The organism is Bradyrhizobium sp. 155 (assembly GCF_023101105.1).
Taxonomy (GTDB): domain Bacteria; phylum Pseudomonadota; class Alphaproteobacteria; order Rhizobiales; family Xanthobacteraceae; genus Bradyrhizobium; species Bradyrhizobium canariense_D.
On sequence record NZ_CP064704.1, the window covers coordinates 5,215,296 to 5,272,966 of the forward strand.

Annotated in this window: 47 protein-coding genes (2 of these 47 cut by a window edge); 24 read left to right on the forward strand and 23 right to left on the reverse strand. The window is 64.0% G+C overall.

The features are described from left to right. On the forward strand, positions 1-384 hold the end of the coding sequence (locus IVA93_RS25430) for a DUF2336 domain-containing protein (RefSeq protein WP_026233261.1). 720 nt of this gene lie to the left of the window's left edge; only the last 384 of its 1,104 coding nucleotides appear in the window; its start codon lies beyond the left edge, outside the window; the stop codon is at positions 382-384. Positions 385-394: 10 nt separating this feature from the next. On the opposite strand, the gene IVA93_RS25435 is transcribed toward IVA93_RS25430, so the two are convergent. Further along, positions 395-1,033 carry an NrsF family protein gene (locus IVA93_RS25435; RefSeq protein ID WP_247371002.1) on the reverse strand — a complete coding sequence of 213 codons (639 nt, stop codon included), beginning with the start codon at positions 1,031-1,033 and terminating at the stop codon, positions 395-397. 2 nt (positions 1,034-1,035) lie between these two features. Continuing rightward, complete coding sequence (locus IVA93_RS25440) at positions 1,036-1,581, reverse strand: sigma-70 family RNA polymerase sigma factor (RefSeq protein WP_247371006.1); 546 nt, start codon at positions 1,579-1,581, stop codon at positions 1,036-1,038. A gap of 293 nt (positions 1,582-1,874) precedes the next feature. On the opposite strand from IVA93_RS25440, the gene IVA93_RS25445 reads away from it, so the two are divergent. The 6 genes from IVA93_RS25445 to IVA93_RS25470 all read left to right on the forward strand — a co-directional run bounded on the left by IVA93_RS25445 (position 1,875) and on the right by IVA93_RS25470 (position 7,512). Further along, the gene (locus tag IVA93_RS25445) at positions 1,875-2,531 is read left to right on the forward strand and encodes a hypothetical protein (RefSeq protein WP_247371009.1); all 657 of its coding nucleotides are present in this window, start codon (positions 1,875-1,877) and stop codon (positions 2,529-2,531) included. 162 nt (positions 2,532-2,693) lie between these two features. Next, positions 2,694-3,473 (forward strand): enoyl-CoA hydratase, encoded by a 780-nt coding sequence (locus IVA93_RS25450; RefSeq protein ID WP_247371013.1) that lies wholly within the window; start codon positions 2,694-2,696, stop codon positions 3,471-3,473. A gap of 186 nt (positions 3,474-3,659) precedes the next feature. Beyond that, positions 3,660-5,090: a TolC family outer membrane protein gene (locus IVA93_RS25455; protein WP_247455150.1), complete on the forward strand. Its 1,431-nt coding sequence runs from the start codon at positions 3,660-3,662 to the stop codon at positions 5,088-5,090. A 24-nt stretch (positions 5,091-5,114) separates the two neighbouring features. Beyond that, positions 5,115-5,672 (forward strand): AAA family ATPase, encoded by a 558-nt coding sequence (locus tag IVA93_RS25460; RefSeq protein ID WP_247371019.1) that lies wholly within the window; start codon positions 5,115-5,117, stop codon positions 5,670-5,672. Positions 5,673-5,723: 51 nt separating this feature from the next. Then, positions 5,724-6,686, forward strand: coding sequence for an amidohydrolase family protein (locus IVA93_RS25465; protein ID WP_018456897.1), 963 nt, complete (start codon positions 5,724-5,726; stop codon positions 6,684-6,686). Positions 6,687-6,942: 256 nt separating this feature from the next. Beyond that, positions 6,943-7,512 (forward strand): LysE family translocator, encoded by a 570-nt coding sequence (locus tag IVA93_RS25470; RefSeq protein WP_247371022.1) that lies wholly within the window; start codon positions 6,943-6,945, stop codon positions 7,510-7,512. A gap of 9 nt (positions 7,513-7,521) precedes the next feature. Here IVA93_RS25470 and IVA93_RS25475 read toward each other — a convergent pair whose 3' ends face one another. The 3 genes from IVA93_RS25475 to IVA93_RS25485 form a co-directional block, all read right to left on the reverse strand. Next, positions 7,522-10,638, reverse strand: coding sequence for an efflux RND transporter permease subunit (locus tag IVA93_RS25475; RefSeq protein WP_085352250.1), 3,117 nt, complete (start codon positions 10,636-10,638; stop codon positions 7,522-7,524). Positions 10,639-10,673: 35 nt separating this feature from the next. Next, positions 10,674-11,918 carry an efflux RND transporter periplasmic adaptor subunit gene (locus IVA93_RS25480; protein WP_247371026.1) on the reverse strand — a complete coding sequence of 415 codons (1,245 nt, stop codon included), beginning with the start codon at positions 11,916-11,918 and terminating at the stop codon, positions 10,674-10,676. 145 nt (positions 11,919-12,063) lie between these two features. After that, positions 12,064-13,476, reverse strand: a complete 1,413-nt coding sequence (locus IVA93_RS25485; protein ID WP_085362355.1) for a CoA transferase — start codon at positions 13,474-13,476, stop codon at positions 12,064-12,066. 54 nt (positions 13,477-13,530) lie between these two features. Here IVA93_RS25485 and IVA93_RS25490 point away from each other — a divergent pair, with 54 nt between their 5' ends. Both IVA93_RS25490 and IVA93_RS25495 read left to right on the forward strand, forming a co-directional pair. Further along, a complete protein-coding gene (locus IVA93_RS25490) occupies positions 13,531-13,818 on the forward strand; it encodes a hypothetical protein (RefSeq protein WP_007593600.1) in 288 nt (95 codons plus the stop codon). 176 nt (positions 13,819-13,994) lie between these two features. Next, positions 13,995-14,765 (forward strand): SDR family NAD(P)-dependent oxidoreductase, encoded by a 771-nt coding sequence (locus IVA93_RS25495; RefSeq protein ID WP_018456902.1) that lies wholly within the window; start codon positions 13,995-13,997, stop codon positions 14,763-14,765. Positions 14,766-14,880: 115 nt separating this feature from the next. Here IVA93_RS25495 and IVA93_RS25500 read toward each other — a convergent pair whose 3' ends face one another. Genes IVA93_RS25500 through IVA93_RS25510 form a run of 3 tightly spaced genes read right to left on the reverse strand, consistent with a single transcriptional unit; the run spans position 14,881 to position 20,523 of the window. Beyond that, positions 14,881-18,249: an error-prone DNA polymerase gene (locus IVA93_RS25500; RefSeq protein WP_247371029.1), complete on the reverse strand. Its 3,369-nt coding sequence runs from the start codon at positions 18,247-18,249 to the stop codon at positions 14,881-14,883. Beyond that, entirely contained in the window at positions 18,246-19,838 is a 1,593-nt protein-coding gene (locus IVA93_RS25505; RefSeq protein WP_247455152.1) for a Y-family DNA polymerase, read from the reverse strand. Before IVA93_RS25505 ends, IVA93_RS25500 begins: the two co-directional genes overlap by 4 nt. Next, complete coding sequence (locus IVA93_RS25510; RefSeq protein WP_204510671.1) at positions 19,735-20,523, reverse strand: ImuA family protein; 789 nt, start codon at positions 20,521-20,523, stop codon at positions 19,735-19,737. The genes IVA93_RS25505 and IVA93_RS25510 overlap by 104 nt, the downstream gene beginning before the upstream one ends. Positions 20,524-20,685: 162 nt before the next feature. On the opposite strand from IVA93_RS25510, the gene IVA93_RS25515 reads away from it, so the two are divergent. From IVA93_RS25515 to IVA93_RS25525, 3 genes are all read left to right on the forward strand, one after another. Further along, complete coding sequence (locus IVA93_RS25515; protein ID WP_247789262.1) at positions 20,686-21,918, forward strand: putative DNA modification/repair radical SAM protein; 1,233 nt, start codon at positions 20,686-20,688, stop codon at positions 21,916-21,918. Further along, positions 21,918-23,360: a UdgX family uracil-DNA binding protein gene (locus IVA93_RS25520; protein ID WP_247371042.1), complete on the forward strand. Its 1,443-nt coding sequence runs from the start codon at positions 21,918-21,920 to the stop codon at positions 23,358-23,360. Before IVA93_RS25515 ends, IVA93_RS25520 begins: the two co-directional genes overlap by 1 nt. A gap of 98 nt (positions 23,361-23,458) precedes the next feature. Continuing rightward, positions 23,459-25,087, forward strand: a complete 1,629-nt coding sequence (locus tag IVA93_RS25525; protein WP_247541273.1) for an inorganic phosphate transporter — start codon at positions 23,459-23,461, stop codon at positions 25,085-25,087. An 88-nt stretch (positions 25,088-25,175) separates the two neighbouring features. Here the strand turns inward: IVA93_RS25525 and IVA93_RS25530 are convergent, their stop codons facing one another. Then, the gene (locus IVA93_RS25530; RefSeq protein WP_247371049.1) at positions 25,176-26,348 is read right to left on the reverse strand and encodes a M20 aminoacylase family protein; all 1,173 of its coding nucleotides are present in this window, start codon (positions 26,346-26,348) and stop codon (positions 25,176-25,178) included. A 199-nt stretch (positions 26,349-26,547) separates the two neighbouring features. Here IVA93_RS25530 and IVA93_RS25535 point away from each other — a divergent pair, with 199 nt between their 5' ends. From IVA93_RS25535 to IVA93_RS25555, 5 genes are all read left to right on the forward strand, one after another. Continuing rightward, positions 26,548-28,167: a GMC family oxidoreductase gene (locus IVA93_RS25535; protein WP_247789263.1), complete on the forward strand. Its 1,620-nt coding sequence runs from the start codon at positions 26,548-26,550 to the stop codon at positions 28,165-28,167. Between the two features lie 186 nt (positions 28,168-28,353). Next, positions 28,354-29,298 carry a metallophosphoesterase family protein gene (locus tag IVA93_RS25540; RefSeq protein ID WP_247371055.1) on the forward strand — a complete coding sequence of 315 codons (945 nt, stop codon included), beginning with the start codon at positions 28,354-28,356 and terminating at the stop codon, positions 29,296-29,298. 23 nt (positions 29,299-29,321) lie between these two features. Continuing rightward, positions 29,322-29,657 (forward strand): cupredoxin domain-containing protein, encoded by a 336-nt coding sequence (locus IVA93_RS25545; RefSeq protein WP_247371058.1) that lies wholly within the window; start codon positions 29,322-29,324, stop codon positions 29,655-29,657. Positions 29,658-29,814: 157 nt separating this feature from the next. Beyond that, positions 29,815-30,363, forward strand: coding sequence for a sigma-70 family RNA polymerase sigma factor (locus tag IVA93_RS25550; RefSeq protein ID WP_018456913.1), 549 nt, complete (start codon positions 29,815-29,817; stop codon positions 30,361-30,363). Further along, positions 30,360-31,115 carry an anti-sigma factor family protein gene (locus IVA93_RS25555; protein WP_247789264.1) on the forward strand — a complete coding sequence of 252 codons (756 nt, stop codon included), beginning with the start codon at positions 30,360-30,362 and terminating at the stop codon, positions 31,113-31,115. The genes IVA93_RS25550 and IVA93_RS25555 overlap by 4 nt, the downstream gene beginning before the upstream one ends. A 15-nt stretch (positions 31,116-31,130) precedes the next feature. Here the strand turns inward: IVA93_RS25555 and IVA93_RS25560 are convergent, their stop codons facing one another. Further along, entirely contained in the window at positions 31,131-31,535 is a 405-nt protein-coding gene (locus IVA93_RS25560) for a GFA family protein (RefSeq protein ID WP_018456915.1), read from the reverse strand. A gap of 115 nt (positions 31,536-31,650) precedes the next feature. Beyond that, positions 31,651-33,042 carry an aminobacteriohopanetriol synthase HpnO gene (gene hpnO / locus IVA93_RS25565; protein WP_247371062.1) on the reverse strand — a complete coding sequence of 464 codons (1,392 nt, stop codon included), beginning with the start codon at positions 33,040-33,042 and terminating at the stop codon, positions 31,651-31,653. Between the two features lie 141 nt (positions 33,043-33,183). On the opposite strand from hpnO, the gene IVA93_RS25570 reads away from it, so the two are divergent. Then, entirely contained in the window at positions 33,184-33,816 is a 633-nt protein-coding gene (locus tag IVA93_RS25570; protein ID WP_204510664.1) for a DUF2147 domain-containing protein, read from the forward strand. Here the strand turns inward: IVA93_RS25570 and hpnN are convergent. Continuing rightward, positions 33,784-36,372 carry a hopanoid transporter HpnN gene (hpnN, locus tag IVA93_RS25575; RefSeq protein ID WP_018456918.1) on the reverse strand — a complete coding sequence of 863 codons (2,589 nt, stop codon included), beginning with the start codon at positions 36,370-36,372 and terminating at the stop codon, positions 33,784-33,786. The two genes, IVA93_RS25570 and hpnN, sit on opposite strands and share 33 nt — an antisense overlap. A gap of 461 nt (positions 36,373-36,833) precedes the next feature. Between hpnN and ispH the strand changes: the two genes are divergently transcribed. After that, complete coding sequence (ispH, locus tag IVA93_RS25580; RefSeq protein WP_035993095.1) at positions 36,834-37,760, forward strand: 4-hydroxy-3-methylbut-2-enyl diphosphate reductase; 927 nt, start codon at positions 36,834-36,836, stop codon at positions 37,758-37,760. A gap of 35 nt (positions 37,761-37,795) precedes the next feature. After that, positions 37,796-38,956, forward strand: coding sequence for an adenosyl-hopene transferase HpnH (gene hpnH, locus IVA93_RS25585; RefSeq protein WP_007593619.1), 1,161 nt, complete (start codon positions 37,796-37,798; stop codon positions 38,954-38,956). Positions 38,957-39,037: 81 nt separating this feature from the next. Here the strand turns inward: hpnH and IVA93_RS25590 are convergent, their stop codons facing one another. The 6 genes from IVA93_RS25590 to IVA93_RS25615 form a co-directional block, all read right to left on the reverse strand. Next, on the reverse strand, positions 39,038-39,787 hold the full coding sequence (locus IVA93_RS25590; protein ID WP_026233265.1) for a phosphorylase: 750 nt from the start codon (positions 39,785-39,787) through the stop codon (positions 39,038-39,040). Then, positions 39,784-41,751 (reverse strand): squalene--hopene cyclase, encoded by a 1,968-nt coding sequence (gene shc / locus IVA93_RS25595; RefSeq protein ID WP_247371065.1) that lies wholly within the window; start codon positions 41,749-41,751, stop codon positions 39,784-39,786. The genes IVA93_RS25590 and shc overlap by 4 nt, the downstream gene beginning before the upstream one ends. A 76-nt stretch (positions 41,752-41,827) precedes the next feature. Further along, a complete protein-coding gene (hpnE, locus tag IVA93_RS25600) occupies positions 41,828-43,081 on the reverse strand; it encodes a hydroxysqualene dehydroxylase HpnE (RefSeq protein WP_085352235.1) in 1,254 nt (417 codons plus the stop codon). Further along, positions 43,081-43,920 carry a presqualene diphosphate synthase HpnD gene (gene hpnD, locus IVA93_RS25605; protein WP_018456923.1) on the reverse strand — a complete coding sequence of 280 codons (840 nt, stop codon included), beginning with the start codon at positions 43,918-43,920 and terminating at the stop codon, positions 43,081-43,083. Before hpnD ends, hpnE begins: the two co-directional genes overlap by 1 nt. Further along, entirely contained in the window at positions 43,910-44,794 is an 885-nt protein-coding gene (hpnC, locus tag IVA93_RS25610) for a squalene synthase HpnC (protein ID WP_018456924.1), read from the reverse strand. Before hpnC ends, hpnD begins: the two co-directional genes overlap by 11 nt. Positions 44,795-44,987: 193 nt before the next feature. Continuing rightward, on the reverse strand, positions 44,988-45,221 hold the full coding sequence (locus IVA93_RS25615) for a hypothetical protein (protein ID WP_007593627.1): 234 nt from the start codon (positions 45,219-45,221) through the stop codon (positions 44,988-44,990). Positions 45,222-45,680: 459 nt separating this feature from the next. Between IVA93_RS25615 and IVA93_RS25620 the strand changes: the two genes are divergently transcribed. Continuing rightward, a complete protein-coding gene (locus IVA93_RS25620) occupies positions 45,681-46,178 on the forward strand; it encodes a hypothetical protein (protein WP_018456925.1) in 498 nt (165 codons plus the stop codon). A gap of 120 nt (positions 46,179-46,298) precedes the next feature. Here IVA93_RS25620 and IVA93_RS25625 read toward each other — a convergent pair whose 3' ends face one another. The 4 genes from IVA93_RS25625 to IVA93_RS25640 form a co-directional block, all read right to left on the reverse strand. Beyond that, complete coding sequence (locus IVA93_RS25625) at positions 46,299-48,665, reverse strand: efflux RND transporter permease subunit (RefSeq protein WP_018456926.1); 2,367 nt, start codon at positions 48,663-48,665, stop codon at positions 46,299-46,301. 206 nt (positions 48,666-48,871) lie between these two features. Further along, positions 48,872-49,657: an ethanolamine ammonia-lyase subunit EutC gene (gene eutC, locus IVA93_RS25630; protein ID WP_018456927.1), complete on the reverse strand. Its 786-nt coding sequence runs from the start codon at positions 49,655-49,657 to the stop codon at positions 48,872-48,874. A gap of 6 nt (positions 49,658-49,663) precedes the next feature. Further along, the gene (locus IVA93_RS25635; RefSeq protein ID WP_026233266.1) at positions 49,664-51,250 is read right to left on the reverse strand and encodes a B12-binding domain-containing radical SAM protein; all 1,587 of its coding nucleotides are present in this window, start codon (positions 51,248-51,250) and stop codon (positions 49,664-49,666) included. Positions 51,251-51,401: 151 nt separating this feature from the next. Next, positions 51,402-52,784 carry an ethanolamine ammonia-lyase subunit EutB gene (locus IVA93_RS25640; protein WP_247363438.1) on the reverse strand — a complete coding sequence of 461 codons (1,383 nt, stop codon included), beginning with the start codon at positions 52,782-52,784 and terminating at the stop codon, positions 51,402-51,404. A gap of 219 nt (positions 52,785-53,003) precedes the next feature. Here IVA93_RS25640 and IVA93_RS25645 point away from each other — a divergent pair, with 219 nt between their 5' ends. The 3 genes from IVA93_RS25645 to IVA93_RS25655 all read left to right on the forward strand — a co-directional run bounded on the left by IVA93_RS25645 (position 53,004) and on the right by IVA93_RS25655 (position 57,550). Beyond that, entirely contained in the window at positions 53,004-54,743 is a 1,740-nt protein-coding gene (locus IVA93_RS25645; protein ID WP_018456930.1) for a methyl-accepting chemotaxis protein, read from the forward strand. Positions 54,744-55,161: 418 nt separating this feature from the next. Continuing rightward, positions 55,162-55,476: a hypothetical protein gene (locus IVA93_RS25650; RefSeq protein WP_018456931.1), complete on the forward strand. Its 315-nt coding sequence runs from the start codon at positions 55,162-55,164 to the stop codon at positions 55,474-55,476. A gap of 103 nt (positions 55,477-55,579) precedes the next feature. Further along, positions 55,580-57,550: an AI-2E family transporter gene (locus IVA93_RS25655; RefSeq protein ID WP_026233267.1), complete on the forward strand. Its 1,971-nt coding sequence runs from the start codon at positions 55,580-55,582 to the stop codon at positions 57,548-57,550. Between the two features lie 57 nt (positions 57,551-57,607). Here IVA93_RS25655 and IVA93_RS25660 read toward each other — a convergent pair whose 3' ends face one another. Further along, positions 57,608-57,671, reverse strand: the final stretch of a protein-coding gene (locus IVA93_RS25660; protein ID WP_018456933.1) for a cupin domain-containing protein. 695 nt of this gene lie beyond the right edge of the window; the window shows 64 of its 759 coding nt (coding positions 696-759); its start codon lies off the right edge, out of view — the gene reads right to left on this strand; the stop codon is at positions 57,608-57,610.

Here is a 57,671-nt window from a genome sequence, read left to right on the forward strand (position 1 = left end):
AGGCAGACCGAGAGGGCGCGCGCGCTGGTGAAGTCGCTGCATGAGGACGGCCGCCTCACCGAGCTCCAGGTCGCCACCTTCGCGGAGCAGGGCAAGTTCGACGAGACCAATGCGGGGCTCGCGGCGCTTGCGGGCGTCGCAGTCGAGACCGCCGAGACCATGATGATCGAAAGCCGGATCGAGGGCGTGATGATCCTCGCCAAGGTCGCGGCCATGCAATGGTCGAGCGTCCGCGCCATCATTGCCCTGCGCGAGAAGCTCTCAGGCGGCTCGCAGACCGACATGCTGACGCTGCGCGACGCTTACGAGGCGCTGCGCAGCTCGACGGCGCAGCAGGTTCTGCGCTTCCACCGCATGCAGCAGGGCGCGACGCCGGCGGCGTGAAGCCGGCAAGCTAGTAGCGTAGGACCTTCGCCCCCGCCAGCGCCCCAATTGCCGCCACCAACGCGGTGGCGAGCGTGTACCAGGTCGCGACGAACAGCGGCGAGTCGTCGGTACAGTGCGAGGCGTACAGCGTCGCGGCAAGGCCCGCCGACACCAGGCCAGCGAGCGCACCGGCGAGTGCGGGATGGGACGGCGCACCGTGGCGAAGGCCGAACAGGGCCCCAGCAAGCAGCGGCAGCGACATCGCAGGGATTGCGAACAGGCATACCCTGGAATTCTTGCCCATCAATCGCATCGTCATCGGCATGGCCGGCGCCATCATCGCCTCGCTACCGATCGCCACCGCGAGCAGCCCGACCGGCAGCAGCAGTAGCCAGCCCCAGCCACGCAGCAAGGCTTCGGGACGCGACAGATGCAGGCTGACGATGATCGCGGGAATCGCGAGCGACAGTGTGACCGCGAATTTCATGTCGAAGAACGGGTTGTGCATCGCCGTCATCACATCGTGACGCACACCGAGAAAGGTGGCGAAGATCAGGATCGACAGCGGCGCAGCGACCAGCAGCGCCATGGTCAGCACCGCGCCGACGCGCGGCGGACGATGGGCGTTGTCGGCCGCGAGCGAGCGAATGAGTTGATCGGTGTCCATGACTACTGGTCCCGCAGTTTGGCAGTCAGCGCGGCAAGTCCGCGATGTAGCGCGACCCGCACCGCGCCCTCGCTCATCGAATATTTCACCGCCGTGTCCTTGATCGAGGTGCTGTCGACCGCGATCGACTGCAACACGTCGCGCTGGCGCTGCGGCAGCGTATTGAGCTGGCTGGCGACCTCGCTGGCCGAAGCGGTCTCCTGCGGCGCCTCGCCCGGCAGGGTCTCGGCGAAATCGTCGATGTTGACGAAGATCCGCCTGCCCCGTCGCCGCAGCATGTCGATCAGCTTGTTGCGGCCGATCGCAAACAGCCACGGGGCGAAGGGGGCTTCGCTGTCCCAAGTGTGCCGCTTCAGATGCACCGCCAACAAAATCTCCTGCACGATATCCTCGGCCTGGTCGGGAGGCTGCCCGGCCCGAGCCAGGCCGCGCCTCGCGGCAGCGCGCAGCACAGGCGCGACCGCCTTCAACAGGCGATGATACGCCGCGTCATCGCCTGCCATGGCCGACCGCATCAGGCCGGTCCACTCGTCCTCACGTCCGCGCACGCGCGCCCCTCACCATGCAATTCGGCCGCTCTTTCAGTTTGTTACGCTGGCATCAGCCAGATCACGAATTCGTGATCTTGCTTGGCCACGCGACCGATGCGGCCGTCAGGATCTGCGACGGCTCATAACACCGATCGGTCCAGTCCGCACCCCGCGGCCGGCTGCGAAGGCAGCGGTTTTGCCGCGCTTTTGCCCGGTGTGGCCCGAAGATTCCCATTTTCTGCCCCGCTGTGGTCACGCCCCAGGGTCTCTGTTCAGTCCCGGGACGGGCGGAATTTGGGGAGATCGTCAACATGATGAAAGCCAGCGGGCGCGCGGCCCTGATTCTCCTGGCCGGGCTTTTCTTGCTGTTCGGGGGCGTTGCACAGGCGGCGCCGAATTCAGCCGCAAGCAGCAAGTCGGACAGCCCGGGCAAACAGGCCGACACGGTCAAGCCGACCAAGCAGCGGCATCACACGTCGCGTCACCGCGACAACACCAAGACGGCAGAAAAATCCGACGACAAGGCCGACAAGAAGGACGCCGCGGCAACGGCCGATGAGACGAAGGCCGACAATCGTGACGCGCCGACTTCGAGCCAGATGCCGCCGGAAATCGCCAACGCCAATGCGCAACTCGCCGCCGCCGATACGCCGACCGCGGCTGCCGCTTCCGCAATGACGGGCCGGGCCAACGACAACGTCCAGGCCGCGGCCGATAATACCGCCGCCCCGAACGCCGAGAGCCAGGTCGTCGCACCCGATCAGCTCAACGACATCGACCGCGCCCTGCAACAGGACAACACGCCGGCGCAGAGGGCGGTGATCGACGCGCAGCCGCGTCCGGCGCCGGTGATGGCAAGCAGCCAGCAGAGCTCGGCCTGGGACCAGAGCTCCCTGGTCGGAAAAATCTTCATCGGCGTCGGCACGCTGCTGACGCTGGCCTCAGCCGCGCGCATGTTCATGGCGTGACTTTGGCTTGATTTTGGCCTGATCGCCGGCCCGCGGGACCTGGTCCGGAACGCGCATCTGGCCGCGTGTTCCGGCCGTCCTTGCGCCGATGGCTTTGCGGCCTCTTGAAGCCCACCGCGCCAGCGGGCACATTGCCCGCTCAACCAAAAGCGTGGGTGGAGCATGAGCACGTTCGAACACATCATCGTCGAAAGCAAAGGCGCGGTCGGCATCATCAAGCTGAACCGGCCGAAGCTGCTCAACGCACTCTCCTTCGGCGTCTTCCGCGAGATCGCCGCGGCCGTCGACGATCTCGAAGCCGATAACGCCATCGGCTGCATCGTCGTGACCGGCAGCGAGAAGGCGTTTGCTGCCGGCGCCGACATCAAGGAGATGCAGCCGAAAAGCTTCATCGACATGTTCTCGGAGGATTTTGCCGCGATCGGCGGCGATCGGGTCGCGCGCTGCCGCAAGCCGACGATCGCCGCGGTCGCAGGCTATGCGCTCGGCGGCGGCTGCGAGCTCGCGATGATGTGCGACTTCATCATCGCCGCCGACACCGCCAAATTTGGTCAACCCGAAATCACGCTCGGCACCATCCCCGGCATCGGCGGCACCCAGCGCCTGACCCGTGCGATCGGCAAGTCCAAGGCGATGGACCTTTGCCTCACCGGCCGCATGATGGATGCGGCCGAAGCCGAGCGCAGCGGCCTGGTCAGCCGCATCGTTCCCGCCGACAAGCTGATGGACGAGGTGATGGCCGCGGCCGAGAAGATCGCCGCGATGTCGCGGCCTGCGGTCGCGATGGCCAAGGAAGCGGTCAACCGCGCCTTCGAGACCACGCTCGCCGAGGGCATGAGCGTCGAGCGCAATCTGTTCCACTCGACCTTCTCGCTGGAGGACCGCTCCGAGGGCATGGCGGCGTTCATCGAGAAGCGGAAGCCGGTGAACAAGAACCGGTGAGCAGGCAAACGGTCAGGCTGTTGTAAGGCTCTGCCGCTTTCCCGCGGAATCCCTGTGACGTGCCTGCAACAAGCACGGAATACATGGGGGTTTCCCCCGCGGCAGTTTGCCTGCGGGACCTCGGCTGGTTAAACAGCTAAGAGAGCCGCCGTCGGCGGGGGCGGACAGCCGGGATTTGCGGATTACATGATTGGGCGTGCCGCCAGAGTTGGTCGCGTGATGACGCGGCATCGATCGGGCGTGGCTCCTGTGCTCGCGACATGGACCACGCTGGCGCTCTGTTGCGCCCTGCCCTCCGCCGCACGGGCGGAAGCGCTGCCCGAAGCGCTCGCCAAGGCCTACCAGACCAATCCGCAACTCAATGCCGAGCGTGCGCGCCAGCGCGCCACCGACGAGAACGTGCCGCAGGCGCTCGCCGGCTACCGGCCACAGATCGTGGCAAGCCTCAGCGCCGGGCTGCAATCGGTGCGCAACCTGCTGCCCGACAATACCATCCAGACCGCCAATCTGAAGCCATGGATCATCGGCGTCACCGTGTCGCAGACCCTGTTCAACGGTTTCCGCACCGCCAACAACGTGCGAGCCGCCGAACTCCAGGTCCAGTCGGGCCGCGAGGCGCTGCGCAACGTCGGCCAGGGCGTGCTGCTCGACGCGGTCACCGCCTACACCAACGTGCTCGCCAACCAGTCGCTGGTCGAGGCGCAGCGCTCCAACGTCGCCTTCCTGCGCGAAACGCTTTCGGTCACCCAGCGGCGCCTCAACGCCGGCGACGTCACGCCGACCGACAGCGCCCAGGCCGAGGCGCGGCTCAACCGCGGGCTCTCCGACCTCAACGCCGCGGAAGTCGCGCTGGCGGTGAGCCAGGCGGTTTACGCGCAGGTGATCGGCAATGCGCCGTCGCAGCTTCGAACGGCCGAAGTCGTCGACCGCTATCTGCCGAAGAGCCGCGAAGACGCGCTGACGATGGCGATCCGTCAGCACCCGGCGGTGATGGCGGCGGGCTTCGATGTCGATGTGGCCTCCACCAACATCCGCGTTGCCGAAGGCGCGTTGCTGCCGAGCGCCAGCGTCCAGGGCAGCGCCAGCAAGAGCCGCAACAACGACCCGACGCTGGGCACCTTCGCCGAAGATCAGGCCTCGATCGTCGCCAATGTCACCGTGCCGATCTACGACGGCGGCCAGGCCGCCGCACAGACCCGGCAGGCCAAGGAAATCACGGCGCAGAGCCGGCTCGTGCTCGATCAGGTGCGCAATCAGGCGCGCACGGCGGCGGTCAGCGCCTGGGTTGCCAATGAAGGCGCCAAAATCGCGGTCTCGGCCTCGGAGTCCGAAGTGAAGGCCGCGACCGTCGCGCTCCAGGGCGTGCAGCGCGAGGCCGCCGGCGGACAGCGCACGACGGTGGATGTGCTGAACTCGCAGGCCGATCTGATCCAGGCCAAGGCCCGCCTGATCGGCGCCAATCGCGACCGCGTGATCGCTTCCTACACGCTGCTCAGCGCCGTCGGCCATCTCGACGTCAAGACCTTGGGCCTGAACACGCCGGACTATCTGCCCGAGGTGCACTACCAGCAGGTCCGCGACGCCTGGCACGGCCTGCGCACGCCATCGGGGCAGTAGTTTCAATCGTCTGGCTTGGTGCCGATGAAAAGCCGCCGCATCCATCTGATGGGAGCCTCCGGCTCCGGCGCGACGACGATCGGCCGCGCGCTCGCGAGCCGGCTTGCGCTGCCGCATCACGACAGCGATGATTATTTCTGGCTGCCGACGGCGCCGCCCTACCAGACCACGCGCCCCGCTGCCGAGCGTCTGCGCCTGATGCGCGAGATGTTTCTGCCGCGGCTCGATTGGGTGCTGAGCGGAACGGTCACCGGCTGGGGCGACGAGTTCATCCCATTCTTCGATCTCGTCGTCTTTGTGACGACGCCGCGCGAGCTTCGCTTGCAGCGCCTGCGTGACCGCGAGGCTACGCATTTCGGAGCGGATGCCGTCGCACAGGGCGGCTGGCGTCATGAGGAGGCGGAGTCGTTCGTCGACTGGGCCTCGCACTACGAAGCCGGCGATCGCGAGGGTCGCAGTCTCGCAAGAGATGAGGCGTGGCTCGCGAAGCTGCCCTGCCCGGTCGTGCGCGTCGACGGCTCACGCCTGCTTGCGGACCTCGTCGAGCAGCTATGCAGCGAAGCGCAGCGGCTGCCGGGCTGATGTGATACTGTCACGATGCCACTGCCAAATAATAATACAGGGAGAGAAACCATGCTCAGCCGACGCAGCGTCCTGCTTGCCTCCCTTGCCGCCGGAGTTGCCATGTCGAACAAAGCCCACGCACGTGCCGCGCAGCCCGCCACTCCGGTCAATTTCGACGTCCCGGCCCATGCCTGCGACTGTCACACCCACATCCATGGCGATGTCGAAAAATTTCCGTTCTTCGCGGGCCGCGTCTACACGCCGGAACCGGCTTCGCCGGAGGAGATGGCCGCGCTGCACAAGGCGCTGCATATCGAGCGCGTGGTGATCGTGACGCCGAGCGTCTACGGCACCGACAACTCGTCGACGCTGTTCGGCATGAAAGCGCGTGGCGCGGCCGCGCGCGGGGTGGCCGTGATCGACGACAAAACGACCGAGGCCCAGCTTGACACGATGCAGGCAGACGGCTTTCGCGGTGTCCGCCTCAATCTCGCGACCGGCGGCGTCAACGACCCCAATGTCGGCCGGCCGCGCTTCACCGCCGCAGTCGAGCGCATGAAGGCGCGCGGTTGGCACGTGCAGCTCTACACGACGCTTCCCATGATCTCGGCGATCAAGGACCTCGTCGAGACGGCGCCAGTACCCGTTGTATTCGACCATTTCGGCGGCCTTGAGGCCTCGCTTGGGCTGGAGCAGCCGGGATTTTCCGACCTGGTCGCGCTGGTGAAATCCGGCAAGGCCTATGTCAAGATTTCCGGCGCCTATCGCTCCTCGAAGCTCGCGCCCGACTATCAGGACATGGTGCCCTATGCCCGCGCACTGATCGCGGCGAATGCGGACCGCATCGTCTGGGGCACGGACTGGCCGCATCCGGATTCGAGCCGTGTCGAGGGACGCAAAGCCACCGACATCGCGCCGCTCTACCAGATCGACGACGGCCGCCTGCTCAACCAGCTTCCGGTGTGGGCGCCGGATGCAGATGTGCGCAAGAAGATCCTGGTCGACAACCCGGCGCAACTCTACGGGTTCTGAGTCGCGCCAAGCGCAATTCGGTTCAACGACCGCGACACGGTTCCACAATGAGGCGTGGAACTGTTGTCGCGAAGGCACAAACTCGTTGGACTCACACGACGTGTTTGTGCTCTCGTCCGTTTCTCACCCTTCTGGTTGAGGCGGCGATTCTTTTTCGGGGCTACGCACACGCACAGATTTCATTTGTTCGTGCGGGTGCATGCCTTTATCGCATTATTTTGCCGCGCTTTTTTCCGGCATTGGAATTGGTTTCACCGTGGCCGCCCCCATCGGACCGATGGGCATGCTGTGCATACAGCGCACATTGGCATCCGGCATGGCCACGGGCCTCGCAACCGGCTTCGGCGCCGCGACCGTGCATCTCACCTACAGCGCTCTCGCGGTTTTAGGACTGGGCTCGCTGGCACAGCCCTGGGTCGAGGCCAATGCCGCCGGCTTCGGCACCGTCTCGGCGCTCACGCTGCTGTGGTTCGCGATCCGGACCCATCGCGGCTCGGTCGCGCTCCAGACGACCGACGTCGTCGACAACGTGCATCTGGCGCGGGCCTATCTCAGCGCCATCGCGCTTGGGTTCACCAATCCGCTGACCGTCATCCTGTTTCTGGCTGCGCTGCACGCCTTTTCAATGCAGACCGCGGCAGCCCCGCTGATCGCCGGTGTCTTCGTCGGTTCCGCGATCTGGTGGACCGTGCTCAGCACGATCGTGGCAATGGCGCGGTCACGGCTGACGCCGCGCATGCTGTCGATGAGCAGTCGGTTGGCCAGCTTGATGCTGCTGGGCCTCGGCACCATGATGCTGGTGCGGATCGCGCAGCGGATGCTGTGATTGGCGGCGTCAGCGTGCGCGGCGGGAGAAGAAGGAGATCAACACCGGCAGCGTCACCAGGATCACGATAGGGGCGAGCATCATGCCTGTCACCACGACCACCGCAAGCGGCTTCTGCACCTGCGAGCCGATGCCTTCCGACAGCGCGGCCGGCAACAGGCCGATGCCGGCGACGACGCAGGTCATCAGCACCGGCCGAAGCTGCAATTCGCCGGTGCGTATCACCGCGCTCATGCGGTCCATGCCCTCTTCGATGAGTTGGTTGAACTGCGACAGGATGATGATGCCGTCCATCACGGCGATGCCGAACAGCGCGATGAAGCCGATCGCCGCCGAGACACTGAAGGCGGTACCTGTGATCAAGAGACCGAGCACGCCGCCGAAGATGGCCATCGGAATCACGCTCATGGCGAGCAGCGTGTCGGTCATCGAGCCGAAATTGAACCAGAGCAGGACGCCGATCAGCGCCAGCGAGATCGGCACCACGATCGACAATCGCCGGATCGCGTCCTGGAGATTGCCGAATTCGCCGACCCAGTCCATGTGCGCGCCGGGCGGCAGTTGCACCTGAGCGGCGATCTTCTGCTGCGCCTCGCGGATGGCGCTGCCGAGGTCGCGTTCCCGTACCGAGAACTTGATCGGCAGATAGCGCTCCTGCTGCTCGCGATAAATGTAGGCCGCACCCGAGACGAGGCTGATGGTGGCGACCTCGCTCAGGGGGATCTGCGTGACGGTGCCGTTCGGTCCGGGCGCACCGATCCGCAAATTCTGGATCGCCTCGGCGCTCCTGCGGAATTCCGGCGCAAGACGAACGATGATCGGGAAGTGGCGGTCACTTCCTGCCTCGTAGATGTCACCGGCGGTGTCGCCGCCGATCGCGACCTTGATGGTGGCGTTGATGTCGCCCGGCGCGAGGCCATAGCGCGCGGCCTTGGCACGGTTGATATCGATCTGGATGGTCGGCTGCCCCAGTGAGGTGAACACGGCAAGGTCGGTGACGCCCTGCACGGTTGATAGCACCGACTTGATCTTGTTGGCGGTGTCGGTCAGCGCCTGGAGATCGCTGCCGAACAGCTTGATCGAGTTCTCGCCCTTCACGCCGGAAACGGCTTCGGAGACATTGTCCTGGAGATATTGCGAGAAGTTGAACTCGACGCCGGGGAAGCGATCGTCAAGCTGCTTGAGCAGCTGCGCGGTCAACTCTTCCTTGTCGCGGGTGCCGGGCCATTGGCTGGCGGGCTTGAGCGGCGCGAAGAACTCGGCGTTGAAGAAGCCCGCGGCGTCAGTGCCGTCATCGGGGCGGCCGTGCTGCGACACCACGGATTCCACTTCAGGCCGCGCGCGGATCACCTTGCGCATCTCGTTGACGTAGGAGTTGCCTTCCTGAAGCGAGATGGTCGGCGGCAGCGTGGCGCGGATCCAGAGATTGCCCTCCTCCAGCTTCGGCAGGAATTCGAGGCCAAGCAAGCGGCTGAGCGCAACCGTCATCAGTACGAGGCCGAACGCGCCACCGAGCATGATGCCGCGGTTGGCGACGGCCCAATGCAGCACCGGCATGTAGATCCGATGCAGGATCAGCATCACCCTGGTCTCGGTCTCATGAACATGCGCCGGCAGAATGATCGCCGACAGCGCAGGAGTGACGGTGAACGTCGCAAGCAGACCGCCGGCCAGCGCGTAGGCATAGGTCCGGGCCATCGGTCCGAAGATGTTGCCCTCGACGCCGGAGAGCGTGAACAGCGGCAGGAAGGCCGCGATGATGATGGCCGCGGCGAAGAAGATCGAACGAGAGACATCGGCCGCCGCGCTGAGGATGGCGTGGCTTTTCATGCCGAACAGCGTCTCGGACGACATCTGCTCGGATTCCGACATCGGCGTCGTCTGCGTCAGGCGCCGGAAGATCGCCTCCACCATGATGACGGTGGCATCGACGATCAGGCCGAAATCGATCGCGCCGACCGACAACAGGTTCGCCGATTCCCCCCGTAGCACCAGGATGATCACCGCGAAGAACAGCGCGAACGGAATGGTGGCGCCGACGATCAGCGCACTGCGGAGATCGCCGAGGAATATCCACTGCAGCAACACGATCAGCAGAATGCCGATCACCATGTTGTGGAGCACAGTGTGGGTCGTGAGGTCGATCAGGTCGCCGCGGTCATAGATGCGCTCGATGCGCACGCCGGGGGGCAGGATGCTGGAGTCGTTGATGGTTTGAACGAGTTGGTGGACGCGCTTGATGGTTGGCGAGCTCTGCTCGCCGCGGCGCATCAGGACGATGCCTTGCACGATGTCGTCGGACTCATCGAGGCCGGCGATGCCGAGACGGGGCTTCTGGCCGACGGTGACGGTGGCGACGTCCTTGACCAGCACCGGATTGCCGTTGGTCTGCGAGACCATGGTGTTGGCGAGGTCGTCGATCGAGCGGATCAGGCCGACGCCGCGCACCACGGCCGATTGCTGACCGATATTGACGGTGTTGCCGCCGACATTGACGTTGGAATTGCCGACCGCCTGGAGCAATTGCGGCAGCGTCAGGCCGTTGGCGACCAGCTTGTTGAAGTCGACCTGGAGCTCGTAGGTCTTGCTCTTGCCGCCCCATCCGGTGACGTCGATCACGCCGGGCACGGCACGGAAGCGCCGCTGGAGGATCCAGTCCTGGATGGTCTTGAGGTCGAGCACGCTGTAGTTCGGCGGGCCGACGAGACGGTAGCGGAAGATTTCGCCAATTGGACTGAGCGGCGAGATCTGCGGCTGCACATTGCCGGGCAGCGGCGCGAGCTGCGCCAGGCGGTTCAACACCTGCTGCAATGCCTCGTCATAGGTGTAAGCGAACGAGAACTGCAGTTTGACGTCGGAGAGGCCGTAGAGCGAGATGGTGCGAATGGTCGTCACGTTCTTCAGACCCGCGACCTGGGTCTCGATCGGAATGGTGATGTAGCGCTCGATCTCCTCCGCCGACAGGCCCGGGCTCTGCGTCACGATGTCGACCATCGGCGGAGTCGGATCGGGGTAAGCCTCGATGTTGAGCTGGTTGAACGCGATCAGGCCGCCGATGAGGACGGCGACGAACATCCCGACCATTAGGAAGCGCCGGTTGACGGCAAGGGCGACGAGGCGATCCATTCAGGTCTTCAGCTTGTCTTTTCCCGGCCCGTCGATCAGCTGCCGGACGCGGCGCGGTCGATGAACAGGCTGCCTTTGGTGACCACCTGCTCGCCGGGCTTGAGATTGCTGGTGACCTCGACGAGGTTGCCATTGATGAGACCGATCTTGATCTCGCGCAGCTCCACCGACTTGTCCTCGCGTGCGACCCAGAGGCGGACCTTGTCGGCTTCGTAGATCAAGGCCTGCTTCGGTACCGCCGGCGCGGCGCGGTCGCCGGACGAATAGATCGTGACGTTGGCGAACATCTCCGGCTTCAGCAGGCCATCCTTGTTGTCGATGGTGGCGCGGACCAGCAGGCGGCGGGTGTTCGGATCGATCGCGGCGGCGACGTAGTTGACCTTGGCGGTCAAGGGGCGGCCCGGGAGCGCCATCACGTTGACGGTGATGTCCTGCCCGATGCACACGGCAGCCGCATCGCTCTCGCGCACGAAGGCGGTGAGCCAGACGGTGGAGAGATCGCCGACCACGAAGACCGGATCGCTGGCGCCCGAATTGACGTACTGGCCGGGGCCAATTTTACGCTGCACGACCGTGCCTGCGATTGGCGAATAGATCGTGACTTCCGGATTGATGACGCCTTTGTCCTGGAACGCCTTGATGGTCTCGTCGGTGAAGCCGAGGATCCGCAGCTTGTTGCGCGCGGCTTCCAGCGCTGTCGCCGAGGAGCGCATGTCGTTCTGCGCTTGAACCTGGGTCGCTTCCGCCTGCTGATAGTCCTTCAGTGGGATGGCATGGCCCTCGTAGAGGTCCTTGGCGCGCTTGAACTGGATATCGGCAAGATCGATCGCCGACTTGGCCTTGTTCTGCGAGCTCATCGCCGCAATGAAATCGTTCTGGGCCTGCACGGTGTCGGCGGCCTCGATCGTGAACAGCGGTTGGCCTTGCTTCAGCACCTCGCCTGGCTTGGCGAGCAGCTTGGTCACCCGGCCTGCATAGGGTGAAAACACCGGCGTCGAACGGTCCTCGTCGACTGCGACCTTGCCCTCGGTGACATACTCGGCGCGGAAGGTCTTGGCCTTGACCGGCTCGATCGTCAGCGCCGCCCATTCGGACGGCGTCGGCGTGAAGTTCTGCGCATTTCTGCGCGATTGGCTGGAGATCTCGGAGTGGCTCTTCTCCTTGGCTCCCGCATAGAGGAAGCCGTAGGCCCCGGCACCGGCAAGAGCTAGTAAAACTACGGATGTAATTACCCGTTGTTTTGTAAGCACCTGCAATCGCTTGGTATTTTCAACTACCATGGGGCCCGGTCATGTCTGCGATGATACCGGCGGATGCCTCCGTCATCGGTCGCGCTAATAGTGCCGAATTGTAATTTCAAACAACCTAAAAAACACCGGGCGCCTTTCGGTTTGCGTTAAAAATTTGCGACACGTCAGCTTCACGTCAGCTTATCGCAGGCCACTCTGCCGGATGACTGCCGAGCGGCATCGCCGGACGGCTCCATTGCGCCCGCGTCTTCGACAGCAGTGCCGAATGGCGCACCGCCTTCAACGTGCCGAAGCCAGATGGCATGCCCTCGATGAATGCAGCATGTACGGCCTCACCCGTAATATCCGGGGTATTCAGGCCCTTTTCGAGCCGTCCGAGATTCCACAGCCAGCGCCCGGTCTGCGCCAGCGACACGCGCACGTGCCAGCTGCCGCCTTCGCGGGCCTGGCGGGCCTTGGCCATCATCGCGCCGAACGCCATCAGATAGCCGGTGGCGTGGTCGAGCATCTGCGCCGGCAATTCCTTCGGTCCATCGATGCCGGCAGCCTGTCCTTCGGCATGGTTGAACCCGGTCGTGGTCTGCACCAGCGAATCGAAGCCGCGCCGTTCAGCCCAGGGACCGGCATGGCCATAGGCTGACAGCGTTACGTAGACGATGCCGGGGTTGATTGTCGCTGCGTCCTCCGGCGTGAAGCCGAGAGCGGCAAGCGCGCGCGGGCGATAGCCTTGCGAGAAGATATCGGCGTCTCTCAAGAGCTCGCGCAACTGCGCACGCCCGGCCTCGCTTTTCAGCTCGATGAAGGTGGTGAGCTTGCCGCGCCCGGTGTCGATGGTCAGCCACGGAATGGCCGGCAGTTCGGGGCCTGACACGAGCAGCACATCCGCGCCGTGCGCGGCGAGCGTGCGGCCGGCGACGGGCCCCGCGATGACGCGAGAGAGATCGAGCACGCGCAGGCCTGCGAGCGGGCGATCGCCTTTTGGCAATCGTTGCGGCCATGGCTTCGGCGGGGCCTCGCCGATCTTCTCGATCGAGACCAGCGGCAATTCGGCGAGCGCGCGGGCCTGCGGCAGCGCCGACCATTCGTCGTACGAACGCATCAGGGCAACGACGCCGCCCGCGGCGTAGGTCGCAGTCTCGAAATCCTCGCTCTTCCATTGCATCAATGCGGCCTGCACCTTCTCGCGCTCGGGTTCGCAGCCGAGCACCTTGCAGACGGCGTCGCGATGATGCGGGAAATTGGTGTGGCAGCGGACGAAGCGGTTGTCGCCGGTTCTGTAGACGCCGGCGATGGCGTCCCAAGCGGGCGGCGGCGGCTTGTCGTCGACGCGCAAGTAGCGCTCGGAGCGGCATTCGGCGACGGCATGGCGCAGGTCGACGCTGACGTCCTGCGCTTCGCCGCTGCGCAATCTCCAGATTTCGGCGGCGGCAAGGCCGGCGGCGGCGATCGTTGTCTGGCCGGCAATTGCGACGCGAAATGAGGACGGGATCTGCGGCTCCTCGCCCGTCAGCCGGACGCGCGCGAGCGCGGCGGCGTCACCGCCAGCGGAGGTCCAGATGTTGCTGAGAATCTCGGTGGGGCTTTGCATGACCCTTCTCTCCCTTTAGTTTGCGACCATCGCATTAGCACACAAGGACATGCAATGGCCGCCATCGATCCTCTCACCGCAGGCGCCGTGTTCATCGCAACGGCGGCCACCGACGCGGTCTATGTCATGTTCACCTCGGCCGTGATCGCGCGCAAGCGCGTGCCCGCGGCGAACTGGAGCGCGGTCTGGTACATGCTCTCCTCCTATGCGGTGATCAGCTACACCGAAAACGCTTTCTATGTGGCTTTCGCGGCGATCGGCTCCTGGGCCGGCGCCTACGTCTCACTGACATTCCTGCACCGCCCGCCCGGCGGCCCGCCGGTGGGGGCGGCACCGGAGTGAGGGCCGCTGTTTCCACACGGTCATTGCGAGCGAAGCGAAGCAATCCAGAGTCTTTCCGCGGTGGCAGTCTGGATTGCTTCGTCGCAAGAGCTCCTCGCAATGACGATCTGGAGGCTTTTGGGCATCTCTCGAAACAGCTACACTAGCTGCGACCAACAAAAAAGGAAAACCAACCAATGGATCTCGGTCTCAAGGGCAAGAACGCCATCGTACTTGGCGGGACGCGCGGCATCGGGCGGGCGATTGCGGCGACGCTGGCCGGCGAAGGCAGCAATGTCGCGGTGTGTGCACGCAACGCGGACCAGGTTGCCGCCACGGTTACGGAGTTGAAGGCCAGCGGGATCCGCGCGACCGGCGGTCCGGTGGATGTCACGGACGGCGCGGCACTGAAATCCTGGATCGAGAATGCTGCAAAGGAGCTTGGCGGCATCGACATGCTGTTCTCTAACGCGGGTGCAATGGCACAAGGCCATGATGCCGCGTCGTGGGAGCAGAATTTTCGACTCGACCTGCTCGGCGCCGTGCACGCGTTCGACGCCGCGCGGCCGTTCCTCGAGGCTAGTGGCGACAAGGGTGGCGACGCCGCCTTCGTGATCATCTCATCGATCTCCGCGGCGCAAGCGGACACGGCGAGTTCCTACGGCCCGATCAAGGCTGCGTTGATCCACATGGCCAAGGGGCTGGCACGGCAGTACGCGAAGAAGAAGATCCGCGTCAACGTGGTCTCGCCAGGCACGGTCTATTTCAAGGGCGGCGTCTGGAATACGATCGAGCATAACATGCCCGAGCGCTACAATGATGCGATGAAGCGTAACCCCACCGGCCGCATGGCGACGCCGCAGGAGATCGCGAGCGCAGCGGTGTTTCTGGCGAGCCCGGTGTCGGGGTTCACCACGGGCTCCAATCTGGTGGTGGACGGCGCGATCTCGAACCGGGTGAATTTTTAGAACAGACTCGTCATTGCGAGCGTAGCGAAGCAAATCCAGTATTTCTCCGCGGTGACAGTCTGGATTGCTTCGCTGCGCTCGCAATGACGGGACGAGCGAGACGCGGCCCCCACCCTCAATGAAAATCCCGCGACGGCGGCAGGATGCGGACGTTGCGGGGGTGGCGAAGTTTTTGCGCGGGCGCATCCGTGTGGGCGCGGGGATCGTCGTTGAGCGGCTCGATCGGGGCGACGCCTGCCGGCACCGGATGCTTGCGGCCGAGGGCGTCGTTGGCGAGGCCGACCAGATCGTGCGAGCGGTCGATCATCCGCTGGGCGATCAGATGCGTCACCTTTTCGGGACTGCTCTGGATGTAGCCCTCGACGAGGATGAGGCGTGCGCCCATCACCTCCTTCCGGTACTGCTCCATGATCTTCGGCCACACCACGACATTGGCGATGCCGGTTTCGTCCTCCAGTGTCATGAACACGACGCCGCTGGCGCTGCCCGGCCGCTGCCGTACCAGCACGACGCCGGCACAGCGGACACGGCGCCGCTCGTTGTCGTGATTGATGTCCTTGCAGGCGACGATGCGCTCGCGCGTAAACATCTCCCGCAAAAATTCAATCGGATGGCCTTTGAGCGAAAGGCGAATGGTCTGGTAGTCCGCGACCACCTGTTCGGCGCGCGGCATCACCGGCAACGGCCTGGCGTGCTCGTCCGGCTGCTCGCGTGCGGTGGCCACCTCGAACAGCGGCAGCGGCACATCGTCGGGCAGGCGCCGCACCTGCCACAGCGCCTCGCGGCGGTCGAGCCCGAGCGAGCGGAACGCGTCGGCATCGGCGAGCAGGATCAACGCGCGCTTGGGCAGGCCGGTGTCGCGGGCGAAGTCTTCCAGCGATGTGAAGGGCCGGCGGTTGCGGGCGGCGACGATGCGGTCGGCCCAGTCGGGCGCTCTCTCCACATGGTCATTCCGGGACGCGCCTCTTTTCAGCCTTTCCTCATCCTCGTCCAGCCAGTGGAAACCGTCGATCTGGCGGAAGCCGAGACGTACCGCGCAATATCCGCCGTTTCCCTGCTCCAGCGTGCTCTGCGCAAAACTGTAGGACACATCGATCTCGCGCACCTCGACCCCGTTCTTGCGGGCGTCGCTGACGATCTGCGCCGGGGCGTAAAAGCCCATCGGCTGCGAGTTCAGGAGGCCGCAGCAGAATGCATCAGGGTGATAATGCTTCAGCCATGAGGAGATATAGACAAGCTGCGCGAAGCTTGCGGCATGGCTCTCCGGAAAACCGTAACTGCCAAACCCCTTGATCTGTTCGAAACAGTTTCTGGCAAAATCAGGCGCATAACCGCGCGCGATCATGTTGCCGATCATCTTGTCTTCGAACTTGTCGATGGTACCGACATTGCGGAACGTTGCCATCGCACGGCGCAGGCCGTTGGCCTCCTCGGCCGTGAACTTCGCGGCTTCGATCGCGATCCGCATCGCCTGCTCCTGGAACAAGGGCACGCCGAGCGTCTTGTGCAGCACCCTGTAAAGCTCGTCCTTGTCGCCATGATCCGGCGACGGAGACGGATAGCTCACCTTTTCCAGGCCGTTCCGCCGCCGCAGATAAGGATGCACCATGTCGCCCTGGATCGGACCAGGCCGCACGATCGCGACCTCGATCACGAGATCGTAGAAGGTCCGCGGCCTCAGCCGCGGCAACATGTTCATCTGCGCGCGGCTCTCGACTTGGAACACGCCGAGCGATTCCCCGTCGCACAGCATGTCGTAAACCCTGGAATCATCCTGCGGGACGCTCGCCAGCATCCAGCGTTCGCCCTTGTGCTGCTCGATCAAATCAAAGCATTTGCGGATGCAGGTCAGCATGCCCAGCGCGAGCACGTCGACCTTCATCATGTTGAGCGCGTCGACGTCGTCCTTGTCCCATTCGATGAAGGTGCGATCGTCCATCGCGGCGTTGCCGATCGGCACATAGGTATCGAGCCGGTCCTGCGTGAGCACATAGCCGCCGACATGCTGAGACAGATGACGCGGGAATTCGATCAACTCGGTCGCGAGCTCGACAGCGAGGTTGATCATGGAATTTTGCGGATCGAGGCCGGCCTGCCTGACCTGCATGTCGTTGAGACCCTTGCCCCAGCTGCCCCAGACGGTGTCGGCGAGTGCGGCGGTGACGTCCTCGGTCAGGCCCAGCGCCTTGCCGACGTCGCGGATGGCGCTGCGCGGGCGATAATGGATGACGGTGGCGATGATCGCGGCGCGATGACGGCCGTAACGCCGATAGACATACTGCATCACCTCCTCGCGCCGCGAATGCTCGAAATCGACGTCGATGTCGGGCGGCTCCAGCCGCTCCTTGGAGATGAAGCGCTCGAACAGCAGATCGACCTTGGTCGGGTCGACCGAGGTGATGCCGAGCACGTAGCAGACCGCCGAATTCGCCGCCGATCCCCGCCCCTGGCACAAAATGTTCTGGCTGCGGGCGTAATGCACGATGTCGTGCACGGTGAGGAAGTAATGCGCGTATTTCAGATCGGCGATCAGTGCGAGTTCTTTCTTCAGGGTGGCGCGCAGCTTGTCGTCGATCTTGCCGCCGAAATATTTGTCGACACCGGCCCAGGTCAGATCCTCCAGATGCCCTTGCGCGGTCTTGCCCCGCGGTACCGGCTCGTCCGGATACTGGTATTTGAGCTGATCGAGCGAGAAGGTGATCTTGTCCGCAAAGCGCATGGTCTCCGCGACAGCGTCAGGGAAATCGCGGAACAGCCGCGCCATCTCCCTGGGCGTCTTCAGAAACCGCTCGGCATTGGCTTCCAGCTTCCGGCCGATCGCCTCGATCGTGGTCTTTTCCCGGATGCAGGTCAGCACGTCCTGGAGGGGACGGCGCGCGGGATGGTGATAGAGCACCTCGTTGGTCGCAAGCAGAGGCACTTTTGCTTTTGCGGCGAGATCATCGAGCTGCGCGAGGCGACGGCGGTCGCCGCCGCGATAGACCAGGCTCGCCGCCAGCCACACGCCCTCGGCCCGACTTGCCTTCAGCTTGGCTAGGATGTCCTGCGCTTGCGTCGCATCGAAGCGATGCGGCAGTGTCAGGATCAGGAGCTGGCCTTCGGAAAACGCAAGGAGATCGGCGAAGGTGAGATGGCACTCGCCCTTCGCGATCCGCGTGATGTCGTCGCCGCGCTTGCCCCTGGTGAGAAGCTGGCACAGCCGGCCATAGGCGGCGCGGTCGCGCGGATAGACCAGGATATCCGGCGTGCCGTCGACGAAGACGATGCGGATGCCAATCAAAAGCTTCGGCTTGTGCAGCACCTCGTCATTGTCGAGCTCCTTGTAGGCACGCACCACACCGGCCAGCGTGTTGTGATCGGCAATGCCGATCGCGGGAATGCCGAGGATGCTGGCCTGATGTACATAGTCGCGCGGATCCGAGCCGCCGCGCAGGAAGGAGAAATTCGTGGTGATGCCGATCTCGGCATAAGCAGGTATGTTCATGCGAAGAGACCGTGCACATACCAACCGGGAGGAACGGGCTTGCCGTCGCCGTCGAAGCACTCCCCCTCGTAAAGACCGTCGCGAAAGATCCAGAAGCGCAAGCCTTCGGCATCTTCGATACGGAAATAATCCCGCGTCAGTTGCTTGCCGTCCTGCCGCCACCATTCCATGGCGATGCGCTCGGGGCCCTCCACCCGCACCACCGCATGCTGCGCGCGGCGCCAGGTGAATTGATGCGGCGGCCCGTCGGGCACGGTCGCGAACGGCACATTGATCGGCTCAGGCTTGTCGAACAACCGCAACGGACGCAGCGGCGGCTCAGTCTCGGTGCGCGCGGGCCATTCGGCCTGCATGGCCACGGCGAGATGATGCTGGGCAGGCGCCGCCAGCACCGCACATTCAGGGATATGGGTATCCTCAGGCAGGTGCACGACGACGCGCTTTCCGCCGATGCGCGCGGCGATGCGGTCGATCAGCGCGGCAAGCTCGTCATTGTCGTGGACATGGGCGTCGAGATCGCGCTGCTCCTGCACCACGATCTCGGTGCGGCTTGCCGACAGCCGCACCATGTCGAAGCCGAAGCCGGGATCGAGGGGATCGGCGAGTGCATCGAGACGCTCGCGGAACAGCCGGTCGACGACCGCGCTCCGCGTCACGGGACGTCCGGTTTCGACCATGATGGCGCGCACCGCGCCGTCGGTACGGAAGAATGTGGCTTCTAACCGTCGCGCGCCCTTGCCCTGCTTCTCCATCGACGCGATCAACGTATCCGCCAGGCGCGACAGCGTCATCGCGATCATGGTGTCGGTCGCGATCGGCTCGGCAAAGCGTTTCTCCACGATGTAATCAGGCGGCGGCTTTCGTGGATTGATCGGCGCATCGCCCTGCCCCAGCGCATGCGCGAGCAGCGTGGAGAACCGCGCACCGAACCGCGCCGTGATTTCGCTCGGCGTGCGCGAGGCGACATCGCCGATGGTCTTCAGGCCGGCGCGTCGCAGACCGGTGGTAATGGCCTCACCCGCGCCAAGTGCGGACACCGGAAACCGACTGATTGCCGCCGCCTCCTCGCCATCGGCAACGATGGTCCCTGAAGATTGCCGCGTCAGCGTGCGCGCGCAGACCGAGGTGCCGGCGATCGCCGCGCTGACGGCAAAGCCCTGGCGGTCGAGGGCGCGGACAAGGGTTTGCAACAGCGCAGCCTCGCCGCCGAACAGATGCGCGCAGCCGGTGATGTCGAGGAACAGCCCGTGCGGCGGATCGAGTGCCACCAGCGGCGTGAAACGATCGCACCAGTCGGCGATGTCGCCGATCGTCTTGGCATCGGCCACGGCATCGGCGTCGAACACCTTTAAATCAGGACACATCGCCCGGGCATTGGCCAAAGGCTGGCCGATATGCAGACCGAGGCGCTCGGCCGCCTCGTCCAGCGCATGGATCACCAGCGCGTTGCTGTCCTTGGCAACGACGATGCTGGGCGCATTATTTTCATGCAGTCCGACGTTGCCGAAGAACCGCTGGATCCGATCGATGGGCAGGCGCGGCAGCCACAGGCTGAGGATACGCCGACGATTCAGAGAACTGGCACTCATCACATTTCCATTCCATGATCCACCGGCCGCACGGGCCATGACGATTGCGCAGGAGCTCGGCATCGAAGCGCGGCGCCCCCCAGGCACTCCACATCGCGCCCGGCGGCGAATGCGCCGCGCGCAGCATCCATCTGGTCTCGGCGGTTGAGGGTAAAGGTTGCGCGGCCATCCGCAGCAGCAAGCCGGTGACACCAGAAGACTGCGCAGCCAGCGTCAGCTTGCGGCTCGCAACCAGATCGAACTGCCTCGTCTCGCCCCAGAGCTCGAGCACGATCGCACCCAGCGCGTCGCAGGCGAGCGCATCGGCCGCCGTGCGCAACGCACTCTCCACGTCGGCGGCGCGCACCATCACCATGCGGCGCGGATCGAGACCGATCTCGGTGAGCCCGCTCATCGACAGCGCACCGGTTTCAATTTCTGAAAAATCCTGCCGCACCCACAGCAGCGGTTTGCGTGCCGTCACGCGCCCCGCAAGTCCGGTGACAAAGCCCGTCGCGGCCGCGCCCTGACGTCCTTCGCAAAATACCTCGTGGATTGCCGCGCGTGCGAGCCCGCCCTTCAGCGCGCTGTCGGCCTCGCGATGGCCGAGCGCGACACGGTCGCGATGATGCACGACCTCCGCCGTCTCGATGCGCTCGATCTGGCCGCGCAAGGCTGCAAGCGCGCTTGTTCGTGCGCCGCTCATATACGCCGCTCCTTAAGGGTGATTGCCGATGGCTCTCAAAAAGAGAACCAGCGGCTAGCTCATTTGTTCATGATATGTTCTAATATAAAGCTAACGACGCCCCGGGAGTCAATCGAATTGGCGGGCCTTGGGATTCATGAGCTGAATCAAAGGGATTCCAATATGGACGTGCAACGCAAGCTGGAAATCCTGGCGGACGCCGCCAAGTACGACGCGTCCTGCGCCTCCAGCGGCACCGAGAGGCGGGATTCCAGCGACGGCAAGGGCATGGGATCGACCGCGCCCGGCATGGGCATTTGCCATTCTTACGCGCCGGACGGCCGCTGCATCTCGCTGCTCAAGGTGCTGCTGACCAACGCCTGCAACTACGACTGCCTCTATTGCGTCAACCGGGCCTCCTCCAACGTGCCGCGTGCCCGCTTCACCATCGACGAAGTCGTCAAGCTGACGCTCGACTTCTACCGGCGCAATTACATCGAAGGACTGTTTCTCTCCTCCGGCATCATCCGCAACCCCGACTACACCATGGAGCAGGTGGTGAGCGTCGCGCGCAAACTGCGCGAGGAGCATCACTTCCGCGGTTACATCCCTCTCAAGACGATCCCCGAGGCCGACGATGCATTGATCTCCGAGGCCGGCAAATATGCCGACCGTCTCTCCATCAACATCGAGATGCCGCAGGAGACGAGCCTGCAGCAATTCGCGCCCGAGAAAGACGTGCGCGCGATCCGCCGCACCATGGGCCGGCTGCGGCTGAAGCTGGACGAGGCCGAGGAAAGCCACAGCGCGAACACAAAAGCCAAGCCGCAGCGCTTCGCACCGGCCGGCCAAAGCACGCAGATGATCGTCGGCGCCGACGCGGCCTCCGACCACACCATCCTCCACACCAGCGCCAATCTCTACGGTTCATACAGGCTGAGGCGCGTCTATTATTCCGCGTTCAGCCCGATCCCCGATGCCAGCCGCGCGCTGCCTCTGCGCGCGCCGCCCTTGCTGCGCGAGCACCGTCTCTATCAGGCCGATTGGCTGATGCGGTTCTACGGCTTCGACGTCGGCGAGATCGTCGACGATAGCGCGATGCTGCCGCTCGACATCGATCCAAAACTCGCCTGGGCGCTGCGTCACCGCGACCGCTTCCCGCTCGACGTCAACCGCGCCAGCCGCGAGGAGTTGTTGCGCGTGCCGGGCTTCGGCACCAAGGCGGTCGAGCGCATCATCGCGGCGCGCCGCACGACCACGATCCGCGTCGCCGACCTCGCGCGGCTGCATGTGCCCCGCAACAAGGCGCTGCCGTTCATCGTCCTCAGCGATCACAAGCCCCCGCCGCATCGCCTCGACGAGGCACTGTTGATCGAACGGTTCAAGCCGGCAACGCAACTGGGATTTGGATTCTGATGCAGTACATCACCCTCGAGAACGAAACCGATTTCGACGGCTGGCGTAAAGCCGCACGTAGCCTCGTGCTTCACCAAACGAAACCGGCCGATGTCACCTGGGCCGTGCAGGGCGGCGAAGCGGAGCTGTTCGCGACGCCCTCGCCGTCTGCGCTGCCGGCGGCTGGCGACGGTACCTTCAACGTGCCGGCAAAATTCGTCGAGCTCGCCAAGGCCGCGATCCTGCATCGCGATCCCGAGCGTTTCGCGATCCTCTATCGCCTGCTGTTTCGGCTGAAGGACAATCACGACCTCATCGAGGTCGCGACCGATCACGATGTCGCGCAAGTCGCGGCCATGGCAAAGGCGGTCTACCGCGACGAGCACAAGATGCATGCCTTCGTGCGCTTCCGTGAGATCGGCAGGGAACGCGAAGCACACTACGTCGCCTGGTTCGAGCCGGAGCATCACATCGTCGAGCTCGCCGCGCCGTTCTTCGCCAAGCGCTTTGCCGACATGCCCTGGTCGATCCTGACGCCGGATTTGTGCGCGCATTGGGATGGCCACGCGCTCTCGTTCACATCAGGCGTCAGCAAGAGCGAGGCACCGAGCGAAGACCGGCTGGAGGAAACCTGGCGGCGCTACTACGCCAGCATCTTCAATCCGGCCCGCCTGAGGGTGAAGGCAATGCAGACCGAGATGCCGAAGAAATATTGGAGGAACCTGCCCGAGGCTTCGATCATTAAGCCCCTGATTGAGGACGCCGAGCGCATGACCGGCGCCATGATCGCCAATGCCCCAACCGATCCGCACAAGCCTCAAAAGCGGCCGGAGGCTCCGATGAAGCGCAAGACCGCTGCCGACGATCTCGAAGCGCTCCGCGAGGAGGCCGCCCACTGCCGCGCCTGCCATCTCTACAAGGACGCCACCCAGACCGTGTTCGGCGAGGGTCCGAAGTCCGCCAATGTCATGCTGGTCGGCGAACAGCCTGGCGACAAGGAAGACCTCGCCGGCCATCCCTTCGTCGGTCCAGCCGGCCAGATGCTCGACAAGGCGCTGCAGGAGGCCGGCGTCGACCGCAAGAAGGTCTATGTCACCAACGCGGTGAAACACTTCAAATTCGTGCCGCGCGGCAAAATCCGCCTGCATCAAAAGCCGAATACACCGGAGATAAAGGCCTGCCGACAGTGGTATGAACGAGAAGTCTCCGTCATCCAGCCCGATCTCATCGTCGCGATGGGCGCGACCGCCGCGCAGAGCGTGTTCGGCAAGATCACCCCGATCGGAAAGAACCGCGGCCGGCTCATAGACCTGCCCGACGGTCACAAGGCGCTGGTGACCGTGCACCCGTCCTATCTGCTGCGGCTGCCCGATCCGGAAGCCAAGGCGCTGGAATATCAGCGCTTTGTTGAAGACCTGAAGATCGTCGCCGGTTTGCAGAAGAAAGCCGCGCGCGCCGCCTGAATACAGGCGGGAAAACCCCTTTCAGGCGCCGTCTGTCATCCAGCCTTCAAATCAATCGCGGACAATAGCCCTTACAGAAAGTTAAGGGGCGTCCAGACATGACCGATGTTGCATTCGACCGCGCGGTAGCAGATCCCGCGCCGATCCAGCCGGCCTCGCGGCCAAATCTCGACAAGGGCTTCAATCCGCTGACGATGATCCTGTTCTTCGGCATCCTCGCCGCGGGTCTGCTCTATGTGGCCTACAGCATCTATTCGGATGTCGATGCGACCGGCACGCGGGTCACGAGCTACCTGCCCTACATCCTCCTTATCGTTGCCCTCCTGATCGCGCTCGGTTTCGAATTCGTCAACGGCTTCCACGACACCGCCAACGCGGTAGCGACCGTGATCTACACCCATTCGCTGCCGGCCGAAATCGCGGTGATGTGGTCGGGCTTCTTCAACTTCCTCGGCGTGCTGCTCTCGTCCGGCGCGGTGGCCTTCGGCATCGTCTCGCTGCTACCGGTCGAGCTGATCCTGCAGGTCGGCTCGAGCGCCGGTTTCGCGATGGTGTTCGCGCTGCTGATCGCCGCGATCCTTTGGAACCTCGGCACCTGGTATTTCGGCCTGCCGGCCTCTTCCTCGCACACGCTGATCGGCTCGATCATCGGCGTCGGCGTCGCCAACGCGCTGATGCGCGGCCGCGACGGTACCTCGGGCGTGGACTGGGGCAAGGCCATGGAGATCGGCTATGCGCTGTTGTTGTCGCCGCTGGTCGGCTTCGTCTGCGCCGCCGGCCTACTGCTGCTGCTCAAGCTGATCATCAAGAACCCGGCGCTCTATGCCGCCCCTGAGGGTCACAAAGCCCCACCGATCTGGATTCGCGGCCTGCTGATCCTGACCTGCACCGGCGTCAGCTTCGCCCATGGTTCGAACGACGGCCAGAAGGGCATGGGCCTGATCATGTTGATCCTGATCGGCACCGTGCCCACAGCCTATGCGCTCAACCGCGCATTGCCGGAGTCGCAGGTCGCCCAGTTCGCGAAGGTCTCAGATGCCGCCTCCAAGGTGGTTGCGGCCAAGGGCGCCGGCCATGCGATCATCGGCGATCCCCGTCCTGCGGTGACGCAGTACGTCACCTCGCATCACATCAGCGAAGGCACCTACCCTTCGCTGTCAGTGCTGGTGAAGGATGTCGGCGAGCAGGTCGCGAAATACGGTTCGCTGAACAAGGTGCCGGCGGAAGTCGTCGGCAACACCCGCAACGACATGTACCTGACTTCGGAAGCGATCCGATTCCTGATGAAGGACAAGGAAAACGACCTCAGCAAGGAAGAGGTCGCGACCTTGAACGCCTACAAGGGCGGGCTAGACAGCGCGACCAAGTTCATCCCGACCTGGGTGAAGGTCGCGGTCGCGATCGCGCTCGGCCTCGGCACCATGATCGGCTGGAAGCGCATCGTCGTCACCGTCGGCGAGAAGATCGGCAAGACCCATCTCACCTACGCGCAGGGTGCCTCCGCCGAGCTCGTCGCCGCCGCCACGATCGGCGCCGCCGACGTGTTCGGGCTGCCGGTCTCGACCACCCACGTGCTGTCGTCCGGCGTCGCCGGCAGCATGGCCGCGAACGGTTCGGGTCTCCAGGTCGCCACCATCAGGAACATGATGATGGCCTGGGTGCTGACCTTGCCCGTCGCTATCCTGTTGTCGGGCACGCTGTACGTGATCTTCTCGCGGATCTTCTGAAGCCGATCACGTCACTCGAAGACAAAGGGCCCATGCGATGCGCGGGCCCTTTTTCGTTTGTGCTTTCGGATTGATCTTGCGCTTGGCCTTACGACGCCGCGAGCGATTCCTCGACCAGCTTGACCCAATACGATGTGCCGTAAACGATGGCGTCGTCGTCGAAATTGTAGGCGGGGTGATGCAGGCCGGCGCTGTCGCCGTTGCCGCAGAAGATGAAGGCGCCGGGGCGCGCTTCCAGCATATAGGCGAAATCCTCGCCGCCCATCAGCGGCGACATCTCGAGCACATTGGCCTCGCCCGCAACTTGCCCGGCGATGCGACGTGCGATCTCGGTCTCCGCGGCGTGATTGTTCACCACGGGATAATTCCGCTTGTAGTGCAGATCGATCTTGGCGCCGGTGATCTGCGCCACGCCCGCCACAACCTCGTGGACGCGCTTCTCCACCAGCTTGCGCACCTCCGGCGACAGCGTGCGGATGGTGCCCCTCAGTGTCGCGGTTTGTGGAATCACGTTACGGGCATTGCCTGCGTGGAACTCGCAGATCGAAATCACGGCCGATTCCAGCGGATCGACGCTGCGCGCAACGATCGACTGCAGCGCCGTGATCACCTGTGCACCGACCAGAACGGAATCCACACATTTGTGCGGCCGCGCGGCATGGCCGCCGAGGCCCTCGATCATGATATCGACCTCATCGGTCGCCGCCATGATCGGACCCGGCCGGATCGCGAACGAGCCCACCGGAATGCCCGGACCGTTGTGCATGCCGTAGACCTGCTCGATGCCGAAGCGCTCCATGATGCCGTCCTTGACCATGGCCAAGCCACCCGCGCCGCCCTCCTCGGCCGGCTGGAAGATCACCACCGCATCGCCGGCGAAGTTGCGGGTCTCCGCGAGATAGCGCGCAGCACCGAGCAGCATCGCGGTGTGGCCGTCATGGCCGCAGGCGTGCATCTTGCCGGGAGTCTTCGAAGCGTAAGGCAAGTTGGTCTGTTCCTCGACCGGCAGCGCATCCATGTCGGCACGCAGGCCGATGGCCTTGAGGCCCTCGCCGGCCGGCTTGCTGCCCTTGATCACGCCGACCACGCCGGTCTGGCCGATGGCCGTCACAACCTCATCGCAGCCGAATTCGCGCAGGCGGTCCGCGACGAATGCTGCGGTGCGGTGGACGTCGTAGAGCAGCTCCGGATGCTGGTGGATGTCCCGGCGCCAGGCCTGAATATCGGGTTGAAGGTCGGCGACGCGGTTCACGATGGGCATGGAGGGTCTCAAGCTTTGTTGAAAATGCAGGCCTGTCTACCATGCAAGCACCAGTCCACCCAACTGGCAGGGATCTGGGTAGCTCTGTCCTCCCGTCATGGCCGGACTTGTCCCGGCCATCCACGTCTGACTATTAGAACGGAAAGTGCGTGGATGCCTGGGACAAGCCTGGGCATAATACCTATTGGGTGGAAGCAGAATGCCAAGGCGGCTCGAAGGTGAGTTTGACTATATTGTCGTTGGGGCCGGCACGGCGGGCTGCATCGTCGCCAACCGGCTGTCGGCCAATTCCAGCAATCGCGTCCTCCTCCTCGAAGCCGGCGGCGACGACAACTGGATCTGGTTCCACATTCCCGTCGGCTATCTCTTCGCCATCGGCAATCCGCGCTCGGACTGGATGTTCAGGACCGAGGCCGAGCCCGGCCTGAACGGCCGCTCGCTCGCCTATCCCCGTGGCAAGGTGATCGGCGGCTCCTCGGCGATCAACGCCATGATCTCGATGCGTGGACAGGCCGCCGATTACGATCACTGGCGCCAGCTCGGCATGACCGGCTGGGGTTATGACGACGTGCTGCCGCTGTTCAAACGGCTCGAGGATCACTTCCTCGGCGCAAGCGAGCATCACGGCGCCGGCGGCGGCTGGCGCATCGAGGCGCCGCGGCTGTCCTGGGACATACTGGAGGCCGTTGGCGATGCGGCTGAGGAGATGGGCATCAAGCGCATCCCGGATTTCAATACCGGCGACAACGAAGGCACCAGCTATTTCCACGTCAATCAGAAGCGCGGCCGGCGCTGGTCGTCGGCGCGCGGCTTTCTCAAGCCGGTATTGAACCGCCCGAACCTGCGGCTCGAAAAGCATGTGCTGGTCGATCGTCTGATCATCGAACAGGGCCGCGCCGTCGGCGTGCTCTTCATCCAGAATGGCGAGATCATCGAGGCGCGTGCGAAACGCGAGGTGGTCCTCTCGGCAGGCGCGATTGGCTCGGTACAGGTGCTGCATCGCTCCGGCATCGGACCTGCCGACTGGCTGTCGCCGCTCGGCATCGACATCGTGATGGACAAGCCCGGCGTCGGCCGCAATCTGCAGGATCATCTGCAGCAGCGCGCGATCTACAAGGTCGAAGGCGTGCGCACACTGAACGAGACCTATTACAACCTGGTTCGACGCGGCCTGATGGGCCTCGACTACGCCTTCCGCCGCCGCGGGCCGTTGACCATGGCGCCGTCGCAGCTCGGCATCTTCACCCGCTCCGATGCGACGCGCGCACGCGCCAACATCCAGTTCCACGTGCAACCGCTGTCGCTCGACAAGTTCGGCGATCCCCTGCACCGCTTTCCCGCGATCACGGTGAGCGCCTGCAATCTCCAGCCGACATCGCGTGGCACCGTACGTCTGCGTTCGGCGGCGCCGGACGAGAAGCCCATCATCGCGCCGAATTATCTTTCAACGGACGACGACCGTCAGGTCGGCGCCGATGCCATCCGCACCACCCGCCGCCTTCTGCAGCAGAAGGCCTTGGCAAAATACCGCCCAAGCGAATATCTGCCCGGCCCCGCCGTCGGCGACGACGATGCCTCTCTGGCCAAGGCCGCCGGCGACATCGGCACCACCATCTTCCATCCCGTCGGTACCGCGAAGATGGGCGCAGCAAATGATCCGATGGCGGTGGTCGACGAACGCCTGCGCTTCTACGGTCTCGGCAGCCTTCGCATTGTCGATGCCTCGATCATGCCGACCATCACGTCTGGCAACACCAACACGCCGACCGCGATGATCGCCGAAAAGGGCGCAACAATGATTTTGGAGGATTCGAAGTGAATGCGTAGCCGGATGGGGCGTAGCGAAATCCGGGAGAGGACGCTCGATTGGTCCCGTATTCCGCTACGCTCCATATGGGCTACGCGTCCAACCACCTCACGAAAACGTCATCGCGTCCGGGAATAAGTCCCCTCCTCTCCCAATCACATCTCCGAAGCCCAATTCCGGGCGGAGTGGAGCTGCGCGATGAGCGGACACGATCACGGTGAGGACGGCTTAAGCCGCCGCAAGGTGTTGGAATGTATGACCTGGGCGGGCACCGGTGTGCTCTGGACCGTCACCGGTGGCGTCCCGCGCTCGCTCGGCATCATCGATTCCGCGCAGGCTGCGACCGCGGCGGCGCCCGGAATGACCTTCCTCCAGATCAGCGACAGCCATGTCGGCTTCGACAAGCCGGCCAATCCCAACGCGCTCGGCACGCTGGAGGAAGCCGTCAACAAGATCAACGCGATGCCGGTCAAGCCGTCCTTCATGATCCACACTGGCGACATCACGCATCTCTCCAAGGCCGCCGAGTTCGACAATGCCGATCGCATCATCTCGCAGAGCAAGCTCGACGTGCACTACGTGCCCGGCGAGCATGATTTCCTCGACGAGGACGTGAAGTTTTATCGCGAGCGCTACGGCCGCGGTACCAAGGGGGCAGGCTGGTATTCGTTCGACGCCGGCGGCGTGCACTTCATCGGCCTCGTCAATGTCGTCGACCTCAAGGCCGGCGGCCTCGGCAATCTCGGTGCCGAGCAGCTCGCCTGGCTCGAGGACGATCTGCGCGGCAAGTCGAAATCGACGCCGATCGTGCTGTTCGCCCACATTCCGCTCTGGACCGTCTACCCCGAATGGGGCTGGGGCACCGAGGACGGTGCTCGCGCGCTGGACCAGGTGAAAGGCTTTGGTTCGGTCACCGTGCTGAACGGCCACATTCACCAGGTGATGCAGAAGGTCGAGGGTAACGTCACGTTCCATACCGCACGTTCGACCGCCTTCCCGCAGCCCGCGCCCGGGGCGGCTCCTTCGCCCGGACCGATGAAGGTCGAGGACGCAAAGCTCCGCGCGATGCTTGGCGTTGCCAGCATCAACTTCAAGCAGAACGAGCAGCGGCTCGCGATCATCGACACGCCGCTCCAGGGTTGATGCAAGGCTAACGGAAGCTGACAATGAAGACTCTCAATCGCCGCGACTTCGGTGTCGCCTCCGGTCTCGCTTTGGCCGCGGCCATGCTGTTAACCGCCACAACCGCCCGTGCCGAGGACATGGAGGTGCATATCGACAATTTCGTCTTCCAGCCGGCCGAGCTCAGGATCAAGGTCGGCACCACCGTGACCTGGACCAATCGGGACGACATCCCCCATACCGTGGTGTCGGCCGGCAAATTCAGGTCCAAGACCCTGGACACGGACGACAAGTTCTCGTTCACCTTCACCAATGCGGGCGACTACAAATATTTTTGTTCTCTGCACCCGCACATGACGGGGATGATCAAGGTTGAGTAACATCTCGAACCAAGGCATCAACGTCTTGCCCGGCCGGTGGTCCCACGCCGGCCGGGCTCGTGTGCCTTCGGTCAAACTCAGGGACGAAACGAACAGGGACGAGACGAACAGCGACGAAACCAAGCAACGAGCAGAACAAGAGGCAAAGCGAGGAGCGATGCCCGCCAACGACGATTTGCAGAAGGCGCAACGCTTCCGCGAGGCAGCGCTGCCCCATCTGGACGACGTCTACACGCTCGCGCGCTATCTCTTGCGTGACCCCTCCGATGCCGAGGACGCGGTGCAGGAGTGCTATCTGCGCGCGCTGAAGCATTTCGACAGCTATCGTGGGCCGGCGATAAAGCCTTGGCTGTTCGCGATCCTGCGTAACGTCTGCAATGCCGAATATGCACGGCGCGCACACAGGCACAGCGCGATCGAGGATACGCCCGGCGCTGCCGAGCAGACGCCGATCTGGCAGGAGACCGAGGCCAGCCCCGAAACCGAAGTGCTGCGCAGCCGCGATGCGGGCGCGATCCGCAAGCTGATCGACGCGCTCGCCGAGCCGTTCAAGGAAACGTTCGTGCTGCGGGAGATCAACAACCTATCCTATCGTGAAATCGCCGAGGCCGCCGGCGTGCCCGTCGGCACTGTGATGTCCCGCCTCGCCCGCGCTCGTGCCATGCTGCGCGCGGCCTGGACGGCGGATGAGGAGCAAGCAAGATGACCTGCGACGAAGCAAGAATCCTGCTTCACGCGCTGCTCGACAACGAGCTCGATGCCGGCCACGCGCGCGAGGTCGAAGCCCATATCGCCAGCTGCCCGGCCTGCGCTGCGGAGTTCGCCGCGCAGCGCGAGATGCAGCGCGTGCTCGCAGACGCCGATTTGCGCTACACCGCACCGGCGAGTCTGCGTGCGCGTATCGAGGCCTCGCTGCCGCAGCCGCAGCATCAACAGCCGAGCCGCCGCTCCGTGCTGCGCGGCTTTGCGATGGGCTCGGCAGTCTCTGCGCTCGCCGCCTCCGGCGTCGTCGCATTGGTGCTGCGCCAGGACGACCAGCAGCGGATCCTGTCGGAGGTCGTCTCCGCGCATCTTCGCTCGCTGCAGGCCGGCCATCTCATCGACGTGGTCTCGACCGACCAGCACACGGTGAAGCCGTGGTTCAACGGCAAGCTCGACGTCGCCCCACCCGTGATCGACCTCACCGCGCAAGGTTTTACGCTGGTCGGCGGCAGGCTCGACTATATCGACGCCCGTGCCATCGGTGCCGTCGTCTACAAGCGCCGGCAGCACGTCGTCAATCTGTTCGTGTCGCAGACATCGAACGCGGAATACCGCGCGCCCAAGACCGAAACCATGCAGGGCTTCAACTGCCGGCGCTGGGGCAATCGCGGCCTGAGCTTCTGGGCCGTCAGCGATCTCGGCGCAGACGAGCTTGCCGAATTCGTCGACAAGTTCGAGGCGGCGATGAACGGTTAGCCTCTGCGCATCCAGTCATTCGAGCGGAGGAAACCGTTCGAAGACGGGCAGTTCGTGAGCCCGCTCCATCCAGCCAATCCGCTCGGCGACTTGAATGTGCATCGTCGCCGGTATGGCATCGGGGTCATCATAGGTGCCGCTCTGGACATCGATGATATCAGGCATCAGGTTTTCGTTGATATAGAACAGCCCCGTGCCGCAATCGGCACAGAAGTGACGTCGTCCATGCTCGGATGATCGATAGATCTTCGGCTGACCGCGCACGACTTTGACGGCTTTGAGCGAATACATCGCCCAGCCCACCATCGGTGCCCCGGAGTGACGGCGGCAATCCGCGCAATGGCAGAGCGCATGCACCATCATGTCGCCGTTCACTTCATAGCGGATGGCGCCGCAATGACAGCCGCCAGTCAAAGGCATCGCCCACTCCTCTCCCGGTTAGGTCAATGCCGGAAAATAAGCGTCGATTTGGAATTTCGGGAGACGGACTGCTTCAGCAGGTCGCACGTCGCGACATCAGGCCGCAGCAGAGGCCTCACGCAGACCTTCGCACCGCATTGTCCACCAGCGTCTTGCCGAGCGACCAGATCGCGCCGGGAACCTTGTGGCTGCCGGCGATGACGTCGTCGAACGCGCGCTCGATCCAGCCGCAATCTTCCTCGGTGATGGTGAGCGGCGGCAGAAGCTTGATGGTGTGGCTGCCATGGCCGGCGACTTGCGTGAGGATCTTGTGGTCCTTGAACAGCGGCACGGTGATGAGCTGGCAGAACAGGCCCTTATTGGCCGCCTCCAGCACGTTCCAGGACGCCCGCAGCCGCAGCGATTTCGGCGGGCCGAACTCGACGCCGATCATCAGGCCCTTGCCGCGGACTTCCTTCAACAGCTCGTAGCCAGGCACCATGCGCGTGAGCGCGAGGCGCAGCTCGGCACCGCGCTTGGCGGCGGACTCGATCAGCTTCTCGGACTCCATGATGTCAAGCGTGGCGATGCCCGCAGCCATCGCCAGGTCGTTCTTGGAGAAGGTCGAGCCGTGCACGACGGCGCGGTCCATCTGGTTGAATATCTTGTCGAAGATGCTTTTGCGCGTCAGCACCGCGCCGACCGGCACATGGCCGCCGGACAGCGACTTCGACAGCAGCACCATGTCGGGCTCGACGTTCCAGTGCTCGACCGCGAGGAAGCGGCCGGTGCGGCCCATGCCGGTCTGGATCTCGTCGGCGACGAACAGCGTGCCGTATTTCTTGCAGAGCGCAGCTGCACCCGGCAGGAACTCGTCGGTGGGCATGTTGACGCCCTTGCCCTGGATTGGCTCGACGACGAAGGCCGCCATCTCGCGCGAGGCCAGCGCCTTTTCGAGCGCGGCGAGATCGTTGAACGGGATCGAAGTGCATCCCGGCAGCAGCGGCTCGAAGCCGGTGCGGAAGTTCGAATCACCGGTCAGCGACAGCGCGCCATAGGTCAGGCCGTGATAGCCGTGGGCACAATAGACGATCCCCGGACGACCGGTGGCGCCGCGGGCGAACTTGATCGCCGCTTCGACGCATTCGGCGCCGGAATTGGCGAAGAACGCCTTGTCGAGATAGGGGACGTATTTCAGGAGCCGCTCGGCGAGCACGCCGGCGAACACCGAGACGTCGAACTGGACGAGGTTGGGCAGGTCGGCATCGAGCACGCTCTTGAGCGCCTCACGCATGACAGGATGATTGCGCCCGATCGCAAACACGCCAAAACCGGACAAGAGGTCGAGATAGCGGGCCCCGTCGCGGTCGTAGAGATACTGTCCCTGCCCCTTCTGGAAGCCGACATCGTAGCCGATGGTCTTCAGAACCCGAACGAACTGCTCGTTCAGATGCCGATTATGCAGGGCGCTGCGCTGGGCCTGGCGGTCCGCGAACAGCTGAGACATGTCTGGATTTGGGCTGTGCATCCGCTACATACTTCGGTTGAGGGCCGTCTCGTCAACTGAAAACGGAACGTCGCTGAAAACGGTCTGTGCGGCCTTTTGCCCTTTTTCGGACCATCTTCGCAAGCAGAGCTTTAGACCATGTTGCACTGCCAAGGAACTATCATGCGTTTAGCCCTTTACACCGGACTAATACTGGCTGGCGGTTACACCTGCCTGAACCCGGCGCTCGCGGCCGATCCGACCGGCGACTGGCGGGTTGCCGACGGCGTCGCCAACATTCGTGTCGCCCAATGCAATGGCAGCATGTGGGGCGCGGTTTCCTGGGAAAAACAGCCCGGGGGCCGCGACGAGAACAATCCGGACGCGTCGAAAAAGACCCGGCCCACGCTGGGCATGGCGACCCTGATCGACATGAAGAAAAAGCCCGGCGCCGATCAATGGGAAGGTCAGGTCTACAATGCCAAGGACGGCCAGCTCTACAGCGCAACCATCACGCCGGTTGGCACCGACCAGCTCGAGATCAAGGGCTGCGTGATGGGGTTCCTGTGCGGTGGCGAGACCTGGACCCGGGTCAGCCCCCCGATTCCCTTGAGCTCCGCCAACGCCATGGCCAAGGGCGCGCCGAAGCCCACCGGCGCGGCGCCGAAAGCCCCGGGAACGACCGGCGCTACGGTGGCGCAGCCTGCGCCCGCAGCCCCGAAGGCCGCCGGCACCGCCAAACCCGGTCAGAAGGGCGCCGCCGACCAGGTCGGCGACATCTGCCTACTCCCTGAGATTGCGGGGTTTGCCCATTAGGGCAGGCTGAAACAGCAGCACGGCGGCGAGCGTCGTCACCAGCGACAACGCCAGCAGCTTGCCCATGCTGGACGTGCCGGGATGGCTCGACAGCCAAAGGCTGCCGAACGCGGTGGCCGTTGTCAGCGCGCTGAAAAAGATCGCGCGCGTCAGGCTGGTCTGGAGCAGGTTTGTCCTGCCCGAGCGCCAGGCCACGACATAGTAGATCTTGAAGGCCACGCCGACGCCGAGCAGCAGCGGGAACGCGACGATATTGGCGAAGTTGAGCGGCAAGCCGATCAGCACGCAGATCTCGAGCGTGACCGCGCCTGCCACCAACAGCGGCACCAGCGTCATCAACACGTCGACGAACCGGCGCAGCGTGATCCACAGTAATAGGCCGATCACCAGCAGCGCATAGATTCCGGCATGGATGAACGCCTTCACCACGGTGTCGCCGGATTTCAGGATCGAGACCGGACCGCCGATCGCGGTCGGCTCGGCAACGAGCACCGCCGCCGCAAATTTGCGTAGCGTGTCGTTGTCGTTGGGATCACCCTTCGGCAGCGCCTCGACGCGGATGATACCGTCCTTGCTCTTCCAGGCGCTGACGAGATCTGCCGGCAATGACTTCAGGGTGACCGGCTCGGCCTGCAACGCGTTCCGGAGCTGGTCGAACACGATCTTCATCGGCGCGACGAACACGTCCTGCGCCTTGTTCCGTGTGGCTTCATCGGCATTGGCGAGCTTTTCCAGCGCATCCGCGAGCCGACGCGAGGCAACCGCACCCGGGCCCTTCGCATCGCCTGCGGTCCGGCGCAGATTGTCGACCGACGATTTCAGCGCATCGACGTTTTCCTTGTCCGACGGCGCGGCGTCGATCTGGTCGGGATTGAGCGCGGGGTTCAGCACCTTGGCGCCCTGCGCGAGCAGCTTCAGCTTCGGCGGCTGGTCTTCAGGAACGAAGCTGTTGAGCGACATCACCCGCAACACCTCCGGCACCTTCTCCAGCTTCGCCTCCACCTGCCTTGCCTGCTCTTCCGACGTGGTCATCACGTTGATGGCATTGGCGCCCGTGTTGGGATCCTTGCGCAAGTCGAGGAAGGTCGCGATCGACTCTGCCTTCGGGTTGCGCAGATTCATCGGGTTGAAGTCGAACTTCATGAAATAGAGCAGCGGCAGGCCGGCGACCGCCAGAAACATGGTGCCACCGACGACCAGCACGCGGTGCTTCTCCAGGAAGTGATCGAGCGGCGCCAGGAAGGCATAGCCGACCGGCTCTTTCTCACCGGGCGGGTTCAACAGCTTCAGCATCGCCGGGAGCACGGTGATGCTAGTGAGGAACGCGACCAGCATGCCGACGCCGGCGATCTGGCCGAGTTCGGCGATACCCTTGTAGTCCGTGGGGATGAAGCAGAGGAAGCCAGCCGCGGTCGCCATTGCCGCCAGCGACAACGGAATTGCCGAGCGCTTGGCGGCCAGGATCAGCGCACCCGAGAGATCGTTGTGCTTGTAGCGCTCGGAGCGATAGCGGACGCTGTACTGGATGCCGAAATCGACGCCGAGGCCGACGAACAGCACGGCGAATGCGATCGACAGCAAATTGAGCGAGCCCACCATCATCAGGCCGGCGGCGGTGGTCAGCGCAAGACCGACGAAGAGATTGACGAACACCGCGAAGATGATCTTCGCCGAATGCAGCGCCAGCCACAGGATGAGCAGCACGACGAGGACCGTGCCGATGCCATTGACGACGGCGCCTTCCTGGACGGTTGCATATTCCTCGTTGGCGATCGGGACCGGCCCGGTCAGCCGGACTCGCGCCTGATATTTGGTGGCAAAATCCAGATCGGCTGCGGCCTTGCGGATCGCGTCGGTTGCGCCCTTGCCGGGCTCAAGCGCGTTGTAGTCGAGGATCGGCTTGAACTCGATGAAGGCGCGCTTGTCCGAATCCGTCAGCGGCTCGTCACTGACGAGTTGGCGCCAGGAGAACGTCGCATTGCCCTTGTTGAGCACGGTCTCGACCGTTTGCGCGATCTGGTTGAAGGGCCGTTCGGTGTTGTCGAGCTTGACCTGCCCGCGCTTGACGCCGGCAAGTCCCGTCTCGAGCGCGCCGGTCAGGCCGCGGATCGAGGGATCGCCCGCCATGATCTCGATCAGGGGTGCTGCGGATTCGAACTGGCCGGTGACCTTGGCAACTTCCTCTGTCGGCAGGAACAACAGACCATTCTTCTCGAAGAACTCGCCGGTGCCGAGCTGCTGCATCGACTGGAATTCGGTCTTGTTGTCCTTCAGCTTGGCATAGAGCGCGTCCGACGCCGCGGTCGCCATCTCCGGCGTCTTGGCTTCGACCACCGCCGTAATCGTCGCATCGCGGTCGAAGGCGCGATCGAACTGCTGGTCGCGTTGGCGCCAGTCCAGATTTTGGGCAATCAGCGAGTTGATGTCGGTGTTGATGGCGAAATGCTGGGACGTGTAATAGCCCGCCCCCACCGCCAGCAGGAGCCCGAGAACGACGACGAGGGAGGCAAACCGGGTGCAGGCCCTGACGATGGCAACGACGACGCTTTGCAGCACTACTTTTCTTTCTGCGGTTAACAGCTTGCCGGAAACGCCCGCTGTTTAACGGAGTTCCCGGCCGAAACCTATTGCTGTTTTGAGTGGTTATCGCCGTCAGAAGCTTCGAGGTAAACGGCGGAAGACCATGGCATAATCATGCGGACCATCGGTATAGCCGAGGAGTTGAGGCGGGAAAGTGACGAAGCGTGCGCACAAATGTCGCCACGTTGCTGCCACGGGCACCCTCTACTATAATACCGCGAAACTGATCCGGCAGGGAACCAAAGTTCATTCCACCTTTCCTTACGGCCGATTTTTTGACACAAAGTACTGCACCTCCATGCACCGGGGCCCCGGCAGGGGTGGGCGGCTACCGCGTGCGCCGAACCGATGGTGCGGATATTGCAACTCATTGGTTCGTATCGGGGTGTCCCCTGAACTTGAGAGCGGATTGGTGCAACTTGCGTGATGGCCGTCCAATGGAAGTTTATCTGGCGCAACCGCGCGGCTTTTGCGCGGGGGTAGTGCGTGCGATCGAGATCGTGGAACGGGCGCTGGAGAAGTACGGCCCGCCCGTCTACGTGCGCCATGAGATCGTGCACAACAAGTACGTCGTCGAGAGCCTGAAGAACAAGGGCGCGATCTTCGTCGAGGAACTGTCGGAGGTGCCGCCGAAGGCGGTGACGGTCTTCAGCGCTCATGGCGTCGCCCGCAGCGTCGAGGAAGAAGCGGCCGCGCGCGACCTTCCGGTGCTCAATGCCACCTGCCCCTTGGTCACGAAAGTTCACAATCAGGGGAAGCGCTACATCGCCAGGGGCCGCACCCTGATCCTGATCGGCCATGCCGGCCACCCCGAGGTCGAGGGTACGATGGGCCAGGTTCCCGCCCCCGTACTGCTGGTCCAAAGCGTTGAAGAGGTTAAGGCCCTTGAGCTGCCGGCGGATACGCCAGTGGCCTATATCACCCAGACCACCCTGTCGGTGGATGACACAAAGGACATCATTTCGGCCCTGCAGGCCCGCTTTACAGATATTCAAGGCCCGGATATCCGGGATATCTGCTATGCGACACAGAACCGCCAATCTGCGGTAAGGGACTTGAGCAAGCTGGTCGACGTGATCTTGGTGGTGGGCGCTGCCAATAGCTCGAATTCGAACCGGCTCCGCGAAATCGGCACTGAGGCCGGTGTCGCGAGTTATCTGATTGCCGACGGCAGCGCGCTCAATCCGGAGTGGTTGAAAGATGCCAGAACCGTCGGTGTCACGGCTGGCGCTTCGGCGCCCGAGGTACTCGTGGATGACGTGATCGAAGCAATGCGGCGGATCGGACCGGTCAAGGTCTCGGTGCTCCCGGGCCGCGAGGAAAACATCGAATTCCGGCTTCCGGCCGAACTGGCTGCGAGCTGACCCACCCCAATTTCAAGCCCAGAAAGAAACTTGTAATGGCTATCCCCTTCTTCAAGGAAATGCGTATCGGCGGCTATTTGATCAAGCAGAAGCTGCTTGGCCGCAAGCGCTATCCGCTCGTGCTGATGCTGGAACCACTGTTTCGCTGCAACCTCGCCTGCGTCGGCTGCGGCAAGATCGATTATCCGGATGCGATCCTCAACCGCCGCATGACGGCGCAGGAGTGCTGGGACGCGGCCGACGAGTGCGGTGCGCCTATGGTCGCCATTCCCGGCGGCGAGCCGCTGATCCACAAGGAGATCGGCGAGATCGTGCGCGGCCTCGTCGCGCGCAAGAAGTTCGTCTCGCTCTGCACCAACGCGCTGTTGCTCGAGAAGAAGCTCGATCTGTTCGAGCCCTCGCCCTACCTGTTCTTCTCCGTGCATCTCGACGGCCTGAAGGAGCACCACGACAAGGCCGTGTCGCAGAAGGGCGTGTTCGACCGCGCCGTCTCCGCGATCAAGGCGGCCAAGGCCCGCGGCTTCACCGTCAACGTCAACGCCACCATCTTCGACGGCCACCCGGCCGAAGAGATCGCCAAATTCCTCGACCTGACCGTCGAGCTCGGCGTCGGCGTCTCGATGTCGCCGGGCTACGCCTATGAGCGCGCGCCGGACCAGGAGCACTTCCTCAACCGCACCAAGACCAAGAAGCTGTTCCGCGACGTCTTTGCGATGGGCAAGGGCAAGAAGTGGAATTTCATGCATTCAGGCCTGTTCCTGGACTTCCTCGCCGGCAACCAGGAATACGAGTGCACGCCGTGGGGCATGCCCGCACGCAACATCTTCGGCTGGCAGAAGCCCTGCTATTTGCTCGGTGAAGGCTATGCAAAAACCTTCAAGGAGCTGATGGACACCACCGATTGGGAGACCTACGGCACCGGCAAGTACGAGAAGTGCGCCGACTGTATGGCCCATTGCGGCTACGAGCCGACGGCGGCGACCGCCGCCATCAACAACCCGCTGAAGGCGATGTGGGTGTCGCTGCGCGGCATCAGGACCACGGGTCCGATGGCGCCGGAGATCGACATGTCCAAGCAGCGTCCTGCGCAGTACATCTTCTCCGCGGAAGTGCAGAAGCGCCTGTCGGAGATCCGCAAGGACGAGGCCGCCGCCGCACAGGAGAAGGCCGCACGGAAGGCGTCGACCGCCGCGTAAGCGCGCTAGTCCCACCAACAAGAAAAGGCCCGATCGCCAATGGCGACCGGGCCTTTTGTTTTTAGTGATCGCAGAACCCGCTCAGGCCGCCTCGGAGACCAGCGCCTCGCTGTCGACCAGTTCGGTGCCGATCAGGAAGTCGCGGCAGCCGCGCAGGCTGCGTAGCGCGCGGTTGAAGTCGAGGCCGGTCGAGACCAGTCCGTGCAGCGCAGTCGGGTTGCGCGCGATGCCGCGCAGCACGGCCAGCACGTCGATCTGGCCATTCGGCTTGATGGCGGCGCGGGCGAGCGCCGGCAGCGCGCGATGGGCGGGATCGCTGATGACGCGGACCGCGGCGAACGGCAAGCCGGCCTCGGCGGCGTAGGCGGCCGCGATGTGGCTTTCCATGTCGACGGCGGCCGCTCCCGTCTCCGAATGCAGCGCCGCCTTGCAGGAGCGCCCCGTGACCACTTCCTCGGCACCCGCGAGGCTGCCGCGCACAACGCGGCGGCGCCCCGACGTCAGGCGGTCGATGAGGTCGTCGCCGAGCGAGAGGCCAGCGGCCCAGCGGGTATCGCCCGCGAGCACCTCGGTCGCCAGCACGACGTCGCCGGAGCGCAGCGTCGGGTCGAGCCCGCCGGCCACGCCGAAGGAGATCACACCGCGAATCGTCTCGGGATCCAGCACCGTCAACAGCGCCCGCAACTGGGTGGGGCTGCTCGACGAACAGATGACCGCCATGCCAGGCCCGGCCGCGATGCGGGCCTCCTGAACCAGTCCAGTCACGATCAATATCGGCCGCGGATCAACGGTTTGACCCGCGGTAAGATAGTCCCCCGTCCCCAAAGTCACATTCCGACCCCTACCACCCTGCTGTTGGTGTTCCGCAAGTTCCGATACCGCGCCAACGCCCACAGCGGGAAGAACTTCGGATAACCATGGTACCGTAGATAGAATACACGGGGAAAGCCTGTGGCGGTGTACCGCTGTTCGTCCCACAGTCCTTTTTCGTTCTGTGTTGCAATCAGGTACTCCACCCCGCGGGCGACGGCCGGGTGATCAACCTCGCCAGCAGCCATCAAGGCAAGCAAGGCCCATGCCGTTTGCGAGGCGGTCGAGGGGGCGGCCTCCCATCCCCGATAGTCCAGCCGGTAGCTGACGGCATCCTCGCCCCAGCCGCCGTCCTGGTTCTGGATCGAGGCCAGCCAGCCGGCCGCTTTCCGCATCATCGGGTCGTCATGGCGGACGCCGGCCATGTTGAGGGCGCACAGCACCGACCAGGTTCCGTAGATGAAGTTCATGCCCCAGCGGCCGTACCAGGACCCTTCCGGGTGCTGGGTCTTGCGGAGGTAGGCGATCCCGTCCGCGACATGCTTGCTGGTCTCCGCGGTCTCGCCGAGCTGGGCCAGCATCGAGATGCAGCGCGCGGTGACGTCCTCGGTCGGCGGGTCGAGCAGCGCGCCGTGGTCGGAGAACGGGATGTTGTTCAGATAATATTCGAGGTTGTTGACGTCGAAGGCGGCCCAGCCGCCGTCGTTGCTCTGCATGCCCTCGATCCACTCCCGGGCACGGTCGATCGCGGCGTCATAGCCGGCCGCACCGTGCTCCCGGCGCATCCGGTCCATCGACATCACGACCACCGCGGTGTCGTCGAGATCGGGATAATGGGCATTGTTGTACTGGAAGGCCCAGCCGCCCGGGCGTACGTCGGGCCGCTTCACCGCCCAGTCGCCCTTCACCTCGAGCTCCTGCTTCGGGATCAGCCAGTCGAGACCCTGCTTGGCGGCCGGCACCGCCTTGTCGCCGCCGGCTTCGAGCAGCGCGTGGGCGGTCAGCGTCGTGTCCCACACCGGCGAGACGCAGGGCTGGCAATAGGCTTCGTCGTCCTTGATCACGAGCAGCTTGTCGATGCCCCGGCGCGTGATCGCGCGCGGCGGGAAGTTCTCGTCCTTGCCGAGCGCGTCGTACATCATGACGATGTTGGCCATCGGCGGATAGATCGCGCCCATGCCGTCCTCGCCGTTCAGCCGCTCCTCGGTGAAGGCGAGCGCCGCGTCGATGGCGCGTTTGCGCAGGCTCTTGGGAAACATCGGCTCGACCACGCGCAAAATGCCGTCGAGCGCGCGGAACAGCACGAACCAGGCCATGCTCTGGTGCGGCGCCTTGGCGGTCATGCCGATCGAGCGCGGATCCTGCAGGAACAGCTCGTCGATGCCGACGCCCTTGGGATTCTTCGCCCGTGGCTTCAGCGCGGCGATGACCATCAGCGGCACCATGGTGGTGCGCGCCCAGTAGGAGATCTTGTTGATGTGGAACGGCGACCAGAACGGCAGCAGCACGATCTCGATCGGCAGCACCGGTACCGCGCGCCAGGTCACGACGCCAAACATCGCAAGCATGAAGCGCGTGAAGACATTGCTGTGAATGGCGCCGCCGCGGGAATGGATCGCCTCGCGCGCACGCACCATGTGCGGCGCGTCGATGGAATCCCCGATCATCTTCAGCGCGAAATACGCCTTGACGCTGGCGCTCATGTCGAACTCGCCGTCATGCACCAGCGGCCAGCCGCCATGGGCGCCCTGCACGCGGCGAAGATAATTGGCGATCTTGGCTTCGAGCACGGCATCGACCGACTCGGCGAGATAATGGCGCAGCAGGACGTATTCGGCCGGAATCGTGCAATCTGCCTCGAGCTCGAATACCCAATGGCCGTCGGGTTGCTGGAAGCCGAGGACGCCTTCGGTGGCCGACGCAATGCTCGATTCCAAGTTCCTGAATTCTTGGGCTTCGCGGCTGGTCGCGTTCACGGAATCCATCTCGCTCGATTGCTCCGATAGTCGATTGAATGGGCCGAAATTGACCGGGACAAATGCCCGTCAGGGCCGCCTGTCACTATCCCTTGGCGGCCAGAACCAGATCGGCGGCGCGATCACCGGATCGGACCGATCCCTCGATGGTTGCAGGCAATCCCGTAGCAGTCCAATCGCCTGCAAGAAACAGGTTTTTCAGCGCAGTGACCGGCCCTGGACGCAGGGCATTCTGCGCCGGCGTCGCCGCAAATGTGGCACGGCGCTCGCGCACGATCTGCCAGGGGGGCAGCTCGCCGGAAACACCGCCCGCCTTGCAGACGTCGTTCCAGATCGCCTGCGCGAGTTCCTCGCGCGGCATGTCGACCAGACGGTCGCCGTTGCTGATGGTGACGGACAGCCGGTTCGGGAACGAAAACAGCCATTCCACGACGCCGCCGATCACGCCGAGGATCGGTGCCGATCCCGCCGGCGGCTCGACGCGGAAATGCGCATTCACGATGGCGCGGAATTCGGTCGGCGTCTTCAGGCCCGGCAGCAGGTTGGAGGCAGCGCGCGGCGGCACCGCCATCACGACGACGTCGCCTTCGCTGATCTGGATCACATCCTCGCCGCCGAAATTCAGCGCGCCGACCTTGCCGTCATGGGTCGCAAACGAGCGCAGCTCATGGCCGAGCTGAACGCTGTGCCCGCGCCCCTGCAGGAACGTCACGGCGGGCTCGATCAGTACCGCGCTGAGCCCGTCGCGCGCGATCAGGGGACGGCAGGCCTGCCCGCCGGCGAGCAGCGTCTCGCGCACGATCGCGCCGGCAAGCCCCGCCGAGCCTTCGGGTGGATCGACGTTGAGGGCCGCGAGCAGCAGAGGCTGCACCAGGCGCTGATAGAGAACGCCTTCGCACGGAATTGACTTGCCGACCAGCGTCTCTTCCGATGCCCAGATCAGCGGCGCCAGCTTCAGATAATCGGTCAGCCCAGTGTCGGGGACGCGGCGGCTCTCGTCGAGCACCCAGGTCGGGAGCCGGCCGTCGCCGAGGTCGATCTGCCAGCGCTGCCCGGTCTTGAGATCGACGAAGGGAAACTGCGCGCGCTCCGGACCGACGAGGCCCGCCTCGGTCCCGATCGAACGCGCATAGGCGCGCGCATGGCTATTGCCGGACAGCAGCAGATGGTTGCCGTTGTCGATGGTGAGATTGGTGGCGCCGTCGAAATAGGAACGGCAACGGCCGCCGGCCTGCTGCGTCGCTTCGTGCACGGCGACCTTGAAGCCGGCATTGGCAAGTCGCACGGCGACGGAGAGGCCGGAGATTCCAGCGCCAATGATGTGAGCTGTTTTTTGCATCAGATGAGAGCGTATCGGAGCAGGATGGCGATACGTGTGATCTTCGACACACGCACCGGCTCGCGCGGCGCGTTGAACCCGCGCGCGATCAGGAGATCCAGAATGGCATGATAGTATTTCGACATCATCCGCGGCGCGCGCACCGCGCGGCGCCGGTTGCGGTTCATGATCTCGTCCGACTTCTCGAAATACACTTTTGCGCGCTGCGCCAGTGGCAGGCAGACCTTCGGCAGCGCGCGCTCGACGATCACGCGGTCCGGATCGTTGGAGGTGATGCCGGCATGCAGCAGCGCTTCGCGCGGCAGATAGAGCCGGCCGAGGCCCGCGTCCTCGTCGATGTCGCGCAGGATGTTGGTGAGCTGGAGCGCGCGGCCGAGATGATGGGCGAGCTCGATGCCGTCTTCTTCTGGCAAGCCGAAGACCCGGACCGACAGCCGCCCTACGGCGCTCGCGACGCGATCGCAGTAGAGATCCAGCGTCGCCATGTCGGGCGCGCGGATGTCCTGCGGCACGTCCATCTCCATGCCGTCGACGATGGCGAGGAAATCCTCGCGCTTGAGGCCGAAGGTCTTCACCGAGGTGACGTAGTCCTTCAGCCGCGGCGGCGGATTGCCCTGGTAGAGCGCATCGATGTCGTTGCGCCACGCCTGAAGGGCGGCGAGCCGTTCGTCGCGCGGGCCATCGGAATCGGCGATGTCGTCGACCTGGCGGCAGAAGCTGTAGATCTGGAACATCGCTTCACGCTGGTCGTGCGGCAGGATGCGCATCGCGGCGTAGAACGAACTGCCGGATGCGGTCGAGCCATAATTGGCGCCGGGCGAGGTCGCCTCAAGCGTCATGTGCAGTCCCCGGTCTGGAAATGGCCTTGCGTCCGACCGTGCGGCGGCCGACTTCGCCGATCATGCCGGCGAGGCTGAAGGTGAGGAGCTCGAGCTTGTTCAGGTGCACGCGCTCGCGCAGGGGATCGCGCACCTTCAACAGGCGCACGATGCGGTCGGCATAGGCCTGGATCACCGAGACCTCGACGCCGAGGCGGAAATCCCGGATCTCCGCAGCTAGCGACCTGCCCTCGGCGAGCAGCGCTTCGTTGCGGACGGCGAGAGCCTGAAGGCAGGCCAGCATCGCCGGTGGCGACTGCGCCAGTCCGAGCTGCTCGACCGAGGCGCCACTCGCGGCCAGCGCATCGCGCGGCAGATAGACGCGGTTGAGCTCGCGGAAATCCTTGCCGCAATCCTGGAGGTGGTTGTTGATCTGCAGCGCTGCGCAGAGCGCATCTGACGCGGCCCAGGTCGAGGTGCTCTCACCATGGACGTCGAGCATGAAGCGGCCGACCGGCATCGCCGAGTAGCGGCAATAATGGATGACCTCGTCCCAATTCTCGTAGCGCAACTTGGTCACGTCCATACGGAACGCGATGAGCACGTCGAGCGCGTGGCGCGACGCCATGCCGCGTTCGGCCAGTGCGTGCCGCAGGCTGACGGCCTCGGCCTGGGTGTCGCCTTTGCCGAGCAATTCCGCCTCGAGCAGGTCGAGATAAGCGAGCTTCTCGTCCGGCGGCAGCGTGGCGTGGTCGGCGATGTCGTCGGCGGTGCGGACGAAATTGTAATACGCCAGGATCAGCGCGCGATGACGCGGATGAATGATCCAGGACGCGACGGGAAAATTCTCGTCGCGCTCACCCTTGCCGGATCGCAATTCGCTCGCAGAGGTCATCGAGGGCTGGTCTACAATCGTTTGGACAGGAAGGGCTTTTTCGCTCGCGCGAGCCCGTGCGGGCGATGCCGCCGCGGCCCCCATATAGGGGAATACGGCCGCAAAACCAATCCTGTCTCTCGATGGCTGCCCTTTGCGGATCAGGTCCGAAAAGGCGGCCCCGGGGCCGCCTTTTGTGGGCCAGTGGCCGAGCTTACTGGTTGTGGTTCTTCAGGACCTGGTCGCAGGCCTGAGAGATCTTGGCCCGGTTCTCCTTGAGGCAGGCCAGGATGGTGAAATCACCCTGGTCGATGACCGGACGGCAGAGCTTCTGCACATCGCGCGAGCAGGCCTTCTGCTCGGCGTCCGTGCCGCGCCCTTGCTGGGCGAACGCTGCGGTCGAGAGGGAGGCCGACAGCAAGGTGAGAGCGACGAGAAGCTTACGCATTGTATTCCTTCATTCTGACGGCAGAATCGCACCAATCCCGGACAGCACAGGGCGACGACCGGAGCGGATTGTTCTGATGGCAAGTCGCCGCGGGAGGAGCGGCCTCGGAGAAGGCACAAGCACTGGCAAATGCGGCCAAATTGGCGCCACGTCCACCAAATCAGGGCTTCCCTGCGTCTTCTCTGGCAAATGTAAGAGACTGATACTACGTCATAATTCAGGTGCGCCGCGTTTTGCTGCGCACCTGTTGCAGAGCTGCATCTCTCGATACCGCCTCGGGACCAAGAAACATGCCGAAATACGACAAATCGAGAGGTGGAAGCATGGCGCAAGGCGTCGTGAACTGCCATCTCTGGCAGTCGGGCATTGAACCTGTCACTGGCTCGGAACACTAAACTTTCGATGTGGCGAGACGTTCTTCGTGAGAAGCGGACGTCGTTCTAAACGGGATATTTTGAGATGAAATTCTTTGGACGGACTGAACTGGCAATCAAGGCGGCCGGCATCGGCGCTGCGCTGCTCTTCTCGGTTTCGACAAGTCAGGCTCAGTCGTCCGGACCGTTTGCAGGTTTCGAGGGCGCATGGACCGGGACGGGTACGGTGTCGCTGTCCGACGGCTCGACCGAGCGCATCCGCTGCAAGGCGGACTACAAGGTTGCCGGCACCGGTCTCAGTCTCAAGCAGGCGTTGCACTGCGCCTCCGACAGCTACAAGTTCGACCTCACCAGCGATGTGACCAGCCAAGGCGAGCGCATCTCCGGCAATTGGAGCGAGACCAACCGCAACATCTTCGGCAATCTCCAAGGCACCGCCGGTGGCGGCCAGATCGAGGTGTTCGTCGAGGCCAACGGATTTGCCGCCAATTTGTCGCTGCGCACCAACGGCACCAAGCAGACGGTGCAGATCTCATCCAAGGGCGAGATTCGCGGCGTCAACATCACGATGACGAAGGGCTGACAGCTCTTACCGCTTCGAAGCGACAAGCCCCGGTTCTCGCGAACCGGGGCTTGTTGTTTTTCGGAGGCGCGGCGCAATCGTCCGGACCGCGCCGATTCCGTGTCCGATGGATGCAGCCGCTCAGATCGCCGGCTTGTCGGTGCCCTGAAGCTTGGCGTGCAGATTGATCAACCACATCGCCGTCGGCCGCAGGATGAAGAGGTCGGCGACGAGCGCCATCACCATCGAGAAGGCGCTGAGCCAGCCGAACAGCCGTAGCGACGGCAGATCGGAGAACACCGTGACGACGAGACCGCAGGCCAGCACCAACGTGGTCAGGATCAACGCCGGGCCGACCAGCACGGTCGCGCGCTCCACTGCGAGCGCCGAGCCGACGCCCGGCTTGCTCTCGAGCCTGAGGCGGTTGAGGAAGTGGATGGTGGCGCTTAAGCCCAGGCCGAACGAAACGGTCAGAGCTACGACACTGGCAAATTGCAGTCCCTCGTCCATCGCCCACAGCACTGTTCCCGACATCACGACGGGGAAGATGCCCGGCAGGATGCAGGCGAACATCACGACCCAGGAACGGAAGGCAAGGCCGATGAAAATCGCGACCAGCGCGAATTCGACGGTGAGCCCGCGGTTGAGCTTCTCGATCATGCCGGCCGAATTGCGCGCGGCAATCGCGGCAAGACCCGTGACCGCCACTTCATAGCCGGGATGCTTCTTGCGGACGGCGTCGAGCTCGGTATCGAGCTTGTCGACGATCGGCAGGAGCTGGCTGGAATCCTTGTCCGGCACGCGACCTGCGACCACGACCGCGTCCTGCTCGGCATCGATGAACCGGCGCACCAGATGCTCCGGAATGACGCTGACATATTCCTTCAGGGTCGCGACGTCGGCGCTGCCGGCCTTGTCCGCGAGCCAGCGGCGCAGGGTCTCGACCGACCAGACATTGCCGACACCGGCGGCCTTCTCCACCGTCGCGTGCACGTCCGCGATGGTCTGCAGCGTCTCCGGCGAATAGAGCGATTCACCCTTGGGGAACTGGATCAGAACGTTGACCGGGTTGGCGCCGGTGAGCTTGGCGTCGAGCCGGTCGCTGGCCGCGACCGCTTGGCGCTTGTCCGGCACCTGGTCGGCGAGCCGGTAGCGCGGCTCCAGATTTGCGTAGATGACGCCGAGGCCCGCCACGAACACCACCGCGATCAGGCTGAACAGGCCGGGACGGCCCACCATGCGCACCGCGATCCAGTAGCAGAAATTACGCAGCGCTTGTACGCCGGCATCCGCGCTCTGGAACTTGGTCGCAAAGACCTTCTCGTTGCGCACGAGCAGCACGCCGAACACCGGCACGAGCGACAACACCGCAACCAGCGCGATGATGGTGGCGGCGAGACCCGCCTCGCCGAACTTGCGGATCAGATCGGAGTCGGAGAACTGGAGCGCGATGAAGGAAATGCCTGCGGTGCCGTGCGTCAGCACGCAGGCCGGTCCCACCACCAGCACCGCGTTCTTGAATGCGGTGAACTTGTCCTGGCCCGCGATCAGCCGGTCGCGCGCGGCGAAGGTGAGCTGCATCGAGTCCGAGAAGCTGATGACCATGATGAGCGGCGTCATTACGTTCAGGAACATGTTGAGATTGAAATTGGCCCAGCCGAGCGCGCCGAGCGCCAGCAGGATCGCGATCATCGGCGGGAACGCCGCCGCCACCATGAACGAGATTTTGCGGAAGAAGATGATGGCGATGACACAGCCGGCGAGAATGCCGAGGATGTTGTAGGTGAGCCCGTCGCGCTCGACCGCGTTGCGGATCTCGAGCTGCATCACCGGCACGCCGGAAAGCTGCACGTTGAGCCCGGTGTCACTGAGGTCTTCCTTTATCAGCGCGCGGATGTCGGCGACGGTCTTGGTCAGCTTGTTGGAGGCGACCACCTCCGGATCGAGCGACAGTACGATCAGCGCCAGCGTGCCGTCCTCGGACAACAGCTTGCCGCGGATGATCTCGTTGGCTTTGACGCCCTCGATGAACTTGTCATAGGCCTCGCCCTCGGGCAGCTCGGGCGGGAACAGTGCGGCGGGAAGCTTGCCCGGAGCGGGCGCCTGACGCGCGGAGAACAGCGAGACCAGTCCGCGCGTACCCTCGACCAGCTGCATGTCGGTGACGAAGTCGCGCAGCTTCTCGAGGTTGTTCCGGGCCAGCAGGGTCTTGCCCTCGACTACGACGAGGACGTCGAATTCCTCGGCCGGGAACTTCTTGGTCACCGCTTCGTACTGGCGGAATTCCGGCGTGTTGGACCGGAACAGCTGCGAGAGCGAATCGTCGATCTTGATCCGGTGGATGCCGAACACGGCGCCGACGATCAGCACGAGCAGGACGACGCAGGAGACGATGGGCGCCCGGACTGCGATCAGCCCGATGCGCTCCAGCCCGAAGGCGATCGAGGACGCAGGTCCCTGCTCGACCTTGTCGACATGAACCTCACTCTCGCTGTGCTTTTCGAGCATGCCTTGTCCAGTTCCTAAATCGGCTCGGGTCTGTGAGCTTGTCGCGCCCCGCGAACGGCTTGAAAATGCCATACCAATGGGAGGCTTGCCCTTTGAAAATGCGCAGAAAATCGCTGCGAGGGGTTTAGCAGGTCAATCGCCCTTCTCGCAAGCAGGCGGAGTGTGGCCGAATCGATCAAGATGTGGCGATTTTGCCTTAATGCCCTTCATTCGGGCAAAGCCGTGCCAATTCGACGCGGCGCGCGGTCTGCGCTCTCGTCCTTCAGCGCCACACCGGTCACTTCCCGCGCGAGCCCCTCGCGGACCAGCCAGGCGATCTTGAAGGCAGCCTCGTCATAGCTCAACCCGGCCTTGTGGATGTTCGACACGCAATTGCGCTCGGCATCAGTGCGACCCGGCTTGGGGGCGAAAGTTAGATAGGCGCCGAGACTGTCGGGCGCCGACAGGCCCGGCCGCTCGCCGATCAGCATCGCGACCATGCGCGCGCCGAGAATGGCGCCGATCTCGTCGCCGAGCGCGACGCGCGCGCCTGAGGCGACGACGACATGGCCGATCGCGACACCATCGTCGGCCGCGAGCAACGGCAGCAGGCGCATCACCAGCGCGGCCGCATGGGCGTGGACCGCCGCCGCCGACAGGCCGTCGCCAATCACGAGTGCGAGTTGGCACGGCTCCGAGGCGCTCCGCGCCAAGGACTCGGCTGATCCGGCATCGAGCCGTCTGCCCAGATCGGGCCGCCGCAGATAGTCCCCGCGGTCGACCGCCCGGCTGTTCGCCTCGGTGACGACGAGGCCAAGCGCGCAGAGATCCGCGACCAGCCGCGGCGCATCGAACACGGCGTGTACGGCATCGCGGGCGCGGGCGTGGTCCAGTGTGAAATCGAGCAATGCCCGCGTCGGCAGGCTCGCGCCGCTGCGCCCGAGCGCGACGCGCGCGGGCGTAAGCGACCGCAGATCGAGGGTCGGACGACGCGGGATGGCCGGATCAGACATGTTGTGTCATTCGGCGGGAACGGAGGCCTCGCGTAGCCGGATCGAATAGTTCGAGGCGTTCTGCTGGCCGGTCGAGGCCGCCCGCGCAAAGGTGATGAGATGGTGCGCGATCAGGGTGCAGCCGATCAGGCCTTCGAGATCGCCGCGCTTGATGCGGCCCAGCGCGAACTTCCAGAACACGCGCTTGTAGTCGCCGAGCACGCCGACCTTCCAGAAGATGTTTCGCAGCATGACGAGGCCGCGCCTGATGTTGGTCCAGGTCTTCATCTCGTCCGGCGTTGGCATCTTGAGGCGGTGCACGTAAACGTGGTCGCATTGATACTGGAAGCGCCCGTAGACCTTCTCGGGCTCGTAGGCGACGGCCATGGCGTGCTTCCAGGACGCAACGACGTCGTCGTAGGGCAACAGGAAGTCAACATTGGAATCGCGCCCGTCGTCCTCGACCAGGCGCCCCTCGCGCTCCAGACGGTCCCACAGCGGCGTCTTCGGCAACGCCTGAAGCAGGTTGATCGTGAGCAGCGGAATTCGGGACTCCTCGACAAAGGCGAGCAGCGCCTCCGAAGTGTTCGGCTTGTCGGTGTCGAGCCCCATGATGATGCCGGACACGACCTCCATGCCGTAGGAGTTGATGGTTTGCACGCCCTCGAGGATCGGGACCATCATGTTGTGGTCCTTGTGCATCGCCTTCAGCGCATCGGGGTCGGGCGTCTCGATGCCGCAGAAGATGGTGACGAAATAGGCCTCGCGCATCTTCTCGAGGATTTCCGGCCGCTTGGCGATGTTGAGCGTCGCCTCGCAGGCGAGCCGCACCATGTAGCCGGTCCTCTTCTGCCATTCGATCAGATGCGGCAGGAGGTCGAGCGCCGCCTTGCGGTTGCCGATGAAATTGTCGTCGACGAAATAGACCGTGTCGGTCATGCCGCATTCCCGCAGGCGGTCGAGTTCGGCGATGATCTGCTCCGGCGACTTGAGGCGCGGGTTGCGGCCATAAAGGCCGGGGATGTCGCAGAACTCGCACTGATAGGGGCAGCCGCTGGAATACTGGATGCTGCCGAGGAAGTATTTCTTCACGTCGGCGAGCTCGTAGGCCGGGATCGGAAACTCCGTCATCGGCACGCGGTCCTTGGTGGTCAGAACCACCTGGGTCTCGGGACGCGAGATGTCGCGCGACAGTATTTCGAGCAGCTGATTGGTGGCGTCGCCGAGCTCGCCGACATGGAGATAGTCGAACGACGGATAATAATCCGGGCAGGCGCTGACGGAGGGGCCGCCGAGCGCGACCGGCAGATCGAACTCGTGGGCGCGGCGGCAGATATCGTTCATCTGCTGGCGCTGGATGTGCATGCCGCTGACGAAGACCGCCTCGGCCCATTCGAACTCTTCTCTGGTCGTACGGCGAAGGTTCTCGTCGACGAATTTGACCTGCCATTCCTCGGGCAGATAGGCCGCGAGCAGCAAAAGTCCCTGCGGCGGCATGAAGGCGCGGACGCCATCGGTTAGTGGGTAGGAATGCTCGAACGTCCCGAACGACGATGTGTATCGCGGAAACACGCAGAGAATCCGCCGGGACGTCCCGTTACTTTCAGCTCGCATCAAAGCTCCCCCGCCACGCTCGACTTAGCTGCGGAAATTGCCAGACAGCTACATAGCGTAATGCTGCCGCCGGAATTTCTCAATATTGTGGCAGAGCTTAATTCCCTTGGGCACCAATGGTTTCCTCGGGCCGCCGGGTGCTTCCGCCACGTCACGCGATCAACCGTGAGGCAAAATCGGGCAGCAGGCCTGCATCGCCGGCAAGACGGAAATCGGGGCCCGCAATGCCCGACTGCGCCAGCCAGTCGTCGAATTCCGGCGCACGACGCAATCCGAAGACGTCGCGGACATAGAGCGCGTCGTGAAAAGACGTGGATTGATAGTTCAGCATGACGTCATCGGCGCCGGGGACACCCATGATGAAGGTAACGCCGGCGGCAGCGAGCAGCGTCAGCAGATTGTCCATGTCGTCCTGGTCCGCCTCGGCGTGGTTGGTATAGCAGATGTCGATCCCAAGCGGCAGGCCGAGCAGCTTGCCGCAAAAGTGATCCTCCAGCCCGGCCCGGATGATTTCCTTGCCGTCGTAGAGATATTCCGGGCCGATGAAGCCAACCACGCTGTTGACCAGGAGGGGCGCAAAGGCGCGGGCCACCGCATAGGCGCGGGCCTCGCAGGTCTGCTGGTCGACGCCGTGATGGGCATTGGCCGATAGCGCCGAGCCCTGCCCGGTCTCGAAATACATCACGTTCTGCCCGACCGTGCCGCGCTTCTGCGACAGCCCGGCCTCTTGGGCCTCCTTGAGGAGCGCGAGGTCGACGCCAAAACTGCGGTTGGCGGCCTCGGTGCCGGCGACCGACTGGAACACGAGGTCGATCGGCGCCCCCTGCCCGATCAGCGACAATGTCGTGGTGACATGGGTCAGCACGCATCCTTGGGTCGGGATCTTGAGCCGCGCGATGACCTCGTCGAGCAGCCGCAGCAATTGGCCAATCACGGCCGGGTCGTCGCTCGCCGGGTTGATGCCGATGCAGGCATCGCCGGCGCCGAGCAGGATGCCGTCGAGGATGGAGGCGGTGATCCCTCTGGCGTCGTCGAAGGGATGGTTGGGCTGGAGCCGGGTGCTCATCCGGCCCTTCAGACCGATGGTGTTGCGGAAAGCGGTGGTGACCTCGCATTTCCGCGCCGCCAGGATCAAATCCTGGTTGCGCATCAGCTTCGACACCGCCGCCGCCATCTCCGGGGTGATGCCGCCGGCCAGCTTGCGTAGGATTTCGGGCGTCGCGGCGTCCGATAGCAGCCAGTCGCGAAAGGCGCCGACCGTCAGCGAAGCCACCGGCGCGAACGCCTTGGCGTCGTGGCTGTCGATAACGAGGCGGGTGACCTCGTCGGTCTCATAGGGGATGACGGCTTCCTGTAAGAACTGCCCGAGAGGGACGTCGGCCAGCACCATCCGCGCCGCGATCATCTGTTCGGCACTGGCGGCGGCGATCCCGGCCAGCCGGTCACCGGAGCGCGGCGGCGTCGCCTTGGCGAGCAGGTCGCGCAAATCCGGGAACGTGTACGTCGTGGCGTCGATGGTGTGGCGGTAGACCAAGGGTCTCTCCGGGGTTCGTCGGCCAAAGGCCGACGCCAGGGCAATCCCAAGACTATACCTTCAGATCAAGACGCTGAAATATCGACCTTTCTTTCGACCGAGGGCGAAGGAGGCCAAACCCGGCGTTAACGCCGCGTCCATCTTCATTCTGCATAGTTTTGCATTGATTTGTACGACTGCGCTCTCCGGCCGCTCCCGGCCATTCGGGCCCCTGAAACCATGAAAACCGACCAATCTGGGAATGCCGCCGGCCTCGCCGGCCGCTTCACGCTTGCCAACAAGCTCTACGCGATCTTCGCGCTGTTCGCGCTGCTCACGGCCGCGATCGCGATGCTGTCCGACTACAACAGCCGCCGCGGTGCCGAGCTGACCACCGCGATCGAGACCGCGAACGCCGCCGCGCTGAACGTTGAGCGGGTCAACTCGCTGGTCTATGCGGTCGTGATGGAATCACGCGGCGTCTACATGTCGACCGAACCGGCCGTGGTGAAGAAATACGGCGAGGGCCTGCTCAAGTTCAACGCCCAGATCCTCGACGTCGTGAAGCGCTGGGAGACCATCGTCAAGGCTGACGATGCCGAACAGTTCGCCACCTTCAAGAAGCGCATCGAGCAGTTCGTCGAGTTTCGCAAGGAGCTGGTGCGCCGCGGCGTCGAGATCAATGCGGCCGCGGGCCGCGAATGGGGCGACAACGACGCCAACCGCGCCGTGCGCTCGGCGCTGAACAAGGATCTCGAGGCGCTGTCCAAAGTCTATTCCGAGCGCGCGAGGCAAATCGCGCACGAGACCGAGACCAATCGCATCCTGTCCTTCGTCCTGACCTGCCTCGCCGGCGTGGCGCTCGCCCTCGTCGTGATCGGCATCGTCATCATCGCCCGCTCGATCGCACGCCCGCTCTCCGCCATCACCGCGACCATCAAGCAGGTCGCTGACGGCGCCGAGAACGTCGTGGTGCCCCACTCTGACCGCGCCGACGAGATCGGCGCACTGGCGCGCGCGATCCAGATCTTCCAGGACGCGATGGGGCGCAACCGCAACCTCGCCTCGCAGGTCTCGCAGGACTCCGCCGCGCGCGAGGAGCGCGCCCGCCACATCGAGCAATCCGTCGACGCGTTTCGCGAGGCGATCGGCGCGATCATGCGCGGCCTCGGCGACAACGCCTCCGTCATGCGCGAGACGGCGCAGACCATCACCCGCGTCACCGCGGACGCGAGCAGTCGCGCCGGCACGGCGGCGAACGCCACCGAACAGGCATCGCACAACGTCACGGCGGTGGCAGGCGCGGCCGAGGAGCTGTCTGCGTCGGTGGTGGAGATCGGCCGGCAGGTGCGGCAATCCGCCAGCGCGGTCGAGCAGACCGGGCAGCGCACCGAGAAATCGATTGCCGAGATCGAGAGCCTGGCGGCCGCCACGCAACGCATCGACGGCGTGCTCAGCCTGATCCAGGCGATCGCCGAGCAGACCAATCTGCTCGCGCTCAATGCCACCATCGAAGCGGCGCGCGCGGGCGATGCTGGCCGCGGCTTTGCCGTCGTCGCACACGAAGTGAAGGCGCTCGCGGGGCAGACCGCGAAAGCGACCGCCGACATCAGCGAAAACGTCTCGATGATCCAGTCCTCCACCCGCAACGCGGTCGACGCCGTCCGCGAGATCGGCGGCGCGGTGCGCGAGATCAACGACGTCACCTCGGCGATCGCCGGCGCCATCGGCCAGCAGGACGCCGCCACGCGCGAGATCTCGTCCAACGCGCAATCGGCTGCCCAAGGCAACGAGACCCTCGTCGCCAACATCAGCTCGCTCCGCGACGCCATCGGCGAGACCGATACTGCAGCCTCCTCGGTGCTGAGGGCTGCGAGCAGCGTGACCGAGACGGCGGAGACGCTGTCGCGCGAGGTGGAGAAGTTCTTCCAGAACCTGCGCGCAGGCGCGGCGGACGGCCGCATCGCCAAGGCCGGGTAGCCGCACGTCCATCGCCAACAGAGCCGGCGGTGGGGTCGCTCCATCAAAAACGCGAAAACAACCCCATGCACAGTAGCCGGGGACAGCGATTTCAATGGCTTGGCTACCGCCCCGTCTTCTGCGGATTTGACGAATCTACTTGCTCCGTCGGGCAAAACAGGAGCATGATGTCAATGTTGGAGCTTTCCGCGCTGGGCCGGCAGGATCTCGAAGCCGATCTTCACAGAGACCGCGCGATGCCTCTCTCCGCAATCCCATCTTCCAGGTCATGATCGCCAATCATGGCGAGTTCACCTGTCTTTCGGGCAGGGAATGCCTGCAAACAGAATGGCGGCAGCTGACGATATCTGTTCAGCCATGGAACCATTGGGTTCCCAGTCTATTGCCTCACTGACACATCACATTTGGGAGAAACACGATGAAATTTTTCACAGCCGCTCTGGCGGCCGCAGCAAGTACCCTTCTCGTGACCGCCGCTGCTGCAGCCCCGCTGTCTCCCACCCTGTCTGTCGCTCCGGACAGCAACATTCAGAACGTGCGCATGGTCTGCAACGAAGACGGTCGTTGCTGGCGTGAGCGCGGCGAACGCCGTGTCATCATCCGCGAAGGGCGCGATTCCTACGGATATGCGCCTCGCGAGCGCTACATCGAGCGGCGCGGCTATGAAGAGCGCAGCGGCATCGGCTTCCGCGCTCCCGGCGTGAGCGTCGGGATCGGCACCGACCGCTACTGAGATACGAATCCTGTGAATGCAAAAGCCGCGGAGCAATCCGCGGCTTTTTTGAACTCACTGGACGTCAACAAACTCGCCGCTTTTCCCGGCCTAGCGAGGAGCTGTGATCAGGCAGCCATTCAAAGCACGAACACCGGAAGAATTGATTTCGCTATTGAGCGCCGTGGCGATGGCCATTCTCGCCGCGATCATTGTCATGGTGCTGTATTATGGTCGCGAGATCATCATCCCCATAGCGCTGGCCGTCTTGCTCAGCTTCGTGCTGGCGCCCCTGGTTCGACTGGTTCAGCGTCTGCGCATTCCACGCAGTTTGGCTGTGGTGAGCGTGGTCGTGATCGCCTTCGCATTCATATTTGCGATGGGCAGTCTCCTTGCTACCCAACTCACGCAGCTGGCTGGCGATTTGCCGCGATATCAGTCCACAATAAGCGAGAAGATCCAATCCTTCCGTGAGACCACCGCTGGTCGAGGCACGCTCGAGCGGGCTTCGAGCATGTTGAAGGACCTCAGCAAAGAACTCGACAAGCCCAAGGAGGCCACGAATTCGTTGGGGACCATAGCAGCTCCGAAAGCGGCCGCGCCGAGGCCCGTTCCTGTGGAAGTGCTTCAGCCCGATCCCGGCGCGCTGGAGAGCTTGCAAACGCTGATTTCACCCTTGCTTCATCCGCTCGCAACGACCGGGATCATCGTCATATTCGTGATCTTCATTTTGCTTCAACGCGAGGATCTTCGTAATCGTCTGATCAGGCTGGCCGGTTCGGATGACCTGCAGCGCACCACGGCTGCCCTTGATGACGCGGCGAGCCGCCTCAGCCGGCTTTTCCTTATCCAGCTTCTCGTGAACGGCAGCTTCGGCATCGTCATCGGAATGGGTCTCTGGCTGATCGGCGTTCCAAGCGCGATCCTGTGGGGTATTCTGGCAGCAGTGCTGCGCTTCGTGCCCTACATCGGGGCGGTCATCGCCGCCGCCTTTCCTCTCGCTCTCGCGGTCGCGGTCGATCCAACCTGGACGATGCTGCTTTGGACGATCGCGCTGTTCGTGGTGGTGGAGCCCGTCGTCGGCCATGTGCTGGAGCCGATGGTCTATGGACACAGCACGGGACTGTCGCCGGTGGCCGTTGTGGCTTCTGCGACGTTCTGGACGGCGCTCTGGGGTCCGATCGGCCTCGTTCTGGCGACACCACTCACGGTGTGTCTCGTCGTACTGGGCCGCCATGTCGAGCGGCTGGAGTTCCTGGACGTCATGTTTGGAGACCGACCAGCACTCTCTCCGCCTGAGATATTCTATCAGCGGATGCTCGCCGGCGACCCGACAGAAGCATCTGCAAAAGCCGAGGAGTTCTTGAAGGAGCGATCTCTCAGCTCCTATTACGACGAAGTCGCCCTGCGAGGACTGCAACTGGCTCAAGCGGATGCCGAGCGCGGCGCTCTGGATCCCGACCGGCTGACCAAAATCAGGGATGCGGTCCAGGAATTTGCCAATAACATTTCGGAGCAGGATGAGCGTCCGCCGCCGAAGGTCGGCCCGACCACAGATGTCGAAGCTACATCTGCCATAGAGGGCGTGGCTGAGGACGCGCCTTATGAGAGTCTGCGGGTTCTGCGCAAGGAGGACTTGCCCACTGGATGGCAAGGCGAACATCCCGTCCTCTGTGTGGCCGGGCGAAATCCGATCGACGAAGCCGCTGCGATCATGCTGGCTCAACTGACCGGTGCGCATGGCTTGTCGGCACGAGTTGAAGCAGCGGAAGCGCTATCGACGGCGAATATCTTCCGGCTGGAGACCACCGGGGTCGCCATTGTCTGCCTCGTCTATATGGATGCAAGCAGCCCCGCCCACATGCGTTACTCGGTGCGACGCCTTCGCCGTAAATTGCCGAAGGCCACAATCATTCTGGGTTGCTGGATGAAGGACATCGACCCAGCGGCGCTGGAAAGCCTGCGGGAAGGTGCCAAGGCGGATCTGGCTGCTGCAACTCTGGGCGGGGCGCTTAAACTCTGCATAGAGGCGACGGGTGTGGACTCCCTTGGCACTGGAGCCGAAGGCCCGGCTTCGAAGATCACGGCCGCTTAGCAGTTTGTACGCTAGACATGGCTGATTTCAGCCAACGAGGCGCCAGGTCTCCACGCGTCAGGCGCGCTTCCCGCCGATCGAAACAAACGCCATGAGGCAGGGTTCGGGCAATGGGTTGCGC

Bases quoted from the DNA above. Each gene is read 5' to 3' on its own strand.
- IVA93_RS25435 (WP_247371002.1), bottom strand. From the start codon at position 1,033: ATGGACACCGATCAACTCATTCGCTCGCTCGCGGCCGACAACGCCCAT.
- IVA93_RS25445 (WP_247371009.1), top strand. From the start codon at position 1,875: ATGATGAAAGCCAGCGGGCGCGCGGCCCTGATTCTCCTGGCCGGGCTT.
- IVA93_RS25450 (WP_247371013.1), top strand. From the start codon at position 2,694: ATGAGCACGTTCGAACACATCATCGTCGAAAGCAAAGGCGCGGTCGGC.
- IVA93_RS25455 (WP_247455150.1), top strand. From the start codon at position 3,660: ATGATTGGGCGTGCCGCCAGAGTTGGTCGCGTGATGACGCGGCATCGA.
- IVA93_RS25460 (WP_247371019.1), top strand. From the start codon at position 5,115: ATGAAAAGCCGCCGCATCCATCTGATGGGAGCCTCCGGCTCCGGCGCG.
- IVA93_RS25465 (WP_018456897.1), top strand. From the start codon at position 5,724: ATGCTCAGCCGACGCAGCGTCCTGCTTGCCTCCCTTGCCGCCGGAGTT.
- IVA93_RS25475 (WP_085352250.1), bottom strand. From the start codon at position 10,638: ATGGATCGCCTCGTCGCCCTTGCCGTCAACCGGCGCTTCCTAATGGTC.
- IVA93_RS25480 (WP_247371026.1), bottom strand. From the start codon at position 11,918: ATGGTAGTTGAAAATACCAAGCGATTGCAGGTGCTTACAAAACAACGG.
- IVA93_RS25485 (WP_085362355.1), bottom strand. From the start codon at position 13,476: ATGCAAAGCCCCACCGAGATTCTCAGCAACATCTGGACCTCCGCTGGC.
- IVA93_RS25490 (WP_007593600.1), top strand. From the start codon at position 13,531: ATGGCCGCCATCGATCCTCTCACCGCAGGCGCCGTGTTCATCGCAACG.
- IVA93_RS25495 (WP_018456902.1), top strand. From the start codon at position 13,995: ATGGATCTCGGTCTCAAGGGCAAGAACGCCATCGTACTTGGCGGGACG.
- IVA93_RS25500 (WP_247371029.1), bottom strand. From the start codon at position 18,249: ATGAACATACCTGCTTATGCCGAGATCGGCATCACCACGAATTTCTCC.
- IVA93_RS25505 (WP_247455152.1), bottom strand. From the start codon at position 19,838: ATGAGTGCCAGTTCTCTGAATCGTCGGCGTATCCTCAGCCTGTGGCTG.
- IVA93_RS25510 (WP_204510671.1), bottom strand. From the start codon at position 20,523: ATGAGCGGCGCACGAACAAGCGCGCTTGCAGCCTTGCGCGGCCAGATC.
- IVA93_RS25515 (WP_247789262.1), top strand. From the start codon at position 20,686: ATGGACGTGCAACGCAAGCTGGAAATCCTGGCGGACGCCGCCAAGTAC.
- IVA93_RS25520 (WP_247371042.1), top strand. From the start codon at position 21,918: ATGCAGTACATCACCCTCGAGAACGAAACCGATTTCGACGGCTGGCGT.
- IVA93_RS25525 (WP_247541273.1), top strand. From the start codon at position 23,459: ATGACCGATGTTGCATTCGACCGCGCGGTAGCAGATCCCGCGCCGATC.
- IVA93_RS25530 (WP_247371049.1), bottom strand. From the start codon at position 26,348: ATGCCCATCGTGAACCGCGTCGCCGACCTTCAACCCGATATTCAGGCC.
- IVA93_RS25535 (WP_247789263.1), top strand. From the start codon at position 26,548: ATGCCAAGGCGGCTCGAAGGTGAGTTTGACTATATTGTCGTTGGGGCC.
- IVA93_RS25540 (WP_247371055.1), top strand. From the start codon at position 28,354: ATGAGCGGACACGATCACGGTGAGGACGGCTTAAGCCGCCGCAAGGTG.
- IVA93_RS25545 (WP_247371058.1), top strand. From the start codon at position 29,322: ATGAAGACTCTCAATCGCCGCGACTTCGGTGTCGCCTCCGGTCTCGCT.
- IVA93_RS25550 (WP_018456913.1), top strand. From the start codon at position 29,815: ATGCCCGCCAACGACGATTTGCAGAAGGCGCAACGCTTCCGCGAGGCA.
- IVA93_RS25555 (WP_247789264.1), top strand. From the start codon at position 30,360: ATGACCTGCGACGAAGCAAGAATCCTGCTTCACGCGCTGCTCGACAAC.
- IVA93_RS25560 (WP_018456915.1), bottom strand. From the start codon at position 31,535: ATGCCTTTGACTGGCGGCTGTCATTGCGGCGCCATCCGCTATGAAGTG.
- hpnO (WP_247371062.1), bottom strand. From the start codon at position 33,042: ATGCACAGCCCAAATCCAGACATGTCTCAGCTGTTCGCGGACCGCCAG.
- IVA93_RS25570 (WP_204510664.1), top strand. From the start codon at position 33,184: ATGCGTTTAGCCCTTTACACCGGACTAATACTGGCTGGCGGTTACACC.
- ispH (WP_035993095.1), top strand. From the start codon at position 36,834: ATGGAAGTTTATCTGGCGCAACCGCGCGGCTTTTGCGCGGGGGTAGTG.
- hpnH (WP_007593619.1), top strand. From the start codon at position 37,796: ATGGCTATCCCCTTCTTCAAGGAAATGCGTATCGGCGGCTATTTGATC.
- shc (WP_247371065.1), bottom strand. From the start codon at position 41,751: ATGGATTCCGTGAACGCGACCAGCCGCGAAGCCCAAGAATTCAGGAAC.
- hpnE (WP_085352235.1), bottom strand. From the start codon at position 43,081: ATGCAAAAAACAGCTCACATCATTGGCGCTGGAATCTCCGGCCTCTCC.
- hpnD (WP_018456923.1), bottom strand. From the start codon at position 43,920: ATGACGCTTGAGGCGACCTCGCCCGGCGCCAATTATGGCTCGACCGCA.
- hpnC (WP_018456924.1), bottom strand. From the start codon at position 44,794: ATGACCTCTGCGAGCGAATTGCGATCCGGCAAGGGTGAGCGCGACGAG.
- IVA93_RS25615 (WP_007593627.1), bottom strand. From the start codon at position 45,221: ATGCGTAAGCTTCTCGTCGCTCTCACCTTGCTGTCGGCCTCCCTCTCG.
- IVA93_RS25620 (WP_018456925.1), top strand. From the start codon at position 45,681: ATGAAATTCTTTGGACGGACTGAACTGGCAATCAAGGCGGCCGGCATC.
- IVA93_RS25625 (WP_018456926.1), bottom strand. From the start codon at position 48,665: ATGCTCGAAAAGCACAGCGAGAGTGAGGTTCATGTCGACAAGGTCGAG.
- eutC (WP_018456927.1), bottom strand. From the start codon at position 49,657: ATGTCTGATCCGGCCATCCCGCGTCGTCCGACCCTCGATCTGCGGTCG.
- IVA93_RS25635 (WP_026233266.1), bottom strand. From the start codon at position 51,250: ATGCGAGCTGAAAGTAACGGGACGTCCCGGCGGATTCTCTGCGTGTTT.
- IVA93_RS25645 (WP_018456930.1), top strand. From the start codon at position 53,004: ATGAAAACCGACCAATCTGGGAATGCCGCCGGCCTCGCCGGCCGCTTC.
- IVA93_RS25650 (WP_018456931.1), top strand. From the start codon at position 55,162: ATGAAATTTTTCACAGCCGCTCTGGCGGCCGCAGCAAGTACCCTTCTC.